The sequence below is a fragment of the Synechococcus sp. RC10A2 genome (genome assembly GCF_047502605.1).
In genome coordinates this window covers 1-56,757 of record NZ_JANSHP010000041.1, presented here as the reverse complement: position 1 = coordinate 56,757, position 56,757 = coordinate 1, and the positions used below count along the sequence as shown (strand labels likewise).

Below are 56,757 nucleotides of genomic sequence, written 5' to 3'. Positions count from 1 at the left end.
ACCCGGACTATCCCGACGTGGAGGTTTTGCGGGCAACAATGAAGCGGGCCGATGGGATCATCCTGGCTAGCCCTGAGTACCACGGCGGCATCAGCGGCAGCCTGAAGAATGCTCTCGATCTCTTGAGCTTTGAACACTTAGAGGGCAAGGTCTTCGGGCTGATCAGCGTTTTGGGCGGTGAGAGCAACAGCAATACCCTCAACCAGATGCGTTTAATTGTGCGGTGGGTGCATGGCTGGGCGATCCCGGAGCAGATTGCCATTGGTCGGGCTTGGAGCGCCTTCGATGAGCAGGGCAACCTCAAGGACGAAAACCTACGCCAGCGCTTGCAACGCTTTGTGCAGAGCTTGGTCACCAACACCTCCAAACTGCGCGGGTCCCGGCTCCCAGCTCCTTGAAAAGGGCCTAGGTTCCCCAGCAGCCCCATTTTCAAGAGGGGCTTCCCCTTTCCTGGGAGAGGGGCTGACGCCCAAGTAACGGCATGGCTAAGGTGGGCCAAGAGAAAGCTGCGGCCGCTTTCCCTCTGCAGAAACCTGCATAACCCACGTCGGGCCATGGTTCAACCTCCTTCCCCCTATTCTTCCAGTGGAGCTGGGGCCATCTCTCCCCTAGTTGCCCTACAGGCAACCTTGCAACAGATGCGGGAGCAGAGCGATGCCAATGCCCTCATTCAGCTCACGCTGGAGTATGTCAAGGCGGTGTTTGGGGCGCCGCTGATCTGGCTGGCCTTTTATGACTATCAAAATCACCAGTTGCTGGGTCAGGGAGGGTTTAGCCTTGTGGAGGAGCCAACTCTCTTGCGAGGGGTGCATCCCCTGCAGCCGGGGGAGATCTTGGAGCAGGTGGTGATCGAGCAGCGGCCCATCAGCGTGCCCGATCTTTCCCAGGAGCCGCGCATGGGCCTTTGGCAGCGGGAAGCCAGGCGCCTGGGCGGGATCCAAGGCTGCTTCATCTACCCCTTTTCAGCAGCAGGGCGGCGGCGCTGCCTGGGGATCCTGATGCTGGGATCCCAGATGTGGGGGGTTACCACCCGCGAGGAAGAGAAAGCGCTCCTGGGGATTTTGCTGGGCCAGTTGGCCGCCTCTTTGCAGGAGCTGGAAAATGCCTGGAGGCAGCAGAGCGAAAAACGCCTTGAGGATTCGCTCCTGAGGCTGGGAACGGCGATATGCCAGGCGGGATCCCTGCAGGAACGGGTCAGCCTGGTGAGGCAGGAGCTGCAGACTTGCCTGGGCGCCGTCCATATCCAGGTGTACTGGCACGAGCGCAGCCGGGGGCGGTTTGTTCCCCATGGAAGCGCCTCTAGACCCAGCCAGCCACCTACTCCTGCCCCCATGTCCAAAGAGGCCAAAGCAGGAGCAGCGTCGCCAGGAGATGGCGGCCTTTCGCTGCGGGAGTTGGGAGATATGTACTACACCCTCGCCGATGGCCAGGTGGTGGTAGGCGGCACAGGGACGACCCGCTCCGAGATCCCCCTCAAGCTGATGCAGCAGTTGCGGGCCCAGGCGGCCTTGGCCGCCCCCATCTTGCTGGAGAAAGATCTGCTGGGGTTCATTTGGGTGCAATCGGATGTGCCCCGCACCTGGCAAGCTGTGGAGCGCCAGTTGGTGGCCGCCGCCGCCAATGGGCTGGCCTTAGCCGCCCCCCTGGAAAATCTGGATCGCCGCATCCGCCAGTTGGCCGACGAGCAAGAGTTTGTGCAGCAGGTGGGCCGTTCGCTTTACAACCCGGCGGAGCTGCCGCAGGCTCTCCAGCAAGCCGTCGTCGGCCTGGGCCAGCGTCTGCAAGCCAGTGCGGTGGCCGTCCTGACAGTGGATCCCGATAGGCCGAACCCCCGCCTCTTCTCCGAGTACCGCAGCGAGGGCAAGCAGGCTCTGCCGCCGCAGTTCAGCTCCTTAAGCGAGCAAGACTGGCAGGATCTGCTGCGCAGCGAGGTGGTGGCGGCGGAAAACTACGACCAGGATCTGCGCCTGCTCTCCTGGCGGCAAGAACTGGCCCCTTTGGGGGTGCGCTCCCTCATGCTGACTCATACCGGCGCCAGCGGCACTGCCACCCCCGAAGGGCTGATCCTAGTGCTCCACCCGCGGCCAAGGGCTTGGAGCCGAGAAGAACGGCAACTGCTGCGCGGGACTGCCCAACAAGTGGGATTGCTCCTGCGGCAACTTCGGTCTCAGCAACGGCAGGAACGGCAAGAGCACTTGCTCAGCGGCCTGATCGCCACTTGTCTGACTTTGCAAAACCTGGCCACCCCTGAGGCTCTCTACGCCACCATCGCCCAACAGGCGGCCCAACTCCTCCAGATCCCTTTGGCGCTGGTGGTCAGTTGGCAGCCGGGGGAGAGCCGGGCCTGCTTGCAGCCGCCCTTTGCCGCTGCCCCCGAGTTCTGCCCCAGCGGCCCCACTGAGATCAATCGGCAGGATCCCTTGCTGGCCGCTGCGCTGCAGGCGAGGGGTCCCCTCCCGCTTGCCCAAGACCAGATCCCGGCTGCCAGCCGCGCCTGGTTAAACTCGGTGGGCCTGGGATCCTGGCTGCTGGTGCCCTTGGGGGAGACGGATCCCTCGCTGCCGGAGCCCCTGGGGGTTTTGATCCTGGGAGCAGAGGCGGACAGAGTCTGGGAGGCAGAGGAGCAGGCGGCTGTGACGTTGATGGCCCAAACCTGTGGCTGGACGCTGCGGCGCTTGCTTTGGGTGCAAACTTTGCAGGAGCGGCAGGAGGTGCTCAGCGAGTTGAATTGGTACAAGCACCGCCGCCTGCTGGATCTGCAAAATGCCCTGCTGGACGGCCTGCGCCGCCTTGGCCAAGTGCCGGGCATCCGGGGAGATGAGGCCACCCGCTGGCAAAAGGTGGTGGAAATCGGCAGGGAGCTGCGGGATCTGGCCGTCTTCGCCGAGCCGCTGTTGCAGACGGAAACGTGGCAGGTGCAGCCGCAGTTGCTGTCGGTGCCCCTAGCAACCTTGGTGCGCAAAAGCCTGCGCCGAGTGGAGGGCCTGACCCAAAAACGCAAGCTGTGGCCGCGCGCCCACGGCGACCTCAGCCTCGTCGTCCAGGGCGATGTCGGGCGATTGGAGATGATCCTCTGGGAAGTGCTGCTGGCCGCTGCCTTGCGCAGCCCGGAGGGGGGGCGGCTGGATCTGTGGAGCCAAGCCACAGAGGGCTATGCAGAGCTGCTGGTGGTGGATCAGGGCAGCTTCGATCCCCACCTGCTGACGGCCTTGCAATGGGATCCGCAACAGGTCATCTACGCCGATCCCCTCTTCCAATCGCCGCTCTCGGCGAGCCCCGGCCTGGAACTTGGCCTGTGCCAACGGCTACTGCAGCGGATGGGAGGGCAGCTCTCCTTCTATTCCTCTGGGGATGGGCGCTCCGTTGCCCGGCTGCTCCTGCCGCTGGCTGGCAAGGAACTGCGTCCCCCGGCCGTAGCCTCAGGGGGACAAGGCCCTCAGCAGCCAAAACAGGGGCAGCAGGGCCAGCGCCCCGCGATCTAGCTGCCGCAGGTGTAGGCGGTGCCAGCGCAAGGGGTGGTCGGGGCCGGTCAGCCCACGCGCCTGCATGGCCATGGCTGTCTGCTCTGCCCGCAGGAGCAGGTTTTCAAAAAAGCGCTCCACCAGAGCCAGCAGGGTTTGGATCCCGCCCCGGAAGCTGAGGGATCCCCAGCGGACATCGCGGGTGCGCACCGCCCGCACCAGGTTTTGCACCTCCTCCATCACCAGCGGCAGAAAGCGCAGCGCCAAGGTGAGAGTGAGGATCACCTCCGCAACTGGCCATCCCCAGCGTTTTAGAGGCTGCACCAGGTGGCCGATCCCCTCTGTGATCTCTTCTGGGGCTGTGGTCAGCAAAAACAAATTGGTGGCGTAGAGCAGCGTAAAGATGAGGGTGCCCAGCCGCAAAGCCACCGACAGGGAACGGCGGGACACCTGAAAGGTTCGCTCCCCTAGGGAAACCTGCAGCAAGCGGTAGCGGTAGGGAGTCGGCCAGGCACGGGTTTGCTCCCGCCAGGCCCGCTTGGCTGCTGCGCGGGATCCCTCTTCCACCCCCCCGTCATAGCCGGGGATGAGCCCATAGCCCACCACCTGCGCGTCCTGCCGCTGCGGCTGCGGGAAAACCCCCAACCCATCGGGAGCGAAGCTGGTGATCCCAAAAGTGAGCAGGCTGAGGGCTAACACCAGCGAGAGCTGGCCCGACCAGACCCGACGCGGCAGGCGGGCTGCCACCGTCAAGAACAACAGAACCGCCACCACGGCCAGGCGCCAGCCATTGCCAGCCAAAATTGGGCTGAGCAGAAAGCTGAGCAGCCAGGCCAGCTTCACGCGCGGATCGAGGCGGTGCAGCCAGGTGCGCGGCTCTTCCAGGTAGATTCCCAGCGGGGCATTGCGCAGAATATCCACTGCAGGCAAACGGGAGACAGGTTATCCCCCAAAAGGAGAACGGAAGCTGGCAGCAGGAAAGGCTTAGAGTCGCTCCACCAGACGGGTTGAGCCGGATTGGGCAGCGACCCATCCCCCTGGGGCCCCCTCTCGCTCAACGCGCAACCAGACAGGCACCTGTCCTTCGCCAGCCTGCACCTCTACCACCCGCAGCAAAGCTTGGCGCGGGGCGGCCCCGACGATAGCCCCAGTCAGGCTGGGCTGCTGGCGAATGTTAATGCCCTCATTGGCAATCACCCGCACCTGTCGCACACCCCGCCACTCGGCCAGAGGGCCGGTCAATTCAGGCTCAGGCGTGGGTTCTGGCTGGCCCGGAGCGTCGATGGCAACCGGCGGCTGCTCCAGTTGCACCTGGGGCTGCTCCAGCGGCGGCGCTGGCGGCGTGAACAGGCTCCTCAGCATCTGCCAGATCACCAGCAGGGAGAGGATGCCCACGCCGACCACTCCGGCCAAGCCGATGCCGAGGGGAATGGCAGGGCGCTCACCCCGACCACGGCGGGATCCCAGGCGGCTGCGGCGGTAACGCTCCACCTCCTGCGATCCCCACTCGTGGGCGTGTGGGATCCCTTCCTCGAAGGGGGGCTTGGCCGGCCCCTCGCCGCGCCGGTAGGCGGGCAAATCGGACATACGCGGGGGCTCTGGAGGAGGCGCTGTCCCTCCCCGCGGAAAGGGGGCGGGCGGGCGAGGCGATTCTTGTGTTTGCTCAGTTAGGCGTGGGCCACCCACCATAGCAGGCAAATGGGGTGCGGGGTGGAAAGATGGGGGAGATAGCGTCCCCGCCGGCGAGCTCTCGCGACTGGGCATCTCGTCCAGGTAAGCCTGAACCTGGGGGTTGTCGAAGTAAGCTTGCAAGGTTGCTTGGGCAGTTTCCAGGCCGCGAAACTCTGGGAACACCTCCTCTTGAAACCACCTTTCTGTGAAGCGGCACAGACCCGGCAGATGGTCAGGGGAGCCGGCGGAGTGTTCTTCGATAAACTGCAGGGCCTCTGTTTCTTGGCTGGAGCGCAGATGGTCAAGCGCCTCCTCGGTCTGCCCCAGCAACAGGCTGCAGATGGCCTGCTCCAGATGGACATCCTGCCGCTGGGCCAGGCGGGCCAAGTAGCCGCGGGCACGCCGCACCAAGGCCGGACGTTTTTCCAGATAGCCTGCTGCCAGCAACACCTGCACGGCCAAGTAGGCGGCCACCAGCGAGGGACGCTCGGCCTCTCGCTCAAACAGCTCCTGCTGTTCTTGGAGAGTAAGGTGACGGCGCACCCGCTGGATGAAGCGCAAGAAATCTTCTGTGCTGAGGCCAGAGCCATCCTGCCCACTTCCTTCAATGCCACCCCGCTCGTCCAGCATGGCTTTCAGGAGGGCAAGCCCTTGCTGCCGCGCCAGGACAGGATCGGCAAGCGCCTCTTTGCCGATTTGGGCGGGGGCGCTAGTCTCAAGGCTGAGGAGCTGCAAAATGCGGTAGGGACGCAGCTTGCCCAGATCAAAGCGGAGCTCTGCTTGCAGCTGCGGAAAAGCCTGATACTCCTCCAGCTCCGCCAGGCCCGCCTGCAGAGAGCGCGCCGCCTCTTCGTAGGATCCCTGTTGCCAGGCTTCCCGGCCCAGCTCCAACCGGGCGATGGCCCGCGCCAAAATGGCGTCAGAACGGGCAGGGTGGCCCTGCTCCAGCATCTGTTGAGCCAAATCTAAGGCCGCTTGGTACTCTCCGACTTCGCAATACAAACACAGCACTCCTGGCAAGAGGGGCTCTTCCACCGTCAGGGTGGGATCCGCCGGTGTCAGGTGTTCGTCGTAGTTTTGTCGCGCCTCTGGGTTAAGCAACACCGAGGCTGCCTCTTGAATAAGCTGAGCGCGAGCTTCCACGGCCTGCGGCGAAAACCCCAGCAGCCAAGAGCGCTCGCCCGGCTTGGGATCGAGCCGCTCTCGGTAGGCCTGCTCGATCTGATGCTCGTCCGCCCGTGGTGACAGCATCAAAACCCGGTAGTAGTCGAGGGGCACCCGCACCGTCATGGCTTTTGTCCGCTTTCCTGCTCGCGTCAAGGCGTCTTTGGACACCTGACCCCTATCGACTTAACTGTAGTCCTTTTCCTCGGCAAAAGGGATCCCCTCTTGCCTAGAGCCTACCAGTCCCAGCTCCCCGGCTCCCCCTTGAAGGGGCCTACGACCTTGGAGGTAATCCAGCCGCCGTAGAAATCTCCCGGCTGGGGCCGGACTCGTTCTCCATCCACCCGGCACTCCTGCACGCGGCCCGCATAAAAAGCGAGGTGGTCGCGGATGGGCCAAAACTCCGGGCTGGGATCCGGATAGCTCCAGGCGGCATCCACGGCCACCTGGGATCCAACTTGCACCGTCCAGTAGCGGGCAGATCCTTTGAACTCGCAGAAGGAGGTGCGGGCGCTGGGGCGGAGATACTCCAGCCGCACATCGGCGGGGGGGATGTAGTAGGTGGGCGGGTGGCTGGTTTCCAGGATGCGGTAGCAGCGGCAGCTGTGGGCGATGAGCTCGCCATTAAAGAAAACTTCCACCCGCTCGGCGGTTGGCTCCAGGCGGGGCGGGCGCGGGTAGTCCCAGACGGATTCTTGTCCGGGCCGGGGCGGGATGGGCCGGGGGCGCATGGGCAGTCTCCAAAACAGGACGGATGCACCTAGAGCAGGCGGGTGGCCTCTACCAGTTTGGCGTACTGCACCAGCAGCAGAGACTGGTGCTCCGGCAACACCTGAATCACCCCTTGCTGTTGCAGGCGGCCCAGCACCGCCGCCGCTACCTCCCGGCTGACCTGGCTGATATCGGCCAAATCCTGGAGGGGAGGGTAAACAATGCGCACGCCCTGCTCGGTTTTCTCGCCAAAGGCCTCTGCCAGTTGTACCAGCGCATGCACCACCCGCAGCGGGGGGCTTTGTCGATCCAGATCGGCCTGCAAATTGGCCAGGCGCAGGCGGCGGGAGAGGCTGCAAGCCAGGCGATAACACAGGTGCGGCTCCTGCAGCATCAGCGCCTTGAAGGTGGCCGCCGGGATCCCGGCCGCCCGCAGCGGGGTCAGGGCCAGCACATCCCGCGAGCGGGGGGCTTCGTCCAGCACCGCCATTTCCCCCACCCAAGCGCCCGGCCCGAGCAAAGCCAGGGTTTGGGCGCTGTCTTGTGTCCCTTCTGCTGTGCGAATCCCCACAGACCGCCGCACCTTGGCCCAGCCAGAGAGGATCAAATAAACGACGTTGCCCCAGGCATCCTGCATCAAGAGCGCCTGTCCTGCCGCAATATCCCGCAGCTTCACCTGGGATCCCAACCATTGCAGAGAGGCTGCTGAGAGTTGGGCCAGCGTCGGCACCGCCTTGAGCTCGGAGAGGAGGGCAGCAGAGACATCAGAATTCATGCCGGTTGACCCTAGCGCAAGCCCACTGTAGCCCAGTCGCCGGCTCAAGGGCTATCCTGCAGAGTGTTCGCCCTAGGTCGGGTCCCCTGCCCCAAAATCCGAGAGCTTGTAGCCGCTGCGGCCTCTGGAACCTTTGCAGCTGCCTTGAGTTTGGGGAGTGGGGGCCGAGCGGGAGGAACTCAAACTGCGCCATTATCGTCTAGCTAACAGAGGTTCTGCTTGGGAGGGGATCCCTCCGTCGTTGTCCTTCGATAATCTATGGGTACCTATGGATGCTGCCCTCAGCGACATCAGTGGCCAGCGCTGGTCGGTCTGGGTGAAGGACGTGCCTGTGCGGCCCGAAAAGCTCGCTGACGTGGATCTGGTGCTGCTCTGCCAGCAGGGATCCCGGCCCCACCGCGAGGCCTTCGCTGAGCTGATACGCCGTCACCAGGCCTATGTGGACAAGGTGCTCTACCACCTGGCCCCCGACTGGCCTGACCGGCACGACCTGGCCCAGGAAGTCTGGATCCGGGCCTACCGCCACCTAAAGCGGCTGCAGGAGCCGGCGAAGTTTCGCAGTTGGTTGGGGCGGATTGCCACCAACCTGTTCTATGACGAGCTGCGCAAGCGCAAACGGCAGCAGCAGCCCCTTTCTTTGGATGCCCCGATTTCGATGCGGGACAGTGAGGTGGAATGGGAGCTGCCCAGCGAGAGCCCTAGCCCCCATGAGCACCTCACCACCTGCGAGTTTTACGAGCAATTGCACCAAGCCGTCCGCGACCTGCCTCAGGTTTTTCGCCAGACAATCCTGCTGCGGGAAATTCAGGGGATGGCCTACGAGGAAATTGCCGAGATCACAGGAGTGTCTTTGGGCACCGTTAAGTCTCGCATTGCCCGCGCCCGCGCCCGCTTACAATCCACCCTAAAACCCTACCTCGATGGTGAATGACCATGGTTCGCGGCAACCTTAACCCCGACCGCGAGGACTCCCAGCCAGAACTGCCGCTGGTGGAGGAGCGCTTTGAACAGTTGAGCGCCTACCTGGATGGGGAATTGTCGCCCCAAGAGGCGCGGCAGGTGGAAGACTGGCTGGCCAGCGATCCCCAAGCGCGGCAACTGTACAGCCAACTGGCAGCCTTGCAGGCCGGCTTGGCCAACCTCAAGGCCCCAACTTTGGATCCTGGCCAAACAGAGCTGCTGATCAGCCGCGTGTTCGAGGAGCTGGACCGCAGGCCGGCGCTCGATCTGAGCTGGCGGCGGTGCAGGGGCACCCCTTGGGGACGGGTGGCAGCGGCTGGGGTGGCCTTGGCGGGAGCCGGCTGGGCGGGCTGGCGTTGGTCGCATCCCCAGCCGTTGGTGTCGCTAGAGGAGCCGCCGGTGCGGGTGGCCATCGTGCCTGCCTCTGCCCGGGTTGCCCAGCGCTATCTGTTCGAGCCGGGGCAAAAACAAGATGCCTACTCAATTTTGTTTGAGACAACGCCGAACCTCGGCGACGAGGTGAGCTGGGAATGATTCTGAGCAGGCTTGAGAAAGATTGAGGAGTGGAGGGTGGAAAAAGCAGTTCGCGGAGCTTGCGGTTTGGCAGTTTGCCTTTGGCTAGTTAGTCTGGGATCCTTGTCGGCCCAGGCTGACCCCAGTGGCAGCCATTTCGCAGCGCCGCAGGACTCACGTCCTTATCCCCATGCCCTGGAGCCCACCAACCTGCCCTCACCCAGATCCCGTCTCACCCAACCGCTGGCCGGCTCTCAGGCTTCCACCCCCGCCCAAAACCAACCGGCCTCTCCCGAGATAGAGCTATCGCCTTTTCCCGATTTCCCCCTCCTTAAGGAGTTGGATCCGCCCCTCCCCACCTTGGCCGACCTGGGCATCCATTGGGATCGCCTGGCTCTGCTGCCCGACCTCGAGCTGGCCGAGGAAATGGATAGGGAGTTCAGCCGCCGCTTGGCCCGCCTGAACCGGCAGATTGCCAACCAACAAGAGCGCCTCTACCGCCTGTTGCAAACCTGGGACTCTGACGAGGCCGATATCCGTCAAATTCAGGCCCAACTGAGCCAGTTGCGCACAGAACGGGATCGCCTGGCGCTGGAACACCTGTTGCTGCTGCGGCAGTTGCAAGAGAACTTCGCCCTGCCTCTACCGGCCCGCTCTGCCGCCAGCTCTCCCTGAGGTGGGCCCAAGTTATGATCGGCAGAGGGCAACCACTGACGGAGCTGAGCGATGGCCCAAGTGCCCAGCAACCCAGAGATCGAGCAGTTGGCCGCTGCCATTGGCGAGGAAGTTTACATCGATGTAGCCCGCTGGCACCTCTACCTGCGGGATGCCCATCTGCACACCCTCTTGGCAGAACAACTGGCCCCCCAGGTGAGGGCAGGCAAGGTGGATGAGGACGCGGTCACGGAGATCTTGCAACGGATCCCGGTAAAAGTGGGGGGTGGGCGCAAAGAATTGCCCCTGGCGGATCTGTTGCCGATGCAAAGCCTGCTGAACTTGTTGGATGTGCTGGAGGAGTTCAGCCGCAAATGGGCTCAGTAGAGGGGGAGAAAGCATTGCAGCATCAGCTCAATCGGCTCAAGCAGTCTAGGCGGTCGCTGCCTCCAGCCGGCACCTGGCTCAGGGCCGCTGGTTTTGCCTTGCTGCTGGGGCTGTTGTCGGCCTGTCAGGGAACCGAGTGGGGAGAGCGGCTGCAAAGAGCGGTGCGACCGGTGGGCCTGCCTCCCCCTCTCTCCGCCGACCGACCGGAGACGCCCACGCCTCTGCCGGGATCCCGCTCCCCCTCTGCTCCTGCCACCCCCCCTGCTTCCTTCACGCCCCCGCCCAGCCAGGTCAGCAGCCGTTTCACGGATCTGGAGCCCGGATCCCTGGTGGCCCGTGCTGTCTCTGATCTGGATCGGCTGGGTGTCTTTGCCGATATTGTTGGCAGTGAGTTTCAGCCGCAGCGTAGCGTTCGTCGCGGCGAATTTGCCCGCTGGTTGGTGCTGGCCAACAACGCCATTCACGCCGACCAGCCCAGCCGCCAAATCCGTTTGGGATCCGCTGGCGAGCGCCCCTTGTTTTTGGATGTGCCGGAGGAGGATCCCAACTTTCGCTACATCCAGGCCCTGGGAGCTGCCGGCCTGGTGGTCGGCGATGCCAACCGCGAGTTCCGCCCCAACAGCCTGCTGTCGCGGGCAGAGCTGATCCGCATGAAGGCACCTCTGGATTTGCCGCCCGGCCAGATCAAGGGATCCCGAGCAGAGCTGGAGGAGCGTTGGGGCTTTACCGATGCGGCCCAGATCCCCGACGAGGCCGTTGCCCCCCTGGTGGCGGATCGCAGCCTGGAGAATGCCTCCACGGTGTTGCGCACCTTCGGCCCCATCCGCACGTTTAACCCCTTTGAGCCGGTCAGCCGCGGGGAAGCGGCGATTGCCCTTTCGGCCTTTGGGGAGCGAACGGCTCAGGAAGCTGCCTTGCCAACCCCAACTCCCGCAGCCGAGCCCCCCGACCCTGAGCCTTCTCCTCCTGTTGCCGAGCCAGACCAGACCCCTTCCCCTCCTCCCACCCCTGAGGGCGACCCCTCTCCCAGCGCCACTGGCAACTCTAAACCTCCAGCCGTCACCCCAGGGGCAGGGGAAATTGTGACGCCGCGCGAGCCTCAGCCCTAAATTGAGGGCGATCCCAGCGTGGAAGCGGAGAGGGCCGCAGCGCTTAACCCCCTCTCCTGCTTCGCCCCCCTGAGGCTGGATTGCAAAAGGACCAACCCCCTGGCTGCTCTTGTTGTTGGCGGCGGAAAAATGCTAACTCTCTTGCTGCTCCACAGGGCAAGCTCCTCCCCGCCTATAAAATGGGAGAAGCCAACTTGGAAAATCGACAGGGATCCCGTCTGTGTCTGCGACTGTTCCCGAAATTCGCTCGGAAGACCTGCTGCGCTACACCGTAATCGGGTCGCGGCGGCCCAGCGTCTACTTTTGGGCGGTGGCGCTGACAGGGGGTGGGCTGGGCTTTACCCTGGCGGGTCTTTCCAGCTATTTCCACCGCAACTTGCTCCCCTTTTCCGATCCCGCCAGCCTGGTGTTCATTCCCCAGGGCATTGCCATGCTCTTCTACGGCGTGCTCGGATCCCTGGCGGGGCTGTATCAATGGCTGAGCCTGTACTGGAACCTGGGGGGCGGCTACAACGAGTTCGACCGCCGCACCCAGAAGATAACCCTGGTGCGGCAGGGCTTTCCGGGCAAAAACCGCGAGGTGCGCCTAGAATACGACTTTGCCGAGGTGCAAAGCCTGCGGGTGGAGCTGCGAGAGGGCTTCAACCCTCGCCGCGCCATCTACTTGCGCATAAAAGGACGCGGCGACATCCCCCTCACCGGCGTCGGCCAGCCCCCTCCCCTGGCCGAGATTGAAAACCAAGCCGCCGAGATTGCCCGCTTTCTCAATGTCAGCCTAGAAGGTATTTGAGATTCTGTTTGGTTGTGGACGGCTGCTGGTCAGGGATCCCAGGAATTGAGATAGCCCAGAAACCGTCTCAACAACATCGGGTCAATTGTCCCAGTAAATTTCCCCTTCCGAAGGGAGAAGGGCTGGGGGTAAGGGAGCCGTGCCTTGCGGCGCCCTTGAGGAAGGTCTAGGAACCGCGGCTAGGCAAAGCTGCAGATCCTGCAACGGCCAGAGAAGGGCTGGCCGACCCTGGAGCAAAAGCCTGGGCTGTCGGGAACCCCAAAAACGGGCTTTGCTCCACCGCCTGAGTGGAGAGGGTAAATAGAGGATTGGAGAGGATGCCAGCGAAGATGGTGGCCACCAGCGTCACCACCATGCCCACCCGCAAAGCCGGCATGCCCTCGGCCTGCCAGTCGGTTGGGGGGTAGTTTTGCACCGAAAGCGACATCTCCTGCGGCTCTTTTACCACCATGGTTTTCACCACCCGCACGTAGTAGTAGATGGAGATGACGCTAGTCACCAGGCCCACCAGCACCAGCGTGTATTCTCCTGCCTGCCAGCCGGCCCAGAAGAGATAGAGCTTGCCGAAAAAGCCGGCCAGCGGCGGCAACCCGCCCAGGGAGAGCAGACAAATGCTCAGGCAAAGGGTGAGAAAGGGATCCTTCTGATAGAGGCCGCTGTACTCGTTGATTTCGTCGGTGCCAGTCTTGAGGCTGAAGAGGGTGACACACAGAAAAGCCCCTAGGTTCATGGCCAAATAGACCATCAGGTAAAAAATCAAGCTGGCATAGCCCGCTTCGGTGCCCGCCACCAAACCGATCAAGACAAAGCCCGCCTGCCCAATAGAAGAATAGGCCAGCAGCCGTTTGAGGCGGGTTTGGGCAATGGCCACCACATTCCCCAGCACCATGGTCAAAATGGCCAGCACCGAGAGCACCGCCCGCCACTCTTCTGTCATCGCCGGAAAGACGGTGGCCAGAAAGCGCACCGCCAAGGCAAAGCCTGCTGCTTTGGATCCCACTGACAAAAAGGCCACCACCGGCGTCGGGGATCCCTCATAGACATCAGGAGTCCACTGGTGGAAAGGCACCGCCGCCAGCTTAAAGCCAATGCCGCCCAGGCAGAACACCAAAGCGAGGATCCCCACCAGCCCGGCATTGGCCAGGTAGGGCGCAATAGCCGCCAACTGGGTCTGCCCCCCCGACAGGCCATAAAGCAGCGACATGCCGTAGAGGAAGATAGCGGTGCTGCTGGCCCCCGTCAACAGATACTTCAGGGCCGCCTCGGAAGAACGCGGATCCCGCTTGGTGTAGCCGGCCATCAGGTAGCTGGCGATGCCCAGCGTTTCCAAGGAGACGAACACCATGATGAGATCCGTCGCCCCGGCGAGGAACATGCCCCCCAAGGTGGCCGTGAGGAGCAGCACATAGAACTCGCCCGTGGGCGCGCCTGCCTGGAGGAAGTAGCGCTCCGCCATCATCACCGTCAGGGCTGCCGTCGCCACCACCAGGCCGCGGAAGAGAATGCTCACCGGATCCGCCGCAAAGCTGCCCAAGAAGCTCTCCAACTGGGGCTGCTGCCATTGCAACACCAAGGTCACCAAGGCCCCAAGCAAACCAAAGAGGGAGAGGGCCGGAAGACTTTTGCGCGCCGCCGACCCACCCACCAAATCCACCACCAGGACGAGCAACAGCGTGAGGGTAACCACCACCTCCGGCCAAATGGCGCCGGCATGCAGGTTTCCGGTTGGGGCGAAGACATCCATAGGGGAAGACTATGAAGAGAGATTAACGGGATCCAAAGCCAGCATACCGCGATTTCCGGCCTCCCTAGCTTGCTTCTGGCATTTCTTCTCCCAATTGTCTCCATCGACACTTCCTGGTTTCAAGAAAGCTTGGCGCTGGAGGTGAGCACCAATCGTAGGCGAGCGTGGATGAGGCTTAAGTCGGCCAAGCCCAGGTCGATCTCGCCGTCGATGACGATCCCGGTATTGATCAGCCGATCCAACAGTTCCAGCAGGGATCCCTCGCCGTGGGGTTGGCCGGGGTAGTAGTCCCCCTGGCGGGGCAAGAGAGAGCCCAGATCCCCCAGATCTAGGTTGAGCTCTGCCGGGTCGATCTCCAGCAGGGCGCAGAGTTGCCGAATTTGCTGCCGCAGGGCCTGGAGGCTGCTGCCGGCCCGCTCGATTTGCTCGGCAGAAAGGCGGTTGGCCTCCATCTGTCGCACCACTTGCGCTTCCATCAACTGCCGCAGCAGCTCCACCAAGGTCAGCACCAGGGAGGCAAGGCCAGCTTCCGGGCGTTTCCGGTCAGGGCTAGCTTGAACCCGACTCAAGTCTTGCGGGCTGGCTGGGCTGATGGCAAGACCAGAGGCAGGAGGAGGCGGGATCAACCACTGCTCAAAAGGCTGGGAGAGCTGTTCCAGGCTAAGCAAATGGAGGTGGGGATCCCGCGCCGCCTCTTGCCGCTCTTCGGGCAGGTTGTAGCCCCAGGCAGCCAAAAACAAGAGCACCTGCTCCAGGTCCGGCACCCTTTGCACCTGGCGCAGCGTCTGCAGGCGATCCTCGACAAACCAGAGTTCCTCAGGCGCTACCTGGGTCGCTGCTAGCAGCCGCCGGAGGGTGGTGGCCTTGGGGGCGCGCACCTCCTTGCCCAGGATACGGTGGCGCGGCAGTTGGATCCCTTCGCGGAGCAAAAGCTGCTGGATAAACCGCCCCTCCTTGGTGCTGAGAATGGCCAGGCGGGGCTCGCCAGCAGCCTGGATCTGGCGCATCCAAGCCGCCACTCCCGGATAAAAGCGGTGCAGCCCCAGCCAGCCCTGCAGATCTTCTTCGATCCAGCGATCCCGCACCTCATCCAGCCTTTGGGCTAAAGCCTGCTCGGAGATCCCCGCTCCCTGCAACAACCGCTGCCGCCAGCCGGGCCAGTCTTGGCGCAAAGCGTCTTCGGGGATCCCTTGCTGCAGCCCCCACAGCAGCAGGGGCATCTCCCAGCCGGTCTCGATCAGCGGGCGCAGGCGGTCGAAGGCAGGGCGCAACGACTCCAACTGGGCAGGAGCAAGGCCCCACACCTGGGCGCAGACCCGACAGGAAGAGGCAAAATACTCCGCCCGCCCGTCGCAGAGCACACCATCAAAATCCAGAGCCAAAATGCGGGGGGACATTCGCCGGGGCCTAGCGAACTCCATACCTGAGTCCCCCATAGAGCAAGTTGCAAAAATGGGGCCAGAGGCCAAGTTAATTTAACCAAACTGTTTTGCCGGATTGGCCCAACCTAGTTCGATTCCGAGATGCGAACAGACTTGATCTCCACCGGCTTGAGGGGACGATCCTGCGGGCCGGTGGGTGCAGTAGCAATTTTATCCAACACGTCCTCCCCCTCGATTAGTTGCCCAAAGATGGTGTAGTTGGGCGGCAGGGGATAGTCGGCATGCATGATAAAAAACTGGCTGCCGTTGGTGTTGGGGCCGGCATTGGCCATGGCCAAGGTTCCTCGCGTGTAGGGGCGCTGCACCGGCTCATCGGGAAAGCGGTACCCCGGCCCGCCTCGCCCCGTGCCGGTGGGATCCCCGCCCTGAATCATGAAGCCCCGAATGACACGGTGAAAGATGACGCCATCGTAGAAGTGATCCCGGGCCAAAAAGACAAAATTGTTGACGGCAAGGGGAGCTTCCTGCGGGAACAGCTCCAAAACCATCGTGCCGGCGGTGGTCTCCAGCGTGGCCGTGTAGGACTTGGCCGGGTCGATCACCATGGGGGGAGGACTGTTGTAGGTTTTCACGGTTTTGCCCAACTGTTGTGCCAGGAGCAAATCGTAAGAAGAATGCGGGCGGGCCAGAGCCGAAACAACGCCGGATCCCACCCAAAGCAGCACTGCCAGCAAAGCCAGCTTGAACAGGTGGGTGATGCCAGAGGGCACGCGCACGTTTCTTGCCAGAAAGCTCCGCCCCTATCCTACCAGGATCCGTCCGGCCTTACTCATCCCCCGACCGGAATGGGGGTTTGGCCCGCCGCACCAGCCAGTAGCTAACGGAGAGGGCTAGCGTTGCCGCTGCCAGCCCAATGAGATCTAGACCCCCCAGCTTCTCAAAATCAAAAATAATGATCTTGCGCGCCACCGCGATCAAAGAGGTAACAATCACCAGCTCCACCTGCACCACCTGCTTTTGCAAGTAGGCGGTAATGTTCTCCAGAATCTCCAGCGCGATCAGGATATTCAAAAAAAGGCCGAAAATCTCGATCAAAGTAGTGGAGAAAAACCCGGTTGGCTCCCGCAGCAGATCGGCCACCAGGAAGCGGGCCAAATCCACCACGGCCACCACAATCAGGCCGATCATCAAGATGGAAAGCAGCTTCGAGATCAGGCTTTCGATGCGGGTGATGGCCCGCAAAAAGGGATCCTCCTCTTCGGTTTCGTGAGGATTGTGCAACAGCCACTTGAGAAACCGCATCGACAACCCTTCCCCCCTGCGTCCGGGATCCCATTATCTGCCCTAACCGTTAGCTGGAAGAGATCCCTTGGGGCGACGGTTGCGACACCGCTCAGAACAGTATTTCACCTCTGACCAACAGTCGGCCCACTTCTTGCGCCAGGTGAAGGGCCTGCCGCAGGTGAGACAGATTTTGCTGGGCAAATCCGACTTTTTTCGGTGGCGGGGCATAGCGCGCTAGAAACGACAACTCTTGAATTAACCCCAATGCCCTAGCCTGTGTTCTGCAACTGCAGGGCTTGCGGCCGGGAACGGCTGCGCAAAGCAGCCTCGATCAGCCCCAAAAAGAGGGGATGGGGACGGTTGGGGCGGGAGCGAAACTCGGGATGGAATTGGGTGGCGATGAAAAAGGGGTGGCTGGGCAGCTCGATAATTTCCACCAGGCGGTTATCGGGCGAGACACCACTAATCACGTAGCCGGACTCGAGGAATAGGCTGCGGTAGGCGTTGTTGAACTCATAGCGATGGCGGTGGCGCTCATAAACAATTGTCTCACCGTAGAGCTTGGCCGCCAGGGTGTCGGGCAGAATGCGGCAGGGGTAGAGGCCCAGGCGTAGGGTTCCCCCCAAATGTTCCACATCTTTTTGCTCTGGCAACAGGCTGATGACGGGGTGGGGGGTGTCGGGATCGAACTCATAGCTGTTGGCCCGCTCCAGGCCGGCAATGTTGCATCCCCAGTCGATCACCGCACACTGCATGCCCAGGCACAGCCCCAGAAAGGGAATGCCCCGCTCGCGCACGTAGCGAATGGTGGCCACCTTGCCCTCGATGCCGCGGCTGCCAAACCCACCCGGCACCACCACGCCGTCTACATCGGCCAGCAGGGCTTCTGGCCCCCGCTCCTCGACTTCCTCAGAAGAGATCCAGCGCAAAGTAACGCCGGCATTGAGAGCCAGGCCCGCATGGCGCAGGGCTTCCGCTACCGAGAGGTAGGCGTCGGTAAGGCGCACGTATTTGCCGACAATGGCGATCTCCACTTGCTCTTGAGGGTGGTGCAGCCGCTGCACCAGGAGCTCCCACTCGCGCAGATCCGGCTGCTGCGGCTCCAGGTTGAGGATCTGCAAAACCCGCTGCGCCAACCCTTCCTGCTCCAGCACCAAGGGCACATCGTAGATGCTGGGGGCATCCTGGGCCTGGATAACACATTCCACCGGCACGTCGCAAAACTCGGAGATCTTCTCCTTGATGCTGCGGGGCAAGGGCTGCTCGCAGCGGCACACCAACACATCTGGCTGAATCCCAATCGAGCGCAGCTCCTTGACTGAGTGCTGAGTGGGCTTGGTTTTCATTTCCCCCGCCGCCTTGATGAGAGGCACCAGGGTAACATGCACATAGGCCACATTGGCCCGGCCCACATCTTTGCGAAATTGGCGGATGGCCTCCAAAAAGGGCAGAGACTCGATATCCCCCACCGTGCCCCCCACCTCCACCAGCACCACGTCGGGGTTGGTCTCGCGGGCCACCCGCCGGATGCGCTCTTTGATCTCCTGGGTAACATGGGGGATCACCTGCACCGTGCTGCCTTGGTAATCCCCCCGCCGCTCTTTGTAGATCACCGCCTGGTAGATGGCGCCGGTGGTGACGTTGTTGAGCTTGGACATGTTGGTGTCGGTGAAGCGCTCGTAGTGGCCCAAGTCCAAGTCGGTCTCGGCGCCATCGTCGGTGACGAACACTTCCCCATGCTGGTAGGGGCTCATGGTGCCGGGATCCACATTGATGTAGGGATCCAGCTTCAAAATCGACACGGTGTAGTTGCGGGACTTGAGCAGACGCCCCAAGCTGGCTGCCACGATCCCCTTGCCAATGCTGGAGACGACTCCGCCGGTGATGAAGACAAACTTGGCCATACCCCCGATCCCTTGCCCTCTTCTGATTATGCCAGGGATCCCAGGGCTTCCTTAGGGCCGAGAGCGGATGGGGCCGTTGTAGAGGATGGTGGTCTGGAAGGTGCGCCGATCCACCCGCACCTGGGTTTCGATGCTGGGCTGGACGAAGCCGGGCTCGCCGCCGCGGAAGGTGAAGATCCAGGCATCTTCCAACTCTTCAAAGGGCGCGTCGATGGCCGCCCCGTGCATGGAAGCCTCGGCGCGGTAGCGCTGCAAGCCCCCGTTGGCAATTTCAGCCGCTTGGCGGGCCAAGTTCTTGGCCCGGTTGAGATCGCGGAAGTAGCGGCTGATTTCCTCAAAAGTCCCCGTCGGCAGCGGCCTTGGCCGGGGGGGTGTGGGCGGCACAGGCCGCGGATCTGGCACAATCGGCAGAGTGGGAATATCCTGGCTAGGGGGCAGCGGCTCGACTGGAATCGGGGTTCTGGCAGGTTCTGGAAAAAGGGGGGTGACCACCTGCGCCTGGGCAGAAGGCAGGAATCCCCAGATTACAACGCCGCCCAGGCAGAGACGGAAAATGGACTTCATAGAGCCATGCCGATGTGAATTTTTCAATCCCCACTCTACTGAGCCTCTAGTTAGGAAAGTAGAGGCAAAAGCCCGGACTCTTTTTCCACCAGCAGCTAGGCACGTGGGTTGTCTGCGCAACCGGCTTTGTCCTCCCCTGGCGCCTGTTAGCATCCTGAAACGGGATCCTTTGCAGAAGTTGCCATGGAGTTTGTTACACTTGCCAAGACGGGGCTCCGGCTGAGCCGCGTGGGGTTGGGCACCTGGAGCATGACCGGGGATTGGTGGGGGCCGGCGGATCCCCAGGAGGCCTATGCCACCCTCCGCAAGGCCATTGACCTAGGGATTACCCTCTTTGACACGGCTCCGGCCTACGGCCGCGGCCTTTCGGAAGAGCTTTTGGGACGGGCCATCCGGGATGCCGGCTGCCGGGATCGAGTGGCGATCGCCACCAAGGCCGGCCTGCAGTGGATAAACGGCAAGGTGGTGCGCAACTGCAGCCTAAGTTGGCTAGCTCAGGATCTGGAAAACTCCCTTCGCCGCCTGCAAACCGACGTGATCGACATCTACCAGGTGCATTGGCCGGATCCCTTGGAGCCCCTGGAGGAGACGGCTGCCTTTTTCGGCCGCTTGCTGCAGCAGGGCAAGATCCGCGCCATTGGGGTGAGCAACTTTTCTCCTCCGCAGATGGAGCGTTTCCGTCAGGTGGCTCCCCTGCATACCGTCCAGCCGCCCTATAACCTGTTTGAGCGCCAGATCGAGGCGGATGTCCTGCCCTACTGTCGTGCCAACGGTATTGCCACGCTGATCTACAGCCCCCTCTGTCGAGGGCTGTTGGGGGGACGGCTGACGCCGCAAACCCAGTTTCCGCCTGGAGATCTGCGCGGCGGCATCGATCCCAAGTTTGCGGAGCCTCGCTACTCCCACTACTTGCAAGCAGCGGAAGAGCTGAGCCGGCTGGCGCGAGAGCGCTACGGCAAAACCCTGCCCCAGTTGGCGGTGCGCTGGCTCTTGGATCAGCCGGGAGTAAGTGCAATCCTGTGGGGAGCGCGCAAGCGCCAGCAGTTGGAGGACCTAGCCGGCGTGTGGGGCTGGTCGCTGGAGGCGGAGGCAATGCAGGCCATCGACGCGATCCTGCAAAGGCATGTCCCCGAACCCATCCCCCCCAGCTTCATGGCCCCCCCTGCCCGTGCTGCCTAGAGCAAGGAGTGGGGGGTAAGGCTGTCCAATGGCGCTGCAAGGGGTGATCCTAAGCTGGAGCGGTGTGGTGGCCGACGACGAGGGGCTGCACCTCCACGCCATCAACCAAGTGCTGCTGGAGGAGAACCTGCGTCCCTGGGATCTGGGATCCCGGGAGCAAAAGGAGCTCTACCGGCTGCACTATCTGGGCCGACCGGATTGGGAGCGCCTGCCGGCGCTTTGGCAAGCCCAGGGACGGGTGCTCAGCCCCAAGCAACGAGAAGAGTTGTTGCGCCGCAAGGCCCTTTACTATCAACAGGCTCTGCAGGAGCAGAAGGGATCCCTTCTTGTCCCCGGTTTGGCAGAGGCCCTAGAGAAGCTGGAGCGGCTGCAGCTCAAGGTGGGCCTAGTGAGCGGCCACGCCGCTGCTGAGGTGGAGGCTTTTTTGGAGCGCTTCCCCTGTCCAGCTCTGGCGCGGCTGACTCATGACTTTCGCTACCGCGTAACCGGCGAGGCAGGGGATCCTCAGTTGCACCGTCTGCTCCTAGAGCGGATGGGGCTCTCCCCTCAGGAGTGCCTGAGTTTTGAAGCCACCTACGCCGGCATTCAAGCGGCTCGCTCGCAAGGGATCCCGGTCTTGGCCCTAGCCACCTTCTTCCCGCTGCACATGTTGCAGCGGCGGGCCAACTGGGCGGTGGATGGTTACCCCCAAGTGGAATGGGAGCGCCTCCAAACTTGGTTTGCCACTGGCCAAGACCGTCCTGCCGACCCTCCTGGCAAACCCTTAGCCAAAGGGCAGGGTTCTCCCTAGGGCAGGATCAGCATGCCGTCCCCAAAGGAGTAGAACCGATAACCCTCCCGGATGGCCTCTTGGTAGAGATCCAGCAAACGCTCTCGCCCGATCAAGGCTGCCACCAGCATCATCAGGCTGGAGCGGGGCAGATGAAAGTTGGTGATCAGCCCCTGCACCACCCGCCAGGAGTAGCCGGGGTAGATAAAGAGGTCGCTTTTTCCCTGCCAGGGTTGCAGGGTGCCGGAGAGGGCTGCCGTCTCTAGGGCCCGCACCACCGTTGTTCCCACCGCAATCACCCGCCTTCCCTGGGCTTGGGTTTCGCGAATAGTGTCCACCGTTTCTGCCGGCACCTTGAGCCACTCGCTGTGCAAGCGGTGGTCGGTTACTCGCTCTGCCTCTACCGGGCGGAAGGTACCCAGGCCGATGTTGAGGGTGATGTAGGCAGTTTGGATCCCCTTTTGGGCCAGCCGCTCCAAGAGCTGGGGGGTAAAATGCAGCCCGGCGGTGGGGGCGGCCACCGAGCCCGGGTGTCTGGCCCAGACCGTTTGATAGTCTTCAGGTCGGACTCCCGCGCTTGTCGGATCAAGGGCGTGGGCAGCTTTCAGATAGGGAGGGAGCGGGATCCGCCCCACCCGCCCCAGGATCTGCTCAAAGGTATCCGCCCCTTCCCAGGTCAACTGCACCACCCGGCCACCCGTCTCCGCGTCCACGGCCAGCACTGTGGCCCCCAGTTCAGCCGGGGATCCCTGGCGATCCCAAAACCGGATTTGATCCCCCACCTTGACCCGTTTGCCTGGCCTAACCAAGACCCGCCAGATTTGCTCCTGCTTGGAGGTGTTGGCCGGGATGGGCTCCAGCAGCAAAACCTCCACCCGTGCCCCGGAAGCGTCCTTTCCCGGCAAAACCTTAGCCCCCCATAGCCGGGCTGGGATTACCTTGGTGTCGTTGAGAACCAGCAGATCCCCGGCCTGCAGGTAGTCGGGGAGGTCGCAGAAGCGGCGGTGCTCGTGCCTATCTGGGTACACCACCAGCATTCGCGCCTGATCCCGTGGCTCCACAGGGGCTTGCGCGATCCGCTCAGGGGGCAGGGAGTAGTCGTAGCTAGCCGTTAGGAGATCCGGGTTGAGCTCTCCAACGCTCCCTGGAAGAAGCTGGCCGGGTTCGGCTTGGCCAGCAGAAGCAGCCAGTAGGAAAGAATGGCTCATGGACAAACACAGCAGCACGCCTCCAGCATAGCCGACGGATGCCGGTTGCCAGAGGCTTTGTCCGGGAGGGATTGGGGGGAGGGTGTGCCACCTAGACCTTGGCCACCACCACCCGCTGGGGTTGATCCTGGTACTTGCCCTGGCGGTCGGCGTAGGTGGTCTGGCAGGGATCCCCTTCCAAGAAGAGGAGCTGCACCACCCCTTCATTGGCATACACGCGGCAGTCGGCGCTGGAAGCGTTGGAGAACTCCAAGGTGAGATAGCCCCGCCACCCCGCCTCGGCTGGGGTGAGGTTGGCGATCAGCCCTACCCGCGCGTAGGAGGACTTGCCAATGCAGATGACGGTGATGTTATCCGGGACTTGCAGCCGTTCTAGGGAGACGCCCAGGCCGTAGGAGTGGGCGGGGATGATGAAGTAGTCCCCCATCTCGTCGTGGTGCAGCTCCACAGGTTCCAGGTTTTTGGGGTTAAACCGCTTGGGATCCACCACCGTGCCGGGCACGTGGCGGAAGATCTTGAACTCCACCGGTGACAGGCGAATGTCGTAGCCGTAGGACGAGAGCCCGTAGCTCAAGACGGGCCGCATCTGGCCGTTCCACTCCACGCGGCGCACCAGCTCAGGACAAAACGGCTCGATCATCCCCCGTTGCGCTTGCTCGTAGATCCAGCGGTCGTTTTTTAACATGGCTGCAACAGGCTGCCCGACAGGCCAGAGAGTTTGGAGAAGAGAGCGCAGTCGCTGCTGGCAAGGCTACGAGCTGCTGACCCGCTAGGGATCCATTCTCGGCGGGGGGCCGCCCTCTGGGGAAGGAGGAACGAGGACTGGATCCCGCCGTGGACGTAGCTGGGTGATCAGATCGGCGCGCTCCAGGAGAGAATCCGGCATCTCCGGCCCGGTGATCACCATGTCCATCCAGACTGGGCGCTGATCGATCAAATCCAGCACCTGCGCCTCCGGGATCAGGCCCAGCTTGATGGCCAGGCCCAACTCGTCTAGCACCACCAAGCCATAACGGCCACTCCTGACCGCCTCCTGAGTAAATTGCCACAGCTCATCCAGAGCCACCCGCTCCTCCGGCTCCAGGTGAGGCGTATCGATGCAGCGGTGCAGACGACAGCGGGCCCACTCCAGCGAGCTGCCCAGCAAAAGACGATTTTCCGGCCCCTGGTTGATCCCGCCCTTGAGAAATTGCACGATCAACACCCGCGTCCCCTGGCCGGCCAAGCGCAGTGCCTGAGCCATCACAGGAGTGAACATGCCCCGGCTGGGATGGGTGTAGAGCTGCAGGGATCCCTGGGGGATCAGCTGGGCAGAAAAGGCTCCGTCCCGCTGGAAAAAGCGGTCGCCGGCAGCAGGGTTGGCCTGGGCTGCAGGCTGTTTGATGCGGGCAACAGGAACGGCATCCTTGGGGGAGGGCATAGGATTGGGTGAGGCAGTGCGAACCACGGTTTTATCTCGTGAGGGGGCTAGGGGACAAGGCCCTTGGTCTGGGCGGCTTTGCCGAGGAACAAAAGCCCTATCCGTCACCGTTGCGGAGACGCGAAGGAGAGCCACAAGCAACTACCGCCTGCCAAGGCAAACGGCAACTGATGGGACGCAAGGCTTACAAGTGGTGGAAAACATTGACTACGGATTCCATGAAACACCACCTGTGCCTATTCGTCAACGAGTCAGTTCTGTTTCCCGTCGACACACAAATCGCCCCGAATACGGTGTTAGAAAGTATAATCCTTGCCCATCCTAGCTTTTTGCCAGGCGGAGGCGATGGGCGAGAAGAAAAGCTTTTGGATGAGATCTTAATAAAACTTCCGCCGAGGTGTAAAAGCTTAAGCGTCTAGCCATCTTGCTTAATCACGAAAATGTGCCCCAAAAAGATGCAAGCAAAAGATCACTTTTTCTAGATAAGATTAACTCTCAATACATGAGAAGGCCAATGACGGCGGCTTGCTCAACTCAATAGAAAAGAGACTTGAGGCGTCCCAGGAGCCTTGCTCGGCATAGACTATAGACTAATCCGCTTGATTGGAAGTCGAAGAACTTGTGTGCATTCCAAAGTAGTTCATTTGAGAAAGGTTGCGACCACAGAGCCAGAAGGTCTACTTTCTTAGGTCGATAAACGCAGATTGTTTACTGCCGTCATAAAGATGGTCTTTTGATAAGGTCTATCAGGATCGGCGGTTAATTGGAAAATAATGTAAAACTTATTGCAAGACCAATTTTGGTTGTTTGATAGTTTTTCTGTTGAATTAAACTTCAGTATTTCTATATAGATTGCGTCGCTGTTTCCTGATCAAATGAATGGGAATTTCTATTGGGTTTTTGCCAACTTTATGAGGGTTCTGTAGGCAAGCAGGATCGCTGCAGACAAGGAACGGATCCGTAGCGGCTCCCGTCAGGGTTGCCGGAAAAAGCTGGGGTTGGATCCCATTTGAAGCCGGTCACTCCGCGCTCCAGATCCTTGGGTACCGATGTTGCCGGGATCCTATGGCGCAAGGGGGGCAAGGCTCTTTCTTCTCTGAGAAGCCTCCTTTAGTCTCAGAAAAGTAAGTAGAACCTTGGGGCTCTGCCTCAAGGGGCTGTCTAGGGGTGGCTTGACAACGCCTCTACGAGTTCGTTTGTGGACTGCGCCTTCAGGCAGAGGGAGTGTCAAGCTGATTAAAAAGTAGCCAGAAAGCAGATGGGGATCCGACGCTCGAGCCGTACATCAAAAGAACCGTATCCTGCTGCCGGAAGAGTTGTCTTGGTTTGCCGCTAGCGACTTAGGTTGGAGAAAAAACCCAAGCCATTGTGAACCCCGGGTAGGCGCCGCCGAGATCTCGTTGTATTGGGATCAGTCTCGCCGTCGGCTAGTCCGATCTCTGGCTCCAGATTGACGGCTTCTTCCCCCAGCACCAGTGTGGAAGAGCGGCCTCCATCTAGGTTCAAAGCGTGGCGACAGCCCAACTGCCGCAACAACTGCGCCATCTCCAACAGGGTGAGCCCTTGGTTTTCCTGGGCATTGCCGGCGGCCACCAGGAGCAGATCCCTGTTGTCCGGTTGCCCCTGCCGCAGACAGATGGCGCTGCGGGCAGCCTGTTGCCGGCGGAAGAGAGGCTGAAACCCCTCCAATTCGGCATCCAGGACCACCTGGCCGTCCAAGAGCAAGAGCGGCCCTGCCCCCAGAATGTGGGGGTAGGCTTCCAGCTCCAGCGGATCCACCGTCCAGTCCAGCCGGAGGCGATCTCCTGGGATCAGCTTGCCGGCTTCTAGAGCGCCCTCTAGCCCTCGTGCTGCCAGTATGTAGCCTTTGGGAGGGATCGGCACCGTCACTTTGCCGGCCACGCCTGCCGACAGGATCTGCTGCAGCCGGTCTTCTTGCACAATGAGGAGAACTTCGTCGTCCGTCTGGGTGGTGTAGGTGGATCCCCAATCAGGGGTGTACTGGGCGATCCCGGGCAGGATGTAGCCGCTGTTGATGCCGACCAAGGGGATCCGATCCCCCAAGTCGTTGCGCAGCTCTATTTGCATCCGCAGGCGGGCAAAGCGCACCGGCTCCAAGCCAGGGGGAGAATTGGCGGCGTCAAACCAGGCAATCGCCCCTCGGCCCAAGATGGGGCTGGAGATCCAGCGGCCTTCCAGGCGAATGGCCCCCAGCGGCTGGCGGGTATTGCGGTTAAAGAAGCCGCCGTTGATAGCAGCCACCGCTCCCCGTTCGCGGCTAAAAGCGGGCAGCTCCCCCAGGCCCACTAGACTGGCAGGGTCGGCCCAAATGGGGCGCAACTGGCCGGCGGCTAGGGAAACTGCCACGACGGAAACCAGGATCCGTCGATCCTCCAGCCAAACCATCCTTTGGTACAAAGGGATCCCCTCTACTACCCGCACAGGCTGCCCGTTGAGGAGCGTCTGGGCAGGGACAGGTAGGTTGCTGAGCAAGAGGAGAGCTGCCCCCGCCCAGGCCACAGCTTTGGACCAAGAGACCCACCTTGCCGGCACCACCCAAGGCGCCAAGTTGGGAAACTGCATCTGGCAGGAAGAGGGCAAGTTTTTGGCTTTGAGCAAGCTTGGCAGCTCCTATCCGCCGGCGGCAAAAGTGGCCATCAAAATCAAAGACAGCAGAATGCCCGGAAAAAGCAGCAGCACCAAGGTCAAAAACTCAGAAAGGGTCATGGGCTGAAGACGAGAAGAAGAGGCAGAGGCTACAGCTCCTAACCTAGCGATTCCGGCATCCCTTCCCATCCTCCCTTTGGGATCCCTTAACAGTTCTGAGGCTTTTCCCACCCCCTTCTGCCAGCGATATCCTGGCAAAGGGGAAGTCATCTTCGAGAGCTCTGATGGGCATCCAAGGCAGACGCATAGCCGTCGAACCCGACCACCTCCGACCCTGGTTAAAAGAGGCAGTCCTGGCGGGGGGTGGCGAACTGGTGCCGCTGGCGGAAGCGGAGGCTCTGGTGTGGGCCGATGCCTTTGACGTGCCCAAGCTCAAGCAGTGTCTTGCCGAAGGAAAGGGGATCCGCTGGGTGCAGTTGCCCTGGGCGGGCGTGGAGCCTTTTGCCCAGGCAGGGATCCTGGATCCCGCCTATGTGTGGACCTGCGGCAAGGGGGTCTATGCCCAAGCGGTGGCCGAGCATGCCCTGGCCCTCACCTTGGCCGGCCTGCGGGATCTCAAGCACCGCGCTCTGGCCCAGACTTGGCAGCCGGGATCCGGCACCAGCCTCTGGGGCAGCCGCGTGGTCATCTTCGGGGCGGGGGGCATTGCCCAGGCCCTGATCCGCTTGTTGCAGCCCTTCCAGTGTTCCGTTGAGGTGGTGCGGCGCAGGGCGGATCCCTTGCCGGGAGCCAGCCGGGTGGTGACGTTGGCGGAGCGGCAGGCAGTGCTGGCAGGAGCGGATGTGGTGATCCTGGCCTTGGCCCTCACCCCCGAGACAGAGGGGATCATCGCCTGGCCAGAGCTGGAGCAGATGGGATCCGGCTGTTGGTTGGTCAATGTGGCGCGCGGCAAACATATCGTCACCCCTGACCTGGTGGCCGCCTTGCAGGAGGGGATCATCCGGGGTGCCGCCCTGGATGTTACGGATCCAGAACCGCTGCCCGATGGACATCCCCTCTGGCGCTTGCCCAATTGCCTAATTACCCCCCACACGGCCATCACCGACGCCATGATTGTCCCTGCCCTCTCCGAGCGGGTGCGGGAAAATGTGAGCCGCTTTCGGCTGGGAGAACCCTTGCTGGGGGTGGTGGATCCGGTTCTAGGTTACTGAGCCCTCACCCTCTCCCGAGGGAAGCAGGGATCTAGGACTCGATGGGAATAGGATCCTGGGGAGGAGCCATCTCCTGGACGCGGGCGGCGATGGCCTCGGCCATCTCCTGGGTGCCCACAGGCTCCCCTTGCGCCAGGTCATAGGTGACGTATTTGCCTTCGGCAATGACCGACTGCACTGCCGCTTCTACCCTCGCGGCGGCTTCCCGCTCGCCCAGGTAGCGCAACATCATGGCCCCGGAGAGGATGAGGGCAGAGGGGTTGACCTTATTTTGGCCGGCATACTTGGGCGCTGAGCCGTGGATAGCCTCAAAAACCGCAATGCCATCGCCGATGTTGGCCCCTGGCGCCACCCCCAGCCCGCCGATCATCCCGGCGCACAGGTCGGAGATAATATCCCCATAAAGATTGGTGAGCACCAGCACATCGTAGAGCTGGGGCTTTTGCATCAGTTGCAGGCACATGTTGTCGACAATGAGATCTTCAAACTCGATGTCGGGGTACTCCTGGGCCACCTCCCGTGCCACCTGCAAAAACAGGCCGTCGGTAAACTTCATGATGTTGGCTTTGTGAACGGCCGTTACCTTTTTGCGGCCATTCTGGCGGGCGTATTCGAAGGCAAACTTGACAATGCGACGGCTGCCAAACTCCGAAATGGGTTTGATGCCAATGGCAGATCCCTCGCGGATGAACTTGCCAGAAAGACGCATCATCTCTTCGCGAGCGTGGGCTGCTTCGGGGGTGCCTCGCTCGAACTCGATCCCGGCGTAGAGATCCTCGGTGTTTTCCCGCACCACCACCAGGTCAATGTCTTGAAAGGGGCTTTTGATGCCGGGGAGGGACTTGGCCGGGCGCAGGTTGGCGTAGAGATCCAGCTCTTTGCGGATGGCTACATTGACTGAGCGAAAGCCCGTGCCTACAGGGGTGCCGATGGGCCCTTTGATGGCCACTCTGGTTTCCCGGATGGACTCCAACACCTGCGGTGGCAAAGGCGTGCCGTATTTCTCAATCACCTCTACCCCTGCTTCTACTCGGATCCACTCCAAGTCCACCCCGGTGGCCTCCAGGACTGTGGTCATTGCCCTGGTTACTTCCGGGCCAATGCCATCGCCGGGGATCAACGTTACACGATAGGCCACAAATCCTTCTCCTCCCAGGATTGACGCTGGCAGCTTGACGGGATCCCGCCTAGCGCCGGCCTTTGAGCCCGTGGGGGATCCCTGAGCTTAAACGAAGCTTAAACGACTATAAAACAGGTTGGGGCCATCCAACGCCAAGCTGCGGCAAAACTGCCGCCCCTAGAGGATCCGCAGCGGATCCACATCGAGGCTGACGCGAATCCCCTGGGGAATATGTCCAAGGGCGCGGCGCAGGTGGGTATCGATCTGGGCGCGATCCCAGGGCTGATCGGGAAGCTGTTTGAGGAGGATCTGCCAGCGGTAGCGGCCGGCAACCCGCTCCACTCGGGCCGGTCCTGGCCCCAACACCTCCGCCGGGATCCCTTGCAGGCCCTCAGCTAGGCGGCTGCAGTAGCGCTCTAACGCCTCCAGGCGGCTGCTGCTCAGGCGAATTAAAATCAACGCCCGGTAGGGAGGGTAGCCCCCCTCTTGGCGTTGGCGCAGCTCGGCCTGGACAAAGCCCTCGTAGTTGTGGGCCAGCACCGCTTGCAAGATGGGGTGCTCTGGCAAATAGGTCTGGATAATGGCCTGGCCTGGCAAGGATCCGCGGCCTGCCCGGCCCGCCACCTGGGTCAGCAGTTGAAAGGTGCGCTCGCCAGCGCGGTAGTCAGGCTGGTGCAGCAGCCCGTCGGCGGCTACCACCCCCACCAGCGTCACCTGGGGGATGTCCAGCCCTTTGGTGAGCATCTGGGTGCCCACCAGCACCTGGGCCTTGCCGCTGCGAAACTGCTCCAGCAAATCCCGGTGGGATCCCTTACGGCGGGTGGCGTCGCTGTCGTAGCGCAAAATCGCCACCTGCGGCCAGTGCTGCTGCAGCACCTCCACCACCTTCTGGGTGCCGGTGCCGAAGTGCTTGAGGTAGGGCGAGCCGCAGGCAGGACAGTGCTGGGGGTGGGGTTGGCGGGCGCCGCAGTAGTGGCAGCGCAGCTCCTGCCCGCCCTCCAGGTGAAAGGTAAGGGAGACGTCGCAGTGGGCGCAGGTGAGGACAAAGCCGCAACTGCGGCACAAGACAAAGGTACTGTGCCCCCGCCGGGGGACAAAGAGGATGGCCTGTTCCCCCCTCTTCAAAGTCTCGTGCAAAGCTTGATGCAGGCGGCGGCTGAGAATGCTGCGGTTGCCCGCCTGCAGCTCCTGGCGCATGTCCACCAGCTCCAGCCGGGGCAGGGTGGCCGGGATCCCCGCCTGGGGGATGCGCTGCGGCAAAGGGAGACGAACCCAGCGCTGCGGATCCTGCAGGTGGACCGCATAGGTTTCCACTGCCGGTGTGGCGCTGCCCAGAACTAGGGGACAGTTGGCTAGCTCAGCCCGCCACTCCGCCACCTGACGGGCGTGGTAGCAGGGCTGGGGCTGATCCTGCTTGAAGCTGTCGTCGTGCTCCTCGTCCAGAACGATGAGGCCCAGGTTGGCCAAGGGGGCAAACACCGCCGAGCGGGTGCCGATCACCACCTGGGGGACAGCAACCAACATCTGCCGCCAGAGGTCGTAGCGCTCGCCGGCTGAGAGGCCGCTGTGGTAGGTCCACACGCGGGATCCCAGCCGCGCCCGAAAGCGATCCGTCAGTTGCGGGGTAAGGCCGATCTCCGGCACCAGCACCAAGGCTGACCGCCCCTGCTGCAGCACCTGGGCAATGACTTGCAGGTACACCTCTGTCTTGCCGGAGCCGGTGACCCCATGCAGCAGAAAGCGTTGGTTTCGCCCCAGGGCTTGCTGGATGGCCGCCACTGCCTCGGCCTGGGCTGGCGTCAGAGGCTTGGGCAAATCTTTCTCCACAGGCCGCTCGGCCTCTCCCAGCCGCAGCAAGGGTCGCTCGTAGAGGTGCACCCGGCCTTTGCGGGCTAGGCTCTGCAGCACTGACCGGCTCACCCCCGCCAGGCGCTCCCACTCGACCAGCAGCAGCTCCCCCCCCTTTTGCTTGAGGATCTGCAGCGCTTTCTGCTGGGGCAAGCTCAGCCCCTCCAGCGAGTCCTCCACCAAGGTGGCCGCCTGTTGGGTTTTCACCCTGCCCCCCTGCTGCTCCTGCCAGAAGCTTTCCACCCAACCCCGCCGCTGCAGCTCCCGCAGAGCGACCTCGGCGCCAGGCACCTGCTGCTGGAGGTAACGCCAAGACAGCTCCCCTCCCTTCTCCCGCAGCAGCCGCAGCAAAGCCTGGGCAGCCGGCGAACATTCCCCTGGCGGGGATCCAACCAGGCGGATCCGCCGCTGGGAGCGGCTCAGCAAGCCCGGCGGCAAAACGGTGCGCACCACCTGGGCTAGGGGGGTGAGGTAGTAGTTGGCTACCCGCTGCAGCAGAGGCCAGAAATCCTTGGGCAGGATCCCTTTGGCCACCACCGCTTCAATCTCTCGCACCGACTGGGGATCTACTCCTGTCGGCAACTCCGAGCGCCAGCCCAGAGCCACCGCCCCCGCCACCTGTTGGCCAAAGGGAACGCTGAGGAGATCGCCCGCTTCTGGCTCCCATCCCTCTGGCACGCGGTAGGTGAAGCAGCCCCCCAAGTGGGGATGATCCACCCACACCTCCAGCCAGCGGGGAGGAGCAGGCTGCGCCACCGGATCCCTCACGGTCGGGGCAAGAACCGCGGCAGATCCACTGCCCGCTTATCAGGGCGAGCCAGCAAAGGCCGGGACTGTTCGCGTAAGCGGGACGGAGTCCATAGGGCAGACTTGGGCTTGGCGGCCTGGAGCGAAGCGAGAGACTCAGACCGTGTTGGCGTGTCGGCAGCATTGGGAGCCGCTGCACCAGCGCGAGGCGGGATGTCTATTCCCTTGCGCTCCAAAGCCGTCTTCAGGCTGAGCAGGTGCATCTGCTGCTGCTCGTACTTCTCTCTCAGGGAGCGGTTTTCTTCGGCGAGGGCGGCGCGTTCCGCCTGCAGGGCCCTCACCTGCCCCTCCAAGGCCTCTGTTTGCTCCTGCAGATGGGTGACGGCGATCTGGGCAGAGCGCAATTGCGATTGCCAGGTGGGTTGGTCGGCAAGCTGGGCCAGAGCTGCTTGGAGCCGCTGCTCCAGATCGCCGAGGCGCTGCTGGGCCTGGGCGTACCGTTCCTCCAGACGGCGGTGCTCCTGCTGCCAATGGGCAATTTCCGCCTGCGCTTGGGCGAGGGCAGCTTGCAGCGCTTCGACCTGGGCTTGCCACTGCTGTTGCTGCTCCCGGGAGTCCTGACGCCATTGCTCTTGCTGAGCTTGCAAAGCGGCCAGTTGCGCCTGGGCATCGGCCAGCGCCGCTTCCAATTCCTGCCGTTGTTCCTGCCAGCGCTGCTCCGCTTCCGCCTCTGTCTCGGCATAGCCCGCCAGACGCGCCTCGAGATGTTCCCGCTGTTCTTGCCAGGCTGCCCGTTGGTCGTTGTACAGAGCCCGCAGGCTGTTCAGCTCCGCCTGAGTTTCTGCAATTTGGGTGCGGGCCAACGAAAGCTCTGCCTTGAAACGCTGCAACATCTCCACCCGTTTTTCCGCCAGGTCTTGAGCTTCCACCAGAGAAGCCTGTAGCTCCTGCTGACGGTGTTCCCACTGACGGCGCTCCTGAGCATGGGCCAGCCGTAGCTGCTCGATCTGCTCCTGTAGGGCTTCGATATCTTGGCGCTGCCGCTCGTTGAGGCGTTGCCGCGCCGCCAGCTGAGCTTCCTGCTCCGAGAGCTGAACTTTTTGCTCTGCCAAAGTCTGTTGCAACTGGCGCAGGGCATGTTCCCGCTCCTGCAGCGCCTTTTCTTGCTCGGCCACCTTCTGGCGCAGGGCTCGGCATTCGGCTTCCCAAGCAGCGTCTGCAGGCGTTTGGGCTTTCAATTGCAAGAGCTCTATCTGCTGTTGCTGCTTGCGAGACTGCAGTTCCCTCTCGGCCAGTTGACTGTGCAGCGCCTCTACTTCAGCTTGTAGCTTTTCCTGAAGGGCACGCCGCTCCTGCAGCTCCGCTTCGGCTTCGAGTAGCCGAGCCTCCAACTGCTGCCGCTGCCTCAGGGCCGAATGCCGCTCTGGATTGGGATCCGATTCCGTTCGCGTAAGCGGGACGGAGTCCTTGGCCGACTGGCCGGCTTGAGCTTCGGGAAAGGTGGGATCCGAGTCGCCTGAGGAGGGAGCACGCATAGGTTAAAGCGAAGATGAAGAAGGGGAGGTACAGGATAAAGTTCCCTGCAGTATAGAGAAGTTTTCCGGTGGGTTCAAGCCAGGGGAGGGATCTTGTAAGGTTTCTTTCCGATTCCGAGGCCTGTTGGCCGCCCTTCTTGTCTTGGGGGCTCCTCATCAGGGAGTTGAGCTGGCAGCGGAACCTCTGTTTGGCCGTTTTTTCGCCAGAAGACGTCTCCCTTCCCCCCAGAGGTCAGCTGCGGCCTGGGGTTGCCTTGAGAGCTTGCTACGATTGCCCCCCTTGCTTCACCCGCAGTACACACTATCGCTGCCCGGGATCCCTCCAGCCTGCCACCACCAATAGTTTGCACCATTTTTTATTTAGTTGCACCCTATAATTCGGCGGCGTTTTAGAGCATCTTTGTCCAATGGCAGGGGCCCTTCGCCCAGGGATCGGCGCAGATCTGCAAGGGATTGAGGCAGCGTCAGCTAGAAGCCGCAGGAGCCCCGCTCCGTACCCCCTTCCCCCCGTATACGGGGAAAGGGGGGCGACCATGGCCGGGTTGCCTCACGGCGGCTCAGATACCTCCCGCAAGGCGGGGATCCCATGGCCGAAGCCGTCTCCTCCGGTCGGAGGGAAGGAGTGACCATTTGCTGGGCCTCGGATGCTATCAGGCCAATGGAGCTTAGCGGACTCGAACCGCTGACCCCTTCAATGCCATTGAAGTGCTCTACCAACTGAGCTAAAGCCCCAAGATGCAGCCTTCCGGCAAGAGCCTGGGCAATTGATTTATGCCCGCTCCAGACTACAATTTTAGCCTGTAGAAGCTGCTTTGGCGGTGAAAAGTACGGGAATCTATCCTAAATAGACGGGAGATCCTTGTCAAGAGTTGGGTTGGAGCGTCCACTTGCAAAAGTGGAGATTGGATCCACCTGGCTCCTGCCCTCTGTTGCAGGAGCTTGCCGGGTGATAGAACGGAGTCAGCGACATTGGGGGGCTTGTGACACAGGGATCTCAGCTTAACCGCCTTTTGGCCGCTTCCTTGCTGGTGGTCTGCCTGATTGCGGCTGTTATTGGCGGCACACGACCTGCCGCAGAGTCGGTTCGGGGTGGCGTCGGGCTAGAGGCCCCTCGAGGGGCGAATCGCATTGAGGTGGTTACCATCGAGGGAACGATAGGAGGGCCACGGGGCTCGACTTTGGTAGGTTTGCCCACCTCTCCCTTAGATCAGTTGCGGGAAGCTGTCGAGGATCGCGCCGTCAAGGCTGTATTGCTGCGCATCAACAGCCCGGGCGGGGCTGTGGGATCCAGCCAGGAGCTCTACCGCGCCGTCACGGCTCTGCGGGAAGCCGGCAAGCCGGTGATTGCCGTCATGGAAGACGTTGCCGCCAGCGGCGGCTACTATGTAGCCAGTGCTGCCGACAAGATCTACGCCAACCCGGGCACCCTGACCGGCAGCATAGGGGTGATCATCAGCGGCCTCAACTTTGGCAAACTGCTCGACAACTACGGCATAGAGCCGCAGACCTTCAAAACCGGCGAGTACAAAGACATTCTTTCCCCTTTCCGGGCTGCCACCCCCCAAGAGCAACGTCTGCTGCAAGAGTTGGTGGAGGATACCCTCGACCAGTTCGTTCGCGATGTGGCCCGCGGACGCCAGCGCTTGCCGGACAAAGGGGCAGAAAAGGTGCTGGATGCGGAGATGATCGCCCGACGGCAAAGCTTGGATGAGGCGCGGGTGCGCCAGTTGGCCGATGGGCGCATCTTCACCGGGGCGCAGGCTGTGGAGTTGGGCCTGGTAGATGCCCTGGGAGGATATGCCGAAGCCGTGGAAGATCTGCGGCGCATGACCGGGGATCCCTCTTTGTCGCCAGCAACGGCGAGAGATCCCTTCCAACGCGCCCTGCAGCGACTATTGAGCCAAGGACTGCCTCCGCAAGGGCAAAATCTCTGGCCCGCTCGACTGTTGGGGAGCCACGAGGTGGCCGGGATCCCGGAAGTGCCGCTGCTGTGGATGGCGCCCGGGTGGACTTTGCGCTAAACCTGACAGTGATCATAGGCTTGGTGTGAGGGGTGAAGCTGTGGATCACACGCCGGACGACGCTTCTGCGCTGGCGACGGCAGGGCATAGCCCCCTGGCCACGGCGTCCGCCTCGTGGACCCAGAGCCAGGGATCCCAGGGAGCGGATCCCGTCGGCGAGACGGGGTTCTGGCCGGATTTCAACCCAGAGCTGGAGCTGCTGACCAGCCGGGCATGGGTGGAAATTGACGCAGCCCAATTGCGAGAAAATCTGCGTCTGTTGCAGGCGCGCCTGTCGCCAGACACTGAGATCTGGGCAGTGGTCAAGGCCAATGCCTACGGCCATGGAGCTCGCTTGGTGGCTCCCATAGCCCTCGCTGCCGGTGCCAAGGGGTTGTGTGTGGCCACCCTGGCAGAAGGGATCGAGCTGCGGCAGGCCGGCCTCCAGGCCCCGATTTTGGTGTTGGGGGCTTTGAATACCTGGGCCGAGCTGCAGCAGGCCATGGCTGCGCGGCTGGAGGTCAGCCTCACCCGGGCCGAGCAGATCCCCGTGATGCGCCAGGTGGCCCGTTGGGCCGGGCGGCCTGTTCCTGTCCACGTCAACGTCGATACGGGCATGACCCGCCTGGGGATTCCCTGGCAAGAGGCCGCCGCCGTGTGGGGGCAGATCTGCCGGATCCCCGAGCTGGAAGGCTGTAGCCTGTTTTCCCACTTCGCAACGGCAGATGAGCCCGATTCTCCGGTGATGGCCCAGCAAGAGGCCCGCTTCGCCCAGGTGGTGGAGCAGATCCGCCAGGCCGGGGATCCCCTGCCCCCCCTGCATCTGGATAACTCCGCCGGCGCCCTAACCCATCTCCACTATCCCCGCGTGCGGTTGGGGCTGGCCCTCTACGGCTTGTCTCCTGCCCCGCACCTGCAGGTGCCGGGGTTGCGGCCGATCCTGCGCCTCAAAGCGCGGTTGACCCACATCCAAACCGTACCCGCCCACACCGGCGTCAGCTATGGCCATCGCTACGTCACTTCTCGCCCCAGTCGCATTGCCACACTGGCCATCGGCTATGCCGACGGGATCCCACGGCGGCTTTCCGGCTGGCTGCGGGGGTGGGTGCGCGGCAGCCTGATCCAGCAGGTGGGCACGATCACGATGGATCAGTGCATGTGGGATGTCACCGAGAGGCCGGATATTCAGGTGGGTGATGTGGTGGAGCTGCTGGGCCCCCATCTGGCGAGTGCGGGTTTCTCAATCCAGGATTGGGCGGATCAGTTGGGCACCATTTCCTATGAACTGCTGTGCGGACTTTCTGCCCGCCTGCCGAGAGTGCTGGTCAACGTGCTCGGGGAAGCTAGCTGACGTTGACGCTATGGCACGTTTTTGTTGGGCGGTTTATGGTAGCAGCAAATGCAGGCGAGGTTTTAAGCGTGGGTTCGGATCCCTACCTCCCCCCTCAATTCTGGTAGAGGGGCTAGCAAGTGAGAACTGACTCCCGCCAGCAGAGGAGTTGGGGTGAAATTGTAGCTGGCCGCGTCGGCGCCTGGGGGTTTGCGGTCACTTCTCTTCCTGTTGAGCTAGAAACCGCAGGAGCCCCCTATATCCCCCCGCCCCCCTGCCCCCCGTATACAGGGGGTTGGGGGGCGGTCGGAGTCGGGTAGTTTACGTAGGGTAGCTTTTCCTGACTTGTCAAGTAGTGAAGGATATAGCAGCCTCAGAAGTAAGCCGAGAACCGTCCTGTTTATCAGTGACATCGGGAGGCAGCCATGGAGGCACGCAAACCTCTGAAGAGGTTGGAAAATCAGATGGAGCGGGCTGTTCTGGAGATGGTGAACGAGCTGCTGCTCCTGGAAAGCCAGCAGCGCTACTGCTCCTGTGAGAGATTCTGTCACGATGCCGCCGCCTTGGCCCTCAACAACCTCCAGCCCCGCTACACCACCAGTTTTGAAGGCTCCATATACACCCTGGAAGCCATCCAAGCAGATCAAGAGTTGCAGAGCCTGATTCGGCGGGAGGTGGGGAAGGCTATGGAGATAGTGGCGGCAAATCCCCGTTGCCCAGAGCCTGATTGCCCGCTGCAGCGCAACGTCGAGGCAGTAGAGTTAGAGCTGGCTCCTAGCGACACTCGCAAACAAAACTAAAGAATGGCTTTAATCGTCTCCTCTGCGCCGGTAGCCTTCCTCGGCCCTGTTGGAACCTACACGGAGTTGGCCGCTCTGCTCGCCTGTCCCGAGCAGCCCCATCTCCATAGCCAGGGGTCCCATCCTCTGGTGCCCTACCCCACCATTAGCGCCTGCTTGGCAGCCGTGGCTGCGGGCGAGCAAGAATGGGCGGTGGTGCCGGTGGAGAACTCCGTTGAGGGCGGGGTCTCGATGACCTTGGATGCCCTCTGGCAACTGGAGGGGCTGAGCATTCGCCAGGCGCTGATCCTGCCCATCCGCCATGCCCTCATCGGCTGCGCCTCCCGGCTGGAGCAGATCGAGCAGGTCTATTCCCATCCGCAAGCCTTGGCCCAATGTCAGGCTTGGCTGGGATCCCATCTGCCCCGGGCGACCTTGATTCCAACCCGCTCCACCACCGAAGAATTGGAGCGGCTGCGAGCGCAGCCCAACGCTGCCGTCATTGCTTCAGAGCGGGCCGCTGAGCTCTACCAACTGCCGGTTTTGGCCTGTCCCATCAACGACCACCCGGATAACTGCACCCGCTTTTGGGTGGTGGGCCGTTGCCGTTCCTCGCCAGGGGGATCCCATACTTCCTTGGCCTTCAGCCTGCCCCACAATGTGCCAGGGGCGCTGCTAAAGCCGCTGCAAGTCTTTGCAGAGCGGGGCCTCAATATGTCGCGCATTGAGTCGCGCCCCACCAAGAAATCGGCGGGGACCTATGTCTTTTTTGTCGATCTGGAGAATCCGGTCGGCCAACCCTATCTGGATGCAGAGGTAATCGCTGCCCTGGAAGCGATCGCAGAAACCCTGAAGCTTTTCGGCAGCTACCCCGTCCACGACCTCAGCAAGCCGAGCGAGCGTCGTCCTTGCAACTCAGAATAGGACAGGCCGGCCAGGCCCGACTTGCTATCTGCGGGGATCCCGAAGCCTTTCCCTCCCCTCCTAGACCCAGATACGCTAAAAGAATAGGGGAGGGTGAGGCGTCGAAGTTGGGAATTGCTACTGGTTGTCCAGGGCTTGGTAGTCCTGCCAGGCTTGCCAAAAAACGTAGAGGGAAAGCCCGGCGAGAAAGGTTCGAAAAAGCAGGCCGACGATCTCATCCGGCAGCTTGGGCAGGGTGCGGGTGCTGATCTGGACGCCGACCAACCCACCTGCACCCAGGATCAGGCCCGGGATCCAGAGCACATTCTGGCGGATGGTGCCATCTCCAAAGCCGAGCGCGTTCGCCATCCAGTTGCCCAGGCCCGCATGGCTGAGGGTAGCAGCAGTTGCCGTGAGAACAATTGCCCCCAAGCTGGTTTGGATGGCCACCTTGAGGGTTTCTCGCAACAGCAGGATCTGCAGGGGCACCAGGATGACGCCACCGCCGATGCCGAAAAGCCCCGCCAACAAGCCGGCAGCGCCACCGGTGAGGGTGCGGGCCAGCCACCGCGGCATCTGCCCCTCGGCAGCAGGGCGGTCGCGGAGTTCTCCAGCGTCGTCCGTCCCCCCGGCAGCAACCCCTGGCCTCTCCAACGCTTGGGCGTGGGCGACCACGGTTTTGCGCAGCTCCACCAGGTAAATGTTCGCCAGCAACAGCACCCCAAAGGCCGCTAGTAGCAGATAGCCGGGCAGGCGACTGGCGAGGATCGCCCCAACCTGCGCCGTAAACAGAGCCGGGATCCCCAGCAAAATTACCCGTTTGGGATCCAGCATCCCCATGCGCCAGTTTTGGATGCTGCCGGCCAAGGAGGTGAGGAGAATGGAAAAGTTGCTGGTGGCCACCGCCTGCAGCGGCGGGATCCCCAAGCTCACCTGCAAGGGCACCAAGATCGTCCCGCCGCCAATGCCCAAAAAACCGGCCAGGATCCCTGCCGCCAGGCCGCCGATTGCTAAGGCCAACCCCTCTTCTACCACGATTGCCCGACCTTGCCTCTCCACAAAGCCTCTGCCCTCCTCGCCCTCCCCACCCATGACCGGCTGGCAGAAGATACCACCTGCCCCCGCCTGGAGGCCGGCGGCAAAGCTAAGACAAAAAGCTGCGGCAGGGTTTGGCCTCCCTCCAGGCGCATCCATCTAAGGCGATCCGCTCCACCTCGGAAGCCAACTTCAAGGCCTTCAGGGCCTGCTCCCCGCCCACCGACGGCTGGCTGCCCCCCCGCACACAGTTGATAAAGTGCTCCAGCTCGGCGTGGAGCTTGTCAATGGGTTCGATGTGAACCTTCTCGATGAGGCAGTCCCGCTGGTAGGACACCTGGCCGTAGTCGCTGCTGCTGGATCCCTGGCGATAGATGGAGATCTCGTTGTGCAAAAAATCGGCTTCCACCAGGGCATTTTTGCAGTGGACGGCAATTTTGCGCACCTTGCGATGGGTAACCTTGCTGGCCGTGAGGGTGGCGATGGCACCGTTGGCAAAGGTGAGGGTGGCAGTGACGTAGTCCAGGTAGCCCAGCTTGGAGGCGCGGTTGCCGCTGGCGGTAATTTGGGTTACTGGGGAGGGGATCAGCTCCAGCAACAGGTCGATGTCGTGGATCATCAGGTCGAACACCACCGACACGTCGCTGGCCCGGTCAGAGTAAGGGCTGAGGCGGTGGGCCTCGAAGGCCAGCGGCTCTTCGCTTTGCAAAACTTGGCCCAGCTTTTGAAAAACGGGGCTGAAACGCTCGATGTGCCCCACCTGCAAAATGCAATTGCAATCGGCAGCGCGGTTCACCAGGGATTCTGCCTCAGCGATGCTGGCGGCAATGGGCTTTTCGATCAGCACATGGACCCCCGCCTCCAGGCAGGCGATGCCCACCTCGTGGTGCAAAACCGTCGGCACGGCGATGGCTACTGCCGCTACGTGGGGCAGCAGGTCGCGGTAATCCTCGTAGAAGTGAACGCGGTGGCGGCTGGCCACATCCAAACCCCGCTCCACATTGATATCGGCTACCCCTACGACCTGCACATCCTTCATCAAGCTGAAGACGCGGGCGTGGTGCTGGCCCATGTTGCCGACTCCAATGACGCCCACAGGCACCGGCTGCCCGGGGTAACGGCGGGGAGAGTTGGCAGGACGCGGGCAGGATCGAGCCATAGGTTTCCACTACCTCCACCACAAGCGCTTGACAAACCGCACCCCGCCTTTGGGCAACGAAGCGCAGCTACTCCTGAAACAAACTGCACAAAGCTTACCATGCCCTCCTCAAATCCAGTTCAAGCCGGGAATGGGCGGCAGGCGCAGGGGGGCCCGCTCGCAGGCTTGGGGACTGAAGCAGAATAGGGGCACAGGGGTGGGTCGGAACCACATGCGGGCATAAAATCCGCCGGGGCTGAGGGGAAGGCCAAACCAAACAGGGAAAAAGAAGAGAAAAGACGCCAAAACCAAGGCTACTGCCGTGATGCTCGCCCCGCGCCAGAAGCGGCGATAGCTCTGCCAGCCCAGCAGCACCAGCCAGGCCAGGGCCAGGGTGCTAAATGCCAGAGCGCTCATGTAGTGGTAGATGAAAACGCAGCGGCTGACGATAAACCAGGGCAGGTAGTTGGCCGCATAGCCAATTAAGATAAAGGCTTCCACGCCATGGAAGCGGCGGATCCCCCGCCAGACCAGCACCAGGATGGATCCCGTCCCCAGCCACCACAGCCAGGGATTGCCCAGGCCGTGGACCACTCGCCACAGGTCGCCCTGCGCGGCGAAGTAGTAGCCCACCGGGCGGCCCATAATCGGCCAAGACCAGGCTCCTGCCGAGGCCAAGGGGGTGGTCAGCCAAGGGCGCAGCGCCGGGAACCAGGCCACCAGGGATCGCAAACTGGTGGAGCAGTAGGGGTGAACGGGGGTGTTTTCGTCCACCACGAGATCGGCATGCAGGTGCCCGCTGTAAACCGCCTGATTGATGAGCACTAGAGAGCGAAAGTAATTCTGGATCCCAGTCCAGCTCCAACCCAGGGCTAGCCCCTGCTGCGGGTTGAGCTGCAGGTGGGGGATCCACTGGATGGCGTAGAAAGCCAGCGGCGCAAGGACAAAGCAAAAGGCATAGTGCCACCAGCGCAGGTGGCGGATTTGGATCAAAATGCCCAGACGCGGGATCCACTGCGGGCGCAGCCAGACCACCGCCCAAACAAGGATCCCCAACAGGGCAAACATGAAGGCAAACCAGAGGCCGTTCCACTTCACGGAAGCCGCCGCCCCCAGGAGGATCCCCGAGCCGGTCAGGTGAACGGCCCGTTGCCAACCGCGGCGTTCCAGCCCGCTTAGCAGCAGAATGGTGGCCGCCAGGCCAAAAGCCACCAGGTACACGTTAATCAGGCCAAAGCGGGACTCCACCAGAAACACCCCGTCCGTGAGCAGCAGGGCCCCACTCAACAGGGCAAAGCCCACGTGATAGGTGAGGCGGTAGGCCAAGCCGGTCAGCAAGAGCGGGATCAGGGATCCGCACAAGGCGGTGGCCAGGCGAAAGCCCCACTCGTTGCGGCCAAAAAGCTGGATACTGAGGGCGATGAAGTACTTCCCCAGCGGCGGATGCACGTCGTAGAGGGGCTCGCCGTCGAGATAGTTCTGGGCGAACTTGGGAAAGTACACCTCGTCGAACACCGGCGCCGGCAACTCGGCCAGTCGCCACAGGCGCAGCCCCAGGCCCACCAGAAAGATGGCGAGCGCTCCCCCCAGCAGCCAGCGGCGGGATCCCTCCGGCCAAATCCCGACCAAGGCAGAAGCGGACGAGGAAGTGGCGAGCTCTGCTGCAGCGGGAGGATCGCCGGATCCCACTCCACCAACGCCCTCGGAAGACGCTGGCGACAGCTCATCTCCTTCCGGGCCTAGATCTCGATCTTCGGCAAGAGGGTTGGGTTCGGAACTCATGGGCAGCAGCCAACAACAAACGGCGAGGATCCCCAGTGTTACTTTAGCCCCTGCTCCCCTTCTTTGGACTTCCCTAGAAGAGCTGGAGGATCTCGAGAACAGCCATTTGCTCCGACTTTGCGGGGCATAGGGCTGACAGCGGCTGCTTGGAACCCCCACTTCTGGGGCTACGGGAGGGGGCGAGCTCTAGGGAGTGGGTGTAGGGGTGGGGATGACCAGCTCCACCGCTGTATCCAGGCGCGAGGGCGGGGGTGGGGCCTCGCCTGGGGCCAGTTCTAGGTAGGAGGCCAGGGGGTGATTGGCTTGCCAGCGGGATCCGATTTCGGCGGCGATTTGGGTGACCTGGATTTGGTAGAGCTGCGCCAGCTCAGCGGCGTTGAGGTTGCCCCGCTCCACCTGGTCGCGGCTGGCCTCCGCCAATACCTCCGCCACGAGGTTGCCCTGCTCGTCAAACCGCCACAGCTCTAGGCGGCTGCGGGAGCGCAGGCTCACCTCCGTGGGCGAGGCCGGGCGGGTGAGGACATCGACGCGGGCGATGACGATGGCCTCCAGGCCTAGGTAATCGAAAAACTGGCCTACCGCTTCCGGCTTGCGGCGATCCCACTCAAACAGCTCGTAGATCGGCCAGCCCACCTGGCGCAGAATCGGCTGCAGGCGGCGGTTGTCCAGGGGCACCACCTTCTCGCTATTGGGGATCAGGCCCAGGCGCACTGCCTCCATGGCCAGGCGCTGGCCTAAAAGCTGGGTGTGCTCCAGTCCTCCCACTCCCAAAACGCCGAGGCGACGCCGGGGTTGGGGCCGGATGGGCACCTGCAAAACCACATCTACAGGGGTGGTCAGGCCCGCCTGCAGCAGGATCTCCTGTTGCACTATTTCGTAGTCGGGGTGCCATACGGTCAACATCCAACGTCCGGCAGGAGCCTGGTTGAGCTCAAACGCCCCCTGCTCGTCCGTTTGGATCGGCTGATCGAGGTTCTCCAAGCCCTCCAACTGCACCTGCGCCCCGGCCACCGGCTGACCCAGGCTGTTGCTCACCTGGCCCACCAGCCGCGCCTGGGATCCCGCTTGATCTCTGTTATGAGAAGGAAACAGCGGCGTGAAACGGGGAAGGGGGGTGGCCGGCGCCTGGGCCAGCGCTCCTGGAGTCAGTGCCAGCCAGCACCAGAGAGCCAGACTGCCCAAGCGGACCCTGCGCCGCAGCGAAGTGAGGAAGAAGAAAGGCATGGCGACATCCCCTAATCGCAGTGGGTTCTGGAGAGACAAAATCCTGCTGCAGGGATCCTCACCCCGCAAAGGGATTGTTGGCCTGCCATTGTTGGATAAAGACGGGCACCATGTTGCGCACCTGCAGCCGAAACAGGCCCGCCGCCGCATCTTCAAACAGCGGATCCCCGCCCACGTCGTCCCGGCCATAGGCCTCGTAGTAGCGAGCCCGATCCCCCGGTCGATCCCGCTGCAAGTCCACCACCACCACCACCCCGCGGCTGCGCAACTGGTTGGGGGTGAAATTGGGAATTTCCACCGGCACCGTCGGCGCCAGAAAGCGCAAGGCCGTATTCAGCAGCGGGCTGCCCTGGCGGTTGTAATCCCGCGAGATCTGCAGGTGAGTCAAGAGGATGTAGCGCAAGCCCAGGGCATCGCCAACGGCCTTCAGCTTGGCCAAGTCGGCGGTGTAGCGCTCATCCCGATCCAAGAGTGTCAGATCCTGGACGAGGGGCAAAAGCGGCTCAAAGCGGGGATCCGGCCCCAGTGGCCCCTTGAGGAGGATCACGGGTCGCTGCGGCTGTAACTCCTTCAGGGCCAGGCTGAGGTGGCGGGCCAGCTCATCCGAGTAAACCGGCTCATCCGGCAACAGGCCAATGCCCTCCGGCTGGCGGGCCGGCTGCCCCGGCGGCAGGCGAATATCTTGGCTGGATACAAAACCGGCCCGCACCTCCACCTGGGTGCTGGTGGGCGGAAACCCCGGCACCTCCACATCCACCAGGTACAGCCCCGCCGGCAGTTCCGGCAGGACATAGGTGCCGTCGGCGGCGATGCGAACCGTCTGCTGGGGTTGGGTAGAGGTGGCGGCCAGGCGCAAAACCCCCGTCTGGACGGGTTGGCCGGCAATGTCCAGCACCCGCCCCGTCACCACCCCGCGGTTGCCTGAAGAGGGGATCTGGGCCTCGGTCTCGCGCTCGCCAACTTGAGCCTCAATATCCACCAGACGCCGCAAAGCCGGGATCCCTGCCGCCACCACCCACAGATCCCGATCGCCCAGCCTCACCAAACCCGTTGGCTGCCCCTCCAGCCGCAGCGAGGCGGCCAATCGCCCCGCCTCCAGATCCACGATTTGCAGGCGGTCGCTGTTGCGGGAGGTCACGTAGGCCCAGCGGCCATCGGGAGAAAGGGCCAGCCGCGTCGGTCGCCAATCCAAGCCAATCCGCTGCAGAGCCTCGCCGCTGCGATCCAGATCCAGCACCGTCAGATCTTGGCTGCCCGAGTTGAGCACCACCAGGCGCTGCCGTTGCGCATCTAGGACCATGGCTTCCGGCGTGTTGCCGCCGCGCCAGCGGGCCAGCAGCTCTCCATTGTCGGGGTTGACCACCAGCAGGCTGAGGGGATCCTCCCCAGCCAGGCCGACAAACAGGGATCCCCGCTCTGGGGCATAGGCCAAAGCCAAAGGTGGCCCCGGCAGCGGCAAGTTGCGGGCCTGCGGCGGCTCCGATCCATGCCGTTGGCGGTTCGGAGCGGGAATCACCGCCAAGCTTTGGGCGGCGGGCAGGGAGGCGAAAACCCGCCCCCTGGCCGCATCCACAGCCATGTCCAGAACCCCCGCCGGCAGCCCGTAGGCCTGCAGCAGCTCTCCGGTGAGCAGATCGAGGGCCACCACCCCAGGAGCATGGGGGCCGGCGGCATAGACCACCTGCCGTGCCGCATCCACCCGCACCACGCCGGGGGCAAACCCCACCGCCACCTGCCACAAGGGATCCCCGCTCGCCCCATCCAGCAGCGCCACTGCCTGCGCTTCCAACAGTCCCACCGCCAGCCAGCCCCGCTCCGGCACCGCATCGAGGCAATCGGCAGAGCTGGGCAAGGGCAACAGCCAATCCCCCTCTGTCCTCAGTTCATTCCCGTCCGCCGAGAGGTTCCCCCCAGAAGCGGGAGAGCCTGTTTCCGGCGAAGGGATCCCTTGCCCCAACACGGGGGATCCCAAGCCCAGCACGCCGCTCATCAGCACAACCAGCCATTGCCAGCGCATCGCCTTCTTCGCTCCTCAACCGCGCCTGCTCTGCTTCTGCGCCCAACCAGCATAGCCAACCTGCTCGCCCTTCCCTATTGGATTCACGTCAGAAAACCCAAACAATTTTTGACAGTCTGCCGCGGCGACCTTAGAATGGATATTCGCTGGTTTCGTCAGGATAAACCATGAAGGTGCGGCCCTCCGTCCGTCGAATCTGCGAAAAGTGCCGAGTCATCCGCCGCCATGGCCGGGTGATGGTGATTTGCCCTGCCAACCCCAAGCACAAGCAGCGGCAGGGGTAGAGGGGCGGATGGAGGAGTGCGCCCGACGGTGGGGAACAGATCCAAACGGCCCTGCTGCCGCCGCGGAAGATCAAGCAACCCCTCTCTTGGCGAGAGGAGACTCTGGGTTCCTCACCTCAACAGCGACGTCTTCCGGCCAAAGCTCCACGCCGCCAACCTCGGCCTGGCCTATGGAGCAAGTTTATCTAAGTTTGTTTGAAAGGTACCACCGACCATGGCACGGATTGCGGGAGTTGACATCCCACGCGACAAGCGAGTCGAGATCGCCCTCACCTACATCTACGGCATTGGGCTGACCCGCTCCCGCCAAATTTTGGCGAAGACCGGCATCAACCCCGATACCCGCACCCGCGACCTTACCGACGCCGAGGTGGCCGCCTTGAGGGCAGTGGTAGAAGGCGAGTACCAGGTGGAGGGAGATCTGCGCCGGCAGGAGGCGATGAACATTAAGCGGCTGATCGACATCGGCACCTATCGGGGCCGCCGCCATCGTCTGAACCTGCCTGTGCGTGGCCAGCGCACCCGCACCAACGCCCGCACCCGCAAGGGGGTCAGGAAGACGGTGGCCGGCAAGAAGAAAGCTCCCGCCAAGAAGTAGTGGCGCGGCTGGGGCGGCGGGCAGAGTTTCCCACCCTCTCCAAACTGCAAAACGGGATGTAAACAGTTGTTCAAAGGACGCAAAGGTCATGGCTCGGCAGCAACGGCGCGGACGCAAGGTCAAGAAGAATGTCCCCAACGGTGTGGCCTACATTCAGTCCACCTTCAACAACACCATCGTCACCATCACGGATCCCAATGGCGACGTGGTGTCTTGGGCCTCCGCAGGTTCTACGGGGTTCAAGGGCGCCAAGAAAGGCACCCCCTTTGCAGCCCAAATGGCGGCAGAGAGCGCAGCGCGTCAGGCCATGGAGAACGGCATGCGCCAGATTGAGGTAATGGTGAGTGGCCCTGGCGCCGGTCGGGAAACCGCCATTCGCGCTCTGCAGGCCACTGGTCTAGAAATCACCCTGATTCGAGATATCACTCCCATTCCCCACAACGGCTGCCGTCCCCCCAAGCGGCGGCGCGTCTAAAGGGATCCCCAGGGCGGGCCAAGCGCTGGCGACAGGCTTGCCCTCCTGCAGGATGTGAGGCATGGCCTCCAGTCTTCTAAGTTCTCCAAACAGATGTTGAGCCAGACGGACGGGGCTACTCTATGATGCAGACCAGCCGAACCCTCCACAATCTGGGCAGCAAAGCCGCTTCTAGTGCTGCTCCCTACCAGACCGAGTGCGTCGAATCCCATCAGGAAGCCAATGGCGTTCACTACGGCAAATTTGCCCTGGGGCCACTGGAGCGGGGTCAAGGGATCACGGTGGGCAACGCCCTGCGGCGGGTGTTGCTCTCCAACCTAGAAGGGACGGCAGTAACCGCTGTACGCATTGCCGGGGTGACCCACGAGTTTTCCACGGTGCCGGGGGTGCGGGAAGACGTGATGGAGATCCTACTCAACATGAAGGAGCTGGTGCTGCGCTCCAACGCTCCCGACACGCAGGTGGGCCGTTTGGTGGCACAAGGGCCGGGAGAGGTGACCGCCGAGAAGCTGCAATTGCCCAGCGAGGTGGAAGTGATCAACCCCCGCCATCACATTGCCACCTTGGCGGAAGGGGCGATCCTGGAAATGGAGTTCATGATTGGCCGCGGACGTGGCTACCGTGCCGTCGATTACTCCGACAGCAAATCGATGGCCATCGACTTTCTCCAGATCGACTCCGTCTTCATGCCGGTGCGCAAAGTCAACTACACCGTTGAGGCGGCGCGGGTGGGACAATCTCTGGAAAAAGATCGCCTAATTTTGGAGATTTGGACCAACGGCAGCCTCACCCCCCAGGAGGCCCTCAGCCAGGCGGCTCGCATTTTGGTGGGCCTGTTCTCGCCGCTGCAGGAGGTCAGCTTCGACACCCCGCCAGAGCCCCGGCAAGCTGAGGATAACCAGAAGAACCAGATCCCCATCGAAGAGCTGCAGCTCTCGGTACGGGCTTACAACTGCCTGAAGCGCGCTCAAATCAATACGGTGGCGGATCTATTGGTTTATACCGAAGAGGATTTGCTGGAGATCAAAAACTTCGGCCAAAAATCCGCGGAAGAGGTGGTGCAAGCTTTGAAGAACCGCCTAGGCCTAACCTTGCCCCGCGAAAGGAGCAAGACGTAGAGCCTTGCCGGCTCGCTGCGGCAAAACCGGTCAACATCTCCACAGGACACAAGATAAAAGGCAGAGGCTACTATGCGTCACCGCCGTCGTACCCCTCACCTCAACAAGCCCGCCGACCAGCGCAAGGCCCTGATGCGGGCGCTGACCACGGCCCTGCTGCGGGAAGGGCGGATCACGACCACCAAAGCCCGCGCCAAAGCCATTCGCGCCACCACTGAGAAAATGATCACCCTGGCCAAGGACGGCTCTCTGGCAGCGCGGCGGCAGGCCCTGGCCTACATCTATGACAAGGAGCTGGTGCGCTCCCTGTTTGAGCAAGCGCCGGAGCGCTACCGCGATCGGCCTGGGGGCTACACCCGCATCCTGCGCACGGTGCGTCGACGGGGCGACGGGGCAGAAATGGCGGTCATCGAGTTGGTGTAGGCCCCATGCAGAGCCGTCGCATTGCCCTGAAAATTCAGTACCTCGGCAGCGGCTTTCGCGGCTGGCAGCGGCAAGCGGGCCACCGCACCGTGCAAGGGGTACTGGAGGAGGCGATTGCGTTGCGGGCCGGGCACCCGGTGGCCCTCTACGGGGCAGGTCGCACCGATACGGGGGTTCATGCCTCGGGCCAGGTGGCCCACTTCGACACCACCTCTGGCATCCCGCCGACGGAGTGGGCGCGGGTGCTCAACGACTGTCTGCCGGAAGATGTGGTGGTATTGGCTTCCGCTCAGGTGCCCGATTTCTGGCATGCCCGCTTTTCGGCTCGCTGGCGCCGCTATCGCTACTTGATCCTGAACCGGGAGCTGCCGGATGTGTTCTGGCGCCTCTTTAGCTGGCAGGTGCGCTGGCCTTTGCAGGTGGAGCCGATGGCGGAGGCCCTCAACTCTCTTCTGGGCGAGCACAGCCTAGAAGCCTTTCGCCGCCGGGGATCCGACCGGCCCCACTCGCGGGTGCAGGTGCAGGAGGTGCTCTGCCAGCGGCTGGGGGATCTCATCAGCATCGAGGTGCAGGCCAGCGGCTTTCTCTACCGCATGATGCGGCTGCTGGTGGGATCCCTGGAGGTGGTGGGCCGTGGCGAGATCAGCCCACAACAATTTGTCCACCTCTGGCAACACAACGACTGGAGCCGGATGCGCACCCGCTACAGCGCCCCTCCGCAAGGGCTGTGCCTGGTGGATGTGGGCTATGCTGGGGATCCCTTTGGCCGCCGCTTCGCTCACTCGCCGCCCTTTTGGGCCTTGCCCCTGCAGGGGTTGCCCAAAACCCCCGATTGGTCGGCGGCTTTGTGTGTTTCTTCCCTGGCCTAGGCGTTTTCTTGTCCATTCCATTCTGCGGTTGATGTCATCCTTGGCTGCCATGAACACAACTCCCGTTCCTCCCCCCGAAACTCTAACCCCTCGCTGGTATCTGGTGGACGCTGCCAACCAGCGCCTCGGCCGCTTGGCCGTGGTTGTGGCCAAGCTCCTGCGGGGCAAGCACAAACCCAACTTCACCCCTCACCTGGATACGGGGGACTACGTGATCGTGATCAACGCCGAGAAAGTGGTGGTCACCGGCAAAAAGCGCACCCAAAAGCTCTACCGCCGCCACTCTGGCCGTCCCGGCGGCATGAAAGTCGAGACTTTTGCCCAACTGCAAGCTCGCCTGCCGGAGCGGGTGATTGAGAAAGCAGTGAAGGGGATGTTGCCCCACACCCGCCTGGGCCGGCGGCAATTCACCAAGCTAAAAGTGTACGCCGGGCCCCACCACCCCCACGAGGCCCAGCAACCTCAGGTTTACCCCATCCACACGATCCCAGGAGCCAAAGTATGACCCAAGCAGCCAGCAGCCAACGAGCCGTCTACTGGGGAACCGGACGCCGCAAAACGGCTGTCGCCCGCGTGCGCCTGGTGCCCGGCACCGGCAAGCTGATCATCAACGACAGGCCCGGCGACCAATACCTGCAATACCAGGAGGCGCTACTGGCCAGTGTGAAAGCGCCGTTGGAGCTCCTCGGCCTAGAGAACTCCTACGACATCTTGGTGCGGGCTCATGGCGGCGGCGTCCACGGTCAGGCCGATGCCATCAAGTTGGGCGTGGCGCGCGCCCTCTGCGAGGTGGATCCGGCTAACCGCGGCCCCCTCAAGACAGAGGGCTACCTAAAACGGGATCCGCGCGCCGTGGAACGGAAGAAATATGGCCTACGCAAGGCCCGCAAGGCTCCCCAGTACTCGAAGCGCTAGGGATCCCTGCCATTGCTTTTTCAAGTTAGATGTTGATAGACAAGGGTATAGGAACAGGCCCAGAGGAGGAGATTGCCATGCCCAAAAAAGGAATACACCCCCAGTGGTATCCCGAAGCCAAAGTCATCTGCAACGGCGAAGTGGTGATGACAGTGGGATCCACCAAGCCGGAGCTGAAGGTCGATGTTTGGTCGGGCAACCATCCCTTTTTCACCGGCAGCCAGAAGATCATTGACAGCGAAGGCCGCGTGGACAAGTTCATGCGCAAGTACGGCATGGGCGGCAAGAAAGCTAAGTAGCCGAGCTTCAATCTGAGTTTCTTTTCTGCCTTGCTGGGCATTGCTGTGAGTCTTCGCTGACACTGGATCTATGGCCTCTGCTCAACTCATCGAGCAGCTTAAAAACGTTGAAGCCACCTTTCAGGAGCTGACGGTACGTCTGGCCGATCCCGATGTGGCGACCGATCCGGCTGAGCTGCAGCGGATTGCCAAGGCCCGCTCCTCCCTAGAAGCCACCGTCCAGACCTTTCACGAGTGGCAAAAGCTCACTCGCGAGCTGAAGCAGACGGAAGAGCTGCTGCGGGAGGTGGCTTCCGACGACCCAGAGCTGGAGGCGATGGCCAGGGCAGAACTGGAGCAACTGCGCGTCCGCCAAGAACAACTGGAGGAAAAGCTGACCCTGCTGCTGCTGCCCCGGGATCCCAACGACGAGAAAAACATTATGTTGGAAATCCGCGCCGGCACCGGCGGCGAGGAGGCGGCCCTGTGGGCGGCGGATTTGGCCCGCATGTACACCCGCTACGCCGAGAAGATGGGCTGGTCGGTGCGCCTGGCCAGCCTCTCGGAAGGAGAGATGGGAGGCTACAAAGAGGCCATCCTGGAAATTCGCGGGGATCAGGTCTACAGCAAGCTGAAGTTCGAGGCCGGCGTGCATCGGGTGCAGCGGGTGCCCGTGACAGAGGCCCAGGGGCGCGTCCACACCTCGACGGCCACGGTGGCGGTGATGCCGGAAGTGGACGAGGTGGAGGTGGTGATCGACCCGAAGGACATCGAGATCAAGACGGCGCGCTCCGGCGGGGCGGGCGGCCAAAACGTGAACAAGGTGGAAACGGCGGTGGACCTCCTCCACAAGCCCACCGGCATCCGCGTGTTTTGTACCGAGGAGCGCTCCCAGCTGCAGAACCGGCAGCGGGCGATGCAGATTTTGCGGGCCAAGCTCTACGAGATGAAGCTGCAGGAGCAACAGGCCTCCATCAGCTCCGCCCGTCGCATGCAGGTGGGAACGGGATCGCGCTCGGAAAAAATTCGCACCTACAACTACAAAGACAACCGGGTTACCGATCACCGCCTCAACCAGAACTTCCTGCTCGAGCCAATTTTGGAAGGGGAGCTGGACGAGTTGATCCAGGCTTGTATTGGCCTATACCAAAAAGAGCTGTTGGCGGAGCTATCCTGAGGGGGCAGAGCTGGCTGCTGCCGAGCTGGCGGTAGAATGAATACCCACATCGAGTGACCTAAGGAATCCTCCCCATGCTGGCCGAGTACCGCCAACATGCTGCTGCCCGCGCGGCCCAAGGGATCCCGCCGCTGCCCTTGAACGCCGCCCAGACCAGCCAGGTGTGCGAGCTGCTCAAGGATCCCCCCGCCGGCGAAGAGGCCTTTTTGTTGCATCTGCTTACAGAGCGGGTGCCGCCGGGGGTGGACGAAGCGGCCTATGTGAAGGCGGGCTTTTTGGCCGCTGTGGCTAAGGAAGAAGTGCACTCGCCCCTCATTACCCCCCTGCGGGCGGTAGAGCTCTTGGGCACGATGCTGGGGGGCTACAACGTCCAGGTGTTGCTGGAGCTGCTGCAGGATGAGCGACCGGAAATTGCCGCCGCAGCGGCCCGCGCCCTCAGCCACACGCTGCTGGTTTTCGACGCCTTCCACGACGTGCTGGAGCTGAGCCAAGCGGGCAACGCCTATGCCCGACAGGTGCTCCACTCTTGGGCGGAAGGGGAGTGGTTCACCGCCAGGCCGCCCCTGGCCGAGGCGATCACGGCGACGGTGTTCAAAATTGCCGGCGAGATCAACACCGACGACCTCTCCCCGGCCGCCCACGCCACCACCCGCCCCGATATTCCCCTTCATGCCCAGAGCATGCTGGAATCGCGGGCGCCGGGAGCGATAGCAGCCATTGCCGAGCTGAAGCGCCGCGGCCATCCGGTGGCCTTTGTGGGGGATGTGGTGGGCACGGGATCTTCCCGCAAGTCCGCCCTTAATTCCCTGCTCTGGCACATCGGCCACGACATTCCCTATGTGCCCAACAAGCGGGCCGGCGGGGTGATTCTGGGGGGCACGATCGCGCCCATTTTCTTCACCACCGCCGAAGATGCCGGCGCCCTGCCCATCCAGTGCGATGTCTCCTGCCTGGAGACGGGCATGGTAGTGACGATCTACCCCTACGAGGGCGTTATCCGCTCTGAGGATGGCCAAGTCCTCACCACCTTTTCCCTGCAGCCTGTGACGCTGCCCGACGAGGTGCGGGCCGGGGGCCGCATCCCTCTCTTGATTGGCCGGGCCCTTACCGACAAAACCCGCCAGGCCCTGGGGCTGGATCCCTCCCCCCTGTTCATTCGCCCCACCCCGCCCGCCGACACGGGCAAGGGCTATACCCTGGCCCAGAAAATCGTCGGCAAAGCCTGCGGGCTGCCCGGAGTGCGCCCCGGCACCAGTTGCGAGCCGCTGATCACCACGGTGGGATCCCAGGACACCACCGGCCCCATGACCCGCGACGAGCTCAAGGAATTGGCCTGTCTGGGCTTCAGCGCCGACCTGGTGCTGCAGAGCTTCTGCCACACCGCCGCCTATCCCAAGCCGGTGGATATCCAGGTTCACAAAGAGCTGCCCGACTTTTTTGCCTCGCGGGGAGGTGTCGTCCTGCGGCCGGGCGACGGCATCATCCACTCCTGGCTCAACCGCATGCTGCTGCCGGATACTGTTGGCACCGGGGGCGACTCCCACACCCGCTTCCCTTTGGGCATTTCCTTCCCGGCTGGCTCTGGGCTGGTGGCCTTTGCCGCGGCCATGGGGGTGATGCCCCTGAATATGCCGGAGTCGGTGCTGGTGCGCTTTAAGGGGGAACTGCAGCCCGGGATCACCCTGCGGGACATTGTCCACGCCATCCCCTACGTGGCCATCCAGCGGGGGCTGCTCACCGTCGAGAAACAGGGCAAGAAAAACGTCTTTGCCGGGCGAATTATGGAGATCGAGGGCCTGCCCAACTTGAAGGTGGAGCAAGCCTTCGAGTTCACCGACGCCTCGGCGGAACGCAACTGCGCCGCTTGCACCATCCAGCTGAGCGTCGAGACGGTTGCCGAGTACCTGCGCTCCAACGTGGTGCTGCTGAAAAACCTGATCGCCCGCGGCTATCAGGATGCGAGAACCTTGCTGCGGCGCATCGCCAAAATGGAAGCCTGGCTGGCCAACCCCACCCTCCTGGAGGCGGATGCCGACGCCGAATACGCCGAAGTCATCGAAATCGACCTCAGCACCATCACCGAGCCAATTGTCTGTGCCCCCAACGATCCCGACAAGGTGATGACCCTGAGCGAAGTCCACGCCCAGCACGCGGCCGGCAACCCCGACACACCCATCCACATCGACGAGGTGTTCATCGGCTCCTGCATGACCAACATTGGCCACTACCGCGCCGCCGCCAAGATTTTGGAAGGCCAGGGGCGGGCCAAGGTGCGCCAATTTTGGATCTGTCCTCCCACCCGCATGGACGAGGCGCAACTGCGCGCCGAAGGGGTGTACGGCACCTTTGCCGCTGCCGGGGCGAGGACGGAGATGCCCGGCTGCAGCCTGTGCATGGGCAACCAGGCGCGGGTGGCAGACGGGGCCACGGTTATGTCCACCTCCACCCGCAACTTCAACAACCGCATGGGCAAAGACGCGCGGGTCTATCTGGGATCCGCCGAGCTGGCTGCCGCCTGCGCCCTCTTGGGCCGGATCCCTACCCCTGAGGAATACCGGGAGATCGTCGCCACCAAGATCCAGCCCTTTGCCGGCGAGCTGTACCGCTACCTCAACTTCCACGAGATCCCCGGCTTTGAGGACGAAGGGCGGGTCATCCCCCGCGAGCAAATGCCCAAGCTGGAGGAAGCCCTCGGGATCCGTCCCTAGACCCAGGGGGGCTTGGCAGCTTGGGCTGCCCTGCTACCATGGCAAGGTGGTGGCCTTAGCCTTGGAGAAACCCTGATGGCCCCGCCTCGAAAACTCGCCCGCCAGATCCACCGCGCCCTGGCCCCCATCCTGGCTCTGCCCTTGGTGGTAACGGTGGTAACGGGATCCCTTTACCAAATTGCCCGCCTCAACGACAACTTCGACTACTACTGGCTGATCCAAATCCACAAAGGGCAATGGGGGCCTCTGGATCTGCAGGCCGTCTACCCGTTCTTAAACGGCTTGGGGCTGTTGCTGATGGTGGCTACCGGCCTGAGTTTGTGGCTGCAGACGAGATCCCACCGCCCCCCCAAGCGCACCGATTCCTGACAGCTTTCTCCTATTCCTTGGGCGAGAAAATACCCCCATCGATTTCCAGAAAACTCGCCCTCTTGAGCCAGCCAGATCACTTATCCTAATGTACAGAGGCTAGGCTAAAGCCTGGTGAGTAAATCTTAACTTAAAGAGAAGCTAACCAAAAGTTAACCAAAATCTGCTTAGGAGGTGGATAGATATGGCTCTGGTTCGCTGGGATCCCTTTCGGGAAATTGACGAAATTCAACGGGAAATGAACCGGATGTTTGACCGGCTGATGGCTCGCCCCGCCGAGACCGATGCCTATACTTTTGTGCCGGCGGTGGAAATGCACGATGATCCGGAAACCATTACCCTGAAACTGGAGCTGCCCGGCTTGAACCCCAACGATCTGGACATCCAGGCGACGGCAGAAGCGGTCTCCATCAGCGGCGAGCGGCGCTTTGAAAAACGCTCCGAAGACAAGGGCGTAACCCGCACCGAGTTCCGCTACGGGCGCTTCCAACGGGTGATCCCGCTGCCCAACCGGATCAAGCACGATCAGGTGAAAGCGGAATACAAAGATGGGATCCTCACCCTGACTCTGCCCAAGGCGGACTCCGAAAAAGCCCAAGTGGTCAAAGTGAACGTTGTCTCCTAAGGGGGGGAGGCGAGCGCCACTTTTGGCTTAACAAGATCCAGATCCCAGAGGTAGGCTCGTGGCCTACCTTTTTGGGTTTTTTGGCTTTTCGATCCTCAACTCCCCTCTCCCTCTGGGAGAGGGGCTGGGGGTGAGGGCGACCCCAGCTTACTCCAGCCCAGGGATCCGATTTGACCTCTGCCCCTAGGGTTGGATAAGTTTGAGGGCGAAGTGGCTGGGGAGCGAGAGCATGGCCAGCGTTACCTACGAACACGTTACCAAGCGCTACAGAGACACCACCGCCGTCCACGACCTGAACATCACCGTCGAAGACGGGGAATTTCTCGTCTTTGTCGGCCCCTCCGGCTGCGGCAAAACCACCTCCCTGCGCATGCTGGCCGGCTTGGAAGAAGTGAGCGCCGGCTCCATCTACATTGGCGATCGACGGGTGAACGATGTCCCCCCCAAGGATCGGGATATCGCCATGGTCTTCCAATCCTATGCCCTCTACCCCCACATGACCGTGGCCGAGAACATGGCCTTTGGCCTCAAGCTGCGCGGCCTGCCACGGGCGGAGATCGAAAGCCGGGTTAGGGGGGTGGCCAAGCGCCTTGGGATCGAGCACTTGCTCAACCGCAAGCCCAAGGAACTTTCGGGTGGGCAACGGCAGCGGGTTGCCGTCGGGCGGGCCATCGTGCGCAATCCGGCGGTGTTTTTGATGGATGAGCCCCTCTCCAACTTGGATGCCAAGCTGCGGGTACAGGCGCGGGCCGAGATCAGCAAGTTGCACATGCAACTGGGCACCACCTTTATCTACGTTACCCACGACCAGGTGGAGGCCATGACCATGGGCAACCGCATCGCCGTCATGAAGGATGGCCGCCTGCAGCAGGTGGATACCCCCCACACCCTCTACACCCGCCCGGCCAACCTGTTTGTGGCCGGGTTCATCGGCAGCCCCGCCATGAATTTCTTCCAGGCCAAGCTGCGGGAGCAGGAGGGCACCCTCTGGATCGATACCGGCGCCTTCCGCGTGGCCATCCCGCCCCACCAGGCAGAGCCCTATTGGCAATACGTCGGCAAGTCGGTCATCTTCGGCATCCGCCCGGAAAACATCCACGATCCCCAGTACCAGCCCCCAGGGATCCAACCTGCCCCGGTGCGGGCTAAGGTCTCCGTCACCGAGCTGATCGGCCATGAAGTGATCCTCCATCTCAGCACCACCGACCGAGAAGGGATCCTGGCCGAGCAGGAGTTTATTGCCCGCGTGGATCCCCGTACCCAGCTTCGGGTTAACCAGTGGGCAGAAGTGGTCTTCGACATGGATCGCTTCCACCTGTTTGACCCGCAAACCGAGCAGCGGCTGGGATAAAAACGATGACCAAAAAAACTGGGTTACAAGCCCCGCCCTTCTAGGGCGGCTTTTGTAAGATGCTATTCGACAGAAAAGGCAACTTTGCATGTACCTTGTCCGCAAGCTCAAGCTAGGCGTCTCAGAGCAACTGCAGCTGTTAAGCAGGGCAGCAGGCGAGCTGTACTCAAAGGTGCTCGTTCACTTTTGGCGGGTTGTCCGCAAGAAGGGACTGTGGTTGAAACCTTCCACGCTAATGCGGTGGTTTCCCAACGACCCTGAGAATACACTTCATGCTCACAGTGCAGACGCGGTAGTGCAAAGCTTCTTTGCCTCTTTGAAGTCCTGGCGAGAACGCCGCCAAACCGACCCCAACGCCCGTCCACCTCGACGGCGTCGGTACTATTCCAAAGTTCAATGGAAGTCTTCAGCCATCCAAGTCGTCAATGGAAAGCTGCGATTGTCGAACGGGAAAGGCAATGAGCCCCTGATGATTAACTGGGCTTGGGACACACCTGTTTGGGTAGAGATGGGCTGGGATGGCCAGCAGTATGAGTTGAGAGCTTGCTACAAGGTGGGGGATACGCTGCCGGAAGAAGAGGGGGAAGAGAGCATGACTCTAGTCAATAATAAGCTCAACTATACTGAAAATAATGTATAATA

General features: G+C 62.3%; 53 protein-coding genes and 1 tRNA gene (1 of these 54 only partly in view). 30 read left to right on the top strand and 24 right to left on the bottom strand.

Annotated features, from left to right (window positions below):
* Positions 1-398 carry the 3' portion of an NADPH-dependent FMN reductase gene (locus NW848_RS04180; protein WP_414388598.1) on the top strand. 223 nt of this gene lie to the left of the window's left edge, so the window shows 398 of its 621 coding nt (coding positions 224-621); its start codon lies off the left edge, out of view; it ends in the stop codon at positions 396-398.
* Positions 399-554: 156 nt separating this feature from the next.
* Positions 555-3,482, top strand: a complete 2,928-nt coding sequence (locus tag NW848_RS04175; protein WP_099812101.1) for a GAF domain-containing protein — start codon at positions 555-557, stop codon at positions 3,480-3,482.
* Here the strand turns inward: NW848_RS04175 and NW848_RS04170 are convergent.
* From NW848_RS04170 to NW848_RS04155, 4 genes are all read right to left on the bottom strand, one after another.
* The gene (locus tag NW848_RS04170; protein ID WP_011430339.1) at positions 3,420-4,382 is read right to left on the bottom strand and encodes an energy-coupling factor transporter transmembrane component T family protein; all 963 of its coding nucleotides are present in this window, start codon (positions 4,380-4,382) and stop codon (positions 3,420-3,422) included. The genes NW848_RS04175 and NW848_RS04170 overlap by 63 nt on opposite strands.
* Before the next feature lie 63 nt (positions 4,383-4,445).
* Positions 4,446-6,422, bottom strand: a complete 1,977-nt coding sequence (locus NW848_RS04165) for an SH3 domain-containing protein (protein WP_414510469.1) — start codon at positions 6,420-6,422, stop codon at positions 4,446-4,448.
* A gap of 110 nt (positions 6,423-6,532) precedes the next feature.
* On the bottom strand, positions 6,533-7,027 hold the full coding sequence (locus NW848_RS04160) for a DUF427 domain-containing protein (protein WP_011430337.1): 495 nt from the start codon (positions 7,025-7,027) through the stop codon (positions 6,533-6,535).
* A gap of 29 nt (positions 7,028-7,056) precedes the next feature.
* On the bottom strand, positions 7,057-7,782 hold the full coding sequence (locus NW848_RS04155) for a Crp/Fnr family transcriptional regulator (protein WP_099812102.1): 726 nt from the start codon (positions 7,780-7,782) through the stop codon (positions 7,057-7,059).
* Positions 7,783-8,050: 268 nt separating this feature from the next.
* Between NW848_RS04155 and NW848_RS04150 the strand changes: the two genes are divergently transcribed.
* The 6 genes from NW848_RS04150 (at position 8,051) to NW848_RS04125 (ending at position 12,195) form a co-directional block, all read left to right on the top strand.
* Positions 8,051-8,713, top strand: coding sequence for a sigma-70 family RNA polymerase sigma factor (locus NW848_RS04150; RefSeq protein WP_011430335.1), 663 nt, complete (start codon positions 8,051-8,053; stop codon positions 8,711-8,713).
* Positions 8,710-9,276: an anti-sigma factor family protein gene (locus NW848_RS04145; RefSeq protein WP_071813516.1), complete on the top strand. Its 567-nt coding sequence runs from the start codon at positions 8,710-8,712 to the stop codon at positions 9,274-9,276. Before NW848_RS04150 ends, NW848_RS04145 begins: the two co-directional genes overlap by 4 nt.
* A 66-nt stretch (positions 9,277-9,342) precedes the next feature.
* Positions 9,343-9,930 carry a hypothetical protein gene (locus NW848_RS04140; RefSeq protein WP_228375200.1) on the top strand — a complete coding sequence of 196 codons (588 nt, stop codon included), beginning with the start codon at positions 9,343-9,345 and terminating at the stop codon, positions 9,928-9,930.
* Between the two features lie 51 nt (positions 9,931-9,981).
* Positions 9,982-10,296, top strand: coding sequence for a DUF3181 family protein (locus NW848_RS04135; RefSeq protein WP_011430332.1), 315 nt, complete (start codon positions 9,982-9,984; stop codon positions 10,294-10,296).
* On the top strand, positions 10,284-11,405 hold the full coding sequence (locus NW848_RS04130; RefSeq protein ID WP_099883948.1) for an S-layer homology domain-containing protein: 1,122 nt from the start codon (positions 10,284-10,286) through the stop codon (positions 11,403-11,405). The genes NW848_RS04135 and NW848_RS04130 overlap by 13 nt, the downstream gene beginning before the upstream one ends.
* Positions 11,406-11,625: 220 nt before the next feature.
* Positions 11,626-12,195 (top strand): photosystem I assembly protein Ycf4, encoded by a 570-nt coding sequence (locus tag NW848_RS04125; protein WP_099812104.1) that lies wholly within the window; start codon positions 11,626-11,628, stop codon positions 12,193-12,195.
* A 166-nt stretch (positions 12,196-12,361) separates the two neighbouring features.
* Here NW848_RS04125 and NW848_RS04120 read toward each other — a convergent pair whose 3' ends face one another.
* The 7 genes from NW848_RS04120 to NW848_RS04090 form a co-directional block, all read right to left on the bottom strand.
* Positions 12,362-13,939 (bottom strand): NAD(P)H-quinone oxidoreductase subunit N, encoded by a 1,578-nt coding sequence (locus NW848_RS04120; RefSeq protein ID WP_414508661.1) that lies wholly within the window; start codon positions 13,937-13,939, stop codon positions 12,362-12,364.
* Positions 13,940-14,058: 119 nt separating this feature from the next.
* Positions 14,059-15,336 carry a gas vesicle protein GvpJ gene (gvpJ, locus tag NW848_RS04115; protein ID WP_414508662.1) on the bottom strand — a complete coding sequence of 426 codons (1,278 nt, stop codon included), beginning with the start codon at positions 15,334-15,336 and terminating at the stop codon, positions 14,059-14,061.
* Between the two features lie 110 nt (positions 15,337-15,446).
* Positions 15,447-15,926 (bottom strand): peptidylprolyl isomerase, encoded by a 480-nt coding sequence (locus tag NW848_RS04110; RefSeq protein ID WP_011430327.1) that lies wholly within the window; start codon positions 15,924-15,926, stop codon positions 15,447-15,449.
* A gap of 220 nt (positions 15,927-16,146) precedes the next feature.
* Positions 16,147-16,623 (bottom strand): phosphate-starvation-inducible PsiE family protein, encoded by a 477-nt coding sequence (locus NW848_RS04105; protein WP_011430326.1) that lies wholly within the window; start codon positions 16,621-16,623, stop codon positions 16,147-16,149.
* A 42-nt stretch (positions 16,624-16,665) separates the two neighbouring features.
* Entirely contained in the window at positions 16,666-16,833 is a 168-nt protein-coding gene (locus NW848_RS04100; RefSeq protein ID WP_071813515.1) for a DUF2256 domain-containing protein, read from the bottom strand.
* Between the two features lie 41 nt (positions 16,834-16,874).
* Entirely contained in the window at positions 16,875-18,509 is a 1,635-nt protein-coding gene (locus NW848_RS04095; RefSeq protein ID WP_414388609.1) for a CTP synthase, read from the bottom strand.
* A gap of 51 nt (positions 18,510-18,560) precedes the next feature.
* A complete protein-coding gene (locus NW848_RS04090; RefSeq protein ID WP_414508663.1) occupies positions 18,561-19,073 on the bottom strand; it encodes a hypothetical protein in 513 nt (170 codons plus the stop codon).
* 183 nt (positions 19,074-19,256) lie between these two features.
* Here NW848_RS04090 and NW848_RS04085 point away from each other — a divergent pair, with 183 nt between their 5' ends.
* Both NW848_RS04085 and NW848_RS04080 read left to right on the top strand, forming a co-directional pair.
* The gene (locus tag NW848_RS04085) at positions 19,257-20,252 is read left to right on the top strand and encodes an aldo/keto reductase (RefSeq protein ID WP_099834886.1); all 996 of its coding nucleotides are present in this window, start codon (positions 19,257-19,259) and stop codon (positions 20,250-20,252) included.
* 28 nt (positions 20,253-20,280) lie between these two features.
* Positions 20,281-21,042: an HAD family hydrolase gene (locus NW848_RS04080; RefSeq protein ID WP_414508664.1), complete on the top strand. Its 762-nt coding sequence runs from the start codon at positions 20,281-20,283 to the stop codon at positions 21,040-21,042.
* Here the strand turns inward: NW848_RS04080 and queA are convergent.
* The 4 genes from queA to NW848_RS04060 all read right to left on the bottom strand — a co-directional run bounded on the left by queA (position 21,039) and on the right by NW848_RS04060 (position 26,268).
* A complete protein-coding gene (gene queA / locus NW848_RS04075; RefSeq protein WP_414402652.1) occupies positions 21,039-22,229 on the bottom strand; it encodes a tRNA preQ1(34) S-adenosylmethionine ribosyltransferase-isomerase QueA in 1,191 nt (396 codons plus the stop codon). The genes NW848_RS04080 and queA overlap by 4 nt on opposite strands.
* Positions 22,230-22,320: 91 nt before the next feature.
* A complete protein-coding gene (dcd, locus tag NW848_RS04070; RefSeq protein WP_011430319.1) occupies positions 22,321-22,914 on the bottom strand; it encodes a dCTP deaminase in 594 nt (197 codons plus the stop codon).
* An 84-nt stretch (positions 22,915-22,998) separates the two neighbouring features.
* The gene (locus tag NW848_RS04065; RefSeq protein WP_099812110.1) at positions 22,999-23,649 is read right to left on the bottom strand and encodes a cob(I)yrinic acid a,c-diamide adenosyltransferase; all 651 of its coding nucleotides are present in this window, start codon (positions 23,647-23,649) and stop codon (positions 22,999-23,001) included.
* 1,332 nt (positions 23,650-24,981) lie between these two features.
* Complete coding sequence (locus tag NW848_RS04060; protein ID WP_414508665.1) at positions 24,982-26,268, bottom strand: phosphodiester glycosidase family protein; 1,287 nt, start codon at positions 26,266-26,268, stop codon at positions 24,982-24,984.
* Positions 26,269-26,540: 272 nt separating this feature from the next.
* Between NW848_RS04060 and NW848_RS04055 the strand changes: the two genes are divergently transcribed.
* Complete coding sequence (locus NW848_RS04055) at positions 26,541-27,467, top strand: D-isomer specific 2-hydroxyacid dehydrogenase family protein (protein ID WP_011430313.1); 927 nt, start codon at positions 26,541-26,543, stop codon at positions 27,465-27,467.
* 31 nt (positions 27,468-27,498) lie between these two features.
* Here the strand turns inward: NW848_RS04055 and NW848_RS04050 are convergent, their stop codons facing one another.
* The 4 genes from NW848_RS04050 to NW848_RS04035 form a co-directional block, all read right to left on the bottom strand.
* Positions 27,499-28,605 (bottom strand): isocitrate/isopropylmalate dehydrogenase family protein, encoded by a 1,107-nt coding sequence (locus NW848_RS04050; RefSeq protein WP_099812112.1) that lies wholly within the window; start codon positions 28,603-28,605, stop codon positions 27,499-27,501.
* A gap of 159 nt (positions 28,606-28,764) precedes the next feature.
* On the bottom strand, positions 28,765-31,158 hold the full coding sequence (gene priA / locus NW848_RS04045) for a primosomal protein N' (RefSeq protein ID WP_011430311.1): 2,394 nt from the start codon (positions 31,156-31,158) through the stop codon (positions 28,765-28,767).
* Positions 31,159-31,199: 41 nt separating this feature from the next.
* Positions 31,200-32,717, bottom strand: coding sequence for a hypothetical protein (locus NW848_RS04040; RefSeq protein ID WP_011430310.1), 1,518 nt, complete (start codon positions 32,715-32,717; stop codon positions 31,200-31,202).
* Positions 32,718-33,376: 659 nt separating this feature from the next.
* A tRNA-Ala gene (locus NW848_RS04035) sits at positions 33,377-33,449 on the bottom strand.
* A 248-nt stretch (positions 33,450-33,697) separates the two neighbouring features.
* Here NW848_RS04035 and sppA point away from each other — a divergent pair.
* The 4 genes from sppA (at position 33,698) to pheA (ending at position 37,750) form a co-directional block, all read left to right on the top strand.
* On the top strand, positions 33,698-34,738 hold the full coding sequence (gene sppA / locus NW848_RS04030) for a signal peptide peptidase SppA (RefSeq protein ID WP_011430309.1): 1,041 nt from the start codon (positions 33,698-33,700) through the stop codon (positions 34,736-34,738).
* 40 nt (positions 34,739-34,778) lie between these two features.
* On the top strand, positions 34,779-36,068 hold the full coding sequence (gene alr / locus NW848_RS04025) for an alanine racemase (RefSeq protein ID WP_099812115.1): 1,290 nt from the start codon (positions 34,779-34,781) through the stop codon (positions 36,066-36,068).
* A 443-nt stretch (positions 36,069-36,511) separates the two neighbouring features.
* Positions 36,512-36,847 carry a late competence development ComFB family protein gene (locus NW848_RS04020; protein ID WP_011430307.1) on the top strand — a complete coding sequence of 112 codons (336 nt, stop codon included), beginning with the start codon at positions 36,512-36,514 and terminating at the stop codon, positions 36,845-36,847.
* A gap of 3 nt (positions 36,848-36,850) precedes the next feature.
* Positions 36,851-37,750: a prephenate dehydratase gene (gene pheA, locus NW848_RS04015; protein ID WP_414508666.1), complete on the top strand. Its 900-nt coding sequence runs from the start codon at positions 36,851-36,853 to the stop codon at positions 37,748-37,750.
* A 117-nt stretch (positions 37,751-37,867) separates the two neighbouring features.
* Here the strand turns inward: pheA and NW848_RS04010 are convergent, their stop codons facing one another.
* The 5 genes from NW848_RS04010 to NW848_RS03990 form a co-directional block, all read right to left on the bottom strand.
* On the bottom strand, positions 37,868-38,821 hold the full coding sequence (locus tag NW848_RS04010) for a sulfite exporter TauE/SafE family protein (protein ID WP_011430305.1): 954 nt from the start codon (positions 38,819-38,821) through the stop codon (positions 37,868-37,870).
* Positions 38,822-38,873: 52 nt separating this feature from the next.
* Entirely contained in the window at positions 38,874-39,923 is a 1,050-nt protein-coding gene (locus NW848_RS04005; RefSeq protein WP_011430304.1) for a Gfo/Idh/MocA family protein, read from the bottom strand.
* A 108-nt stretch (positions 39,924-40,031) separates the two neighbouring features.
* Positions 40,032-41,531, bottom strand: coding sequence for a phospholipid carrier-dependent glycosyltransferase (locus NW848_RS04000; RefSeq protein ID WP_414510468.1), 1,500 nt, complete (start codon positions 41,529-41,531; stop codon positions 40,032-40,034).
* A 339-nt stretch (positions 41,532-41,870) separates the two neighbouring features.
* Positions 41,871-42,908, bottom strand: a complete 1,038-nt coding sequence (locus NW848_RS03995) for a carboxypeptidase-like regulatory domain-containing protein (protein WP_011430302.1) — start codon at positions 42,906-42,908, stop codon at positions 41,871-41,873.
* Positions 42,909-42,966: 58 nt separating this feature from the next.
* Positions 42,967-44,925, bottom strand: a complete 1,959-nt coding sequence (locus NW848_RS03990; protein WP_414388623.1) for a carboxypeptidase regulatory-like domain-containing protein — start codon at positions 44,923-44,925, stop codon at positions 42,967-42,969.
* Positions 44,926-45,092: 167 nt separating this feature from the next.
* On the opposite strand from NW848_RS03990, the gene rpmJ reads away from it, so the two are divergent.
* The 15 genes from rpmJ to NW848_RS03915 all read left to right on the top strand — a co-directional run bounded on the left by rpmJ (position 45,093) and on the right by NW848_RS03915 (position 56,755).
* Positions 45,093-45,209 (top strand): 50S ribosomal protein L36, encoded by a 117-nt coding sequence (gene rpmJ / locus NW848_RS03985; protein WP_011430300.1) that lies wholly within the window; start codon positions 45,093-45,095, stop codon positions 45,207-45,209.
* Between the two features lie 214 nt (positions 45,210-45,423).
* Positions 45,424-45,807, top strand: coding sequence for a 30S ribosomal protein S13 (rpsM, locus tag NW848_RS03980; protein ID WP_011430299.1), 384 nt, complete (start codon positions 45,424-45,426; stop codon positions 45,805-45,807).
* 88 nt (positions 45,808-45,895) lie between these two features.
* On the top strand, positions 45,896-46,282 hold the full coding sequence (rpsK, locus tag NW848_RS03975; RefSeq protein WP_011430298.1) for a 30S ribosomal protein S11: 387 nt from the start codon (positions 45,896-45,898) through the stop codon (positions 46,280-46,282).
* Positions 46,283-46,404: 122 nt separating this feature from the next.
* Positions 46,405-47,400 (top strand): DNA-directed RNA polymerase subunit alpha, encoded by a 996-nt coding sequence (locus NW848_RS03970; RefSeq protein ID WP_011430297.1) that lies wholly within the window; start codon positions 46,405-46,407, stop codon positions 47,398-47,400.
* A gap of 72 nt (positions 47,401-47,472) precedes the next feature.
* Entirely contained in the window at positions 47,473-47,823 is a 351-nt protein-coding gene (rplQ, locus tag NW848_RS03965; protein WP_011430296.1) for a 50S ribosomal protein L17, read from the top strand.
* 5 nt (positions 47,824-47,828) lie between these two features.
* The gene (gene truA / locus NW848_RS03960) at positions 47,829-48,692 is read left to right on the top strand and encodes a tRNA pseudouridine(38-40) synthase TruA (protein ID WP_011430295.1); all 864 of its coding nucleotides are present in this window, start codon (positions 47,829-47,831) and stop codon (positions 48,690-48,692) included.
* 49 nt (positions 48,693-48,741) lie between these two features.
* Positions 48,742-49,197: a 50S ribosomal protein L13 gene (gene rplM, locus NW848_RS03955; protein ID WP_011430294.1), complete on the top strand. Its 456-nt coding sequence runs from the start codon at positions 48,742-48,744 to the stop codon at positions 49,195-49,197.
* The gene (gene rpsI / locus NW848_RS03950) at positions 49,194-49,607 is read left to right on the top strand and encodes a 30S ribosomal protein S9 (RefSeq protein ID WP_011430293.1); all 414 of its coding nucleotides are present in this window, start codon (positions 49,194-49,196) and stop codon (positions 49,605-49,607) included. The genes rplM and rpsI overlap by 4 nt, the downstream gene beginning before the upstream one ends.
* A 77-nt stretch (positions 49,608-49,684) precedes the next feature.
* The gene (gene rpmE / locus NW848_RS03945; RefSeq protein WP_099812117.1) at positions 49,685-49,906 is read left to right on the top strand and encodes a 50S ribosomal protein L31; all 222 of its coding nucleotides are present in this window, start codon (positions 49,685-49,687) and stop codon (positions 49,904-49,906) included.
* 70 nt (positions 49,907-49,976) lie between these two features.
* On the top strand, positions 49,977-51,062 hold the full coding sequence (gene prfA / locus NW848_RS03940; RefSeq protein ID WP_011430291.1) for a peptide chain release factor 1: 1,086 nt from the start codon (positions 49,977-49,979) through the stop codon (positions 51,060-51,062).
* A gap of 74 nt (positions 51,063-51,136) precedes the next feature.
* On the top strand, positions 51,137-53,770 hold the full coding sequence (gene acnB, locus NW848_RS03935; protein ID WP_414508668.1) for a bifunctional aconitate hydratase 2/2-methylisocitrate dehydratase: 2,634 nt from the start codon (positions 51,137-51,139) through the stop codon (positions 53,768-53,770).
* A gap of 75 nt (positions 53,771-53,845) precedes the next feature.
* Positions 53,846-54,139, top strand: a complete 294-nt coding sequence (locus NW848_RS03930; RefSeq protein WP_099812119.1) for a PepSY domain-containing protein — start codon at positions 53,846-53,848, stop codon at positions 54,137-54,139.
* A 184-nt stretch (positions 54,140-54,323) separates the two neighbouring features.
* The gene (locus NW848_RS03925; RefSeq protein ID WP_099883961.1) at positions 54,324-54,764 is read left to right on the top strand and encodes an Hsp20/alpha crystallin family protein; all 441 of its coding nucleotides are present in this window, start codon (positions 54,324-54,326) and stop codon (positions 54,762-54,764) included.
* Between the two features lie 229 nt (positions 54,765-54,993).
* Positions 54,994-56,115 (top strand): ABC transporter ATP-binding protein, encoded by a 1,122-nt coding sequence (locus NW848_RS03920; RefSeq protein WP_414402805.1) that lies wholly within the window; start codon positions 54,994-54,996, stop codon positions 56,113-56,115.
* 88 nt (positions 56,116-56,203) lie between these two features.
* On the top strand, positions 56,204-56,755 hold the full coding sequence (locus NW848_RS03915; RefSeq protein ID WP_414508669.1) for a hypothetical protein: 552 nt from the start codon (positions 56,204-56,206) through the stop codon (positions 56,753-56,755).
* Positions 56,756-56,757: the final 2 nt, after the last annotated feature.

Coding starts and splice junctions, on each gene's coding strand:
- NW848_RS03925 (WP_099883961.1), top strand. CDS start 54,324: ATGGCTCTGGTTCGCTGGGATCCCTTTCGGGAAATTGACGAAATTCAA.
- NW848_RS04150 (WP_011430335.1), top strand. CDS start 8,051: ATGGATGCTGCCCTCAGCGACATCAGTGGCCAGCGCTGGTCGGTCTGG.
- NW848_RS03990 (WP_414388623.1), bottom strand. CDS start 44,925: ATGCGCTGGCAATGGCTGGTTGTGCTGATGAGCGGCGTGCTGGGCTTG.
- dcd (WP_011430319.1), bottom strand. CDS start 22,914: ATGTTAAAAAACGACCGCTGGATCTACGAGCAAGCGCAACGGGGGATG.
- rplQ (WP_011430296.1), top strand. CDS start 47,473: ATGCGTCACCGCCGTCGTACCCCTCACCTCAACAAGCCCGCCGACCAG.
- NW848_RS04155 (WP_099812102.1), bottom strand. CDS start 7,782: ATGAATTCTGATGTCTCTGCTGCCCTCCTCTCCGAGCTCAAGGCGGTG.
- NW848_RS04020 (WP_011430307.1), top strand. CDS start 36,512: ATGGAGCGGGCTGTTCTGGAGATGGTGAACGAGCTGCTGCTCCTGGAA.
- NW848_RS04055 (WP_011430313.1), top strand. CDS start 26,541: ATGGGCATCCAAGGCAGACGCATAGCCGTCGAACCCGACCACCTCCGA.
- queA (WP_414402652.1), bottom strand. CDS start 22,229: ATGAGCCATTCTTTCCTACTGGCTGCTTCTGCTGGCCAAGCCGAACCC.
- truA (WP_011430295.1), top strand. CDS start 47,829: ATGCAGAGCCGTCGCATTGCCCTGAAAATTCAGTACCTCGGCAGCGGC.
- NW848_RS04130 (WP_099883948.1), top strand. CDS start 10,284: ATGGGCTCAGTAGAGGGGGAGAAAGCATTGCAGCATCAGCTCAATCGG.
- NW848_RS04120 (WP_414508661.1), bottom strand. CDS start 13,939: ATGGATGTCTTCGCCCCAACCGGAAACCTGCATGCCGGCGCCATTTGG.
- NW848_RS03920 (WP_414402805.1), top strand. CDS start 54,994: ATGGCCAGCGTTACCTACGAACACGTTACCAAGCGCTACAGAGACACC.
- NW848_RS03930 (WP_099812119.1), top strand. CDS start 53,846: ATGGCCCCGCCTCGAAAACTCGCCCGCCAGATCCACCGCGCCCTGGCC.
- NW848_RS04010 (WP_011430305.1), bottom strand. CDS start 38,821: ATGGGTGGGGAGGGCGAGGAGGGCAGAGGCTTTGTGGAGAGGCAAGGT.
- rplM (WP_011430294.1), top strand. CDS start 48,742: ATGAACACAACTCCCGTTCCTCCCCCCGAAACTCTAACCCCTCGCTGG.
- NW848_RS04100 (WP_071813515.1), bottom strand. CDS start 16,833: ATGCCCCGCCACCGAAAAAAGTCGGATTTGCCCAGCAAAATCTGTCTC.
- NW848_RS04085 (WP_099834886.1), top strand. CDS start 19,257: ATGGAGTTTGTTACACTTGCCAAGACGGGGCTCCGGCTGAGCCGCGTG.
- NW848_RS03915 (WP_414508669.1), top strand. CDS start 56,204: ATGTACCTTGTCCGCAAGCTCAAGCTAGGCGTCTCAGAGCAACTGCAG.
- NW848_RS03995 (WP_011430302.1), bottom strand. CDS start 42,908: ATGCCTTTCTTCTTCCTCACTTCGCTGCGGCGCAGGGTCCGCTTGGGC.
- pheA (WP_414508666.1), top strand. CDS start 36,851: ATGGCTTTAATCGTCTCCTCTGCGCCGGTAGCCTTCCTCGGCCCTGTT.
- acnB (WP_414508668.1), top strand. CDS start 51,137: ATGCTGGCCGAGTACCGCCAACATGCTGCTGCCCGCGCGGCCCAAGGG.
- gvpJ (WP_414508662.1), bottom strand. CDS start 15,336: ATGTCCCCCCGCATTTTGGCTCTGGATTTTGATGGTGTGCTCTGCGAC.
- NW848_RS04090 (WP_414508663.1), bottom strand. CDS start 19,073: ATGAAGTCCATTTTCCGTCTCTGCCTGGGCGGCGTTGTAATCTGGGGA.
- NW848_RS04145 (WP_071813516.1), top strand. CDS start 8,710: ATGACCATGGTTCGCGGCAACCTTAACCCCGACCGCGAGGACTCCCAG.
- NW848_RS04080 (WP_414508664.1), top strand. CDS start 20,281: ATGGCGCTGCAAGGGGTGATCCTAAGCTGGAGCGGTGTGGTGGCCGAC.
- NW848_RS04005 (WP_011430304.1), bottom strand. CDS start 39,923: ATGGCTCGATCCTGCCCGCGTCCTGCCAACTCTCCCCGCCGTTACCCC.
- rpmJ (WP_011430300.1), top strand. CDS start 45,093: ATGAAGGTGCGGCCCTCCGTCCGTCGAATCTGCGAAAAGTGCCGAGTC.
- rpsM (WP_011430299.1), top strand. CDS start 45,424: ATGGCACGGATTGCGGGAGTTGACATCCCACGCGACAAGCGAGTCGAG.
- NW848_RS04135 (WP_011430332.1), top strand. CDS start 9,982: ATGGCCCAAGTGCCCAGCAACCCAGAGATCGAGCAGTTGGCCGCTGCC.
- NW848_RS04175 (WP_099812101.1), top strand. CDS start 555: ATGGTTCAACCTCCTTCCCCCTATTCTTCCAGTGGAGCTGGGGCCATC.
- NW848_RS03970 (WP_011430297.1), top strand. CDS start 46,405: ATGATGCAGACCAGCCGAACCCTCCACAATCTGGGCAGCAAAGCCGCT.
- rpsK (WP_011430298.1), top strand. CDS start 45,896: ATGGCTCGGCAGCAACGGCGCGGACGCAAGGTCAAGAAGAATGTCCCC.
- prfA (WP_011430291.1), top strand. CDS start 49,977: ATGGCCTCTGCTCAACTCATCGAGCAGCTTAAAAACGTTGAAGCCACC.
- NW848_RS04040 (WP_011430310.1), bottom strand. CDS start 32,717: ATGCGTGCTCCCTCCTCAGGCGACTCGGATCCCACCTTTCCCGAAGCT.
- NW848_RS04165 (WP_414510469.1), bottom strand. CDS start 6,422: ATGACGGTGCGGGTGCCCCTCGACTACTACCGGGTTTTGATGCTGTCA.
- NW848_RS04105 (WP_011430326.1), bottom strand. CDS start 16,623: ATGCGGTTTCTCAAGTGGCTGTTGCACAATCCTCACGAAACCGAAGAG.
- NW848_RS04160 (WP_011430337.1), bottom strand. CDS start 7,027: ATGCGCCCCCGGCCCATCCCGCCCCGGCCCGGACAAGAATCCGTCTGG.
- NW848_RS04065 (WP_099812110.1), bottom strand. CDS start 23,649: ATGCCCTCCCCCAAGGATGCCGTTCCTGTTGCCCGCATCAAACAGCCT.
- rpmE (WP_099812117.1), top strand. CDS start 49,685: ATGCCCAAAAAAGGAATACACCCCCAGTGGTATCCCGAAGCCAAAGTC.
- rpsI (WP_011430293.1), top strand. CDS start 49,194: ATGACCCAAGCAGCCAGCAGCCAACGAGCCGTCTACTGGGGAACCGGA.
- NW848_RS04110 (WP_011430327.1), bottom strand. CDS start 15,926: ATGGTGATCGACCCGGCCAAGTCCTACACGGCCACGCTGGAGACCACC.
- NW848_RS04095 (WP_414388609.1), bottom strand. CDS start 18,509: ATGGCCAAGTTTGTCTTCATCACCGGCGGAGTCGTCTCCAGCATTGGC.